The sequence below is a fragment of the Paractinoplanes atraurantiacus genome, assembly GCF_900215205.1.
GTDB lineage: Bacteria > Actinomycetota > Actinomycetes > Mycobacteriales > Micromonosporaceae > Actinoplanes > Actinoplanes atraurantiacus.
Window position 1 is genome coordinate 1 of record NZ_OBDY01000041.1, and the last position, 56,335, is coordinate 56,335.

Sequence of the window (56,335 nt, forward strand, 5' to 3'; positions counted from 1 at the left end):
CGCCTTTGACGCTGGTGGTGGTCTCGGTGAGGCGGTCGCAGTCGAATAGTTTCCCGTCGAGAATGACGTAGACCCAGCCGTCGTCGGCGACCTGCTGGAGTGCTTCATGCAGATCCGGGGCGCGGGCTGCGAGGACGCTGATACCTTCAGCGAGATACCGGTAAGCGGTGGCCCGCGAAATCCCGAACCCGGCGCCCAGCAACGTGACGTCGTCGGCTTTGCGGAACCACACCAAAACCAAAAGAGCCTGGTGGAAGCAGGTCAACGCACGTGTCCCGCGGCGCGTGCCGCGGACGCGGCGTTGCGCGGCCAACAGGCCGGCGAGGTGGCGCACCAGTGGTCTGGGCACGTCGAGCATGGCAAGATAGCGAACCACGTGGAGCCCTCTCGATAGGCCGATTCCGTCGCAAGAACCTGTCTATCGATGGCTCCACGCCTATATCCAGCACCATCCGGTCTGACCGGGTATGCCCGTGTCTACATCAGACCTCGCGATTCCCTGCTGAGATCACCTCATTCTCATGCCGCGATCCGGCAGTCTGACACAAATGGCTGCCCCTTACGTGCCCTACGTGACGGTCGTGGGTACCTACAACGCTTCCCGCGGCGGCTGGCCGAAGGAACGCAGTGTCCGCAAAGGCCTACTTCGGCATCATCGAAGATGCGATTGATCGATCAGGCGATCGCCGAGCGGCTGCACAGGAGGATTCGGGAGGCGAGCTTGCGGTTCATGACGATCGTGATCCAGCAAGACCGACGTGGTTCCGAACCAGAAGCGGGGCGCCTTCCTCTGGGGTTGTGGTGCTCTTCGACGAGCGGGCTGGGGCGGAGAACTTCGCCCGCAGGTGTGAGAGGCCGCCCGGTGGGGAGCCCGGGCGGCGACCTTTTCGGGGTGGGTCAGTGGAGCACGGAGGCGATCTCGACCGAGGGGAGACCCAGGGCGGTGCCGACCTCGGCGTTGGTCAGGCGCCCGTCGTGGACGTTCAGGCCCAGGGCCAGCGCCGGGTCCTTGGCCAGGGCGTCCTTCCAGCCCAGGTCGGCCAGCTTCAGCGCGTACGGCAGGGTGGCGTTGGTCAGCGCGTACGTCGACGTGTTGGGGACCGCGCCCGGCATGTTGGCCACGCAGTAGAAGACCGTCTCGTGGACCTTGTAGACCGGGTCCTCGTGGGTGGTCGCGTGCGAGTCGGAGAAGCAGCCGCCCTGGTCGATCGCGATGTCGACCAGCACCGCGCCCGGCTTCATGCGCTTGACCAGGTCGTTCGAGACCAGCTTGGGGGCTTTCGCGCCGGGCACCAGCACGGCGCCGATCACCATGTCGGCCTCGAGCAGGGACTGTTCGATGGCGTACGAGGACGAGACCAGCGTCTTGACCCGGCCGCCGAACTGGGCGTCGATCTGGCGCAGGCGGGGGATCGACAGGTCGAGGACGGTCACGTCGGCGCCCATGCCGAGGGCGATGGTGGCCGCGTTGACGCCGGAGACGCCGCCGCCGATGACCGTGACCTTGGCCGGGCTGACGCCGGGCACGCCGCCCGGCAGCACGCCCCGGCCGCCGCTGTTGCGCATCAGGCTGTACGCGCCGACCTGCGGGGCGAGACGGCCGGCGACCTCGGACATCGGGGCCAGCAGCGGCAGCGAGCCGTCGGCCAGCTGCACCGTCTCGTACGCGATGGCGGTCGTGCCGCTGGCCAGCAGCGCCTTCGTGCCCTCAGCGTCGGCCGCCAGGTGCAGGTAGGTGAAGACGACCTGGTCCTTGCGGAGGCGGTGGTACTCGGAGGCGATCGGCTCCTTGACCTTGAGCAGCAGGTCGGCCCGCTCCCAGACGGCGTCGGCGTCCGCTTCCAGCACGGCGCCCGCGGCGACGTAGTCCTCGTCGGTGATGGCGGAACCCACGCCGGCGCCGGCCTGGATGATCACCTCATGCCCGCGGCGGACGAACTCGGCGACGCCGGCCGGCGTGATCGCCACCCGGTACTCGTGGTTCTTGACCTCGGTCGGCACACCGATCCGCATGGCTTCGTCTCCCTCGTCACGCCGTTGTGGATTTCAGCGTGAAACGATGTGCTGTCACCGCGCAAGATGGCCGAATATGATTCTGCGCAGTGTGACCTGTGTGAAGAAAGTAGCGAGAGAGGCCTCGTAGTGACCGACCAACCGAAGGATCTTCGAGGCCTGGATCACATCGACCGCGAGTTGCTGGCGCTGCTCGAGGCCGACGGCCGCATGCCCAACAACGCCCTCGCCGAGCGGGTGGGCATCGCGCCCTCCACGTGCCTGACCCGGGTCCGCCGGCTGCGCGAGATCGGCGCCATCCGCGGGTTCCACGCCGACGTCGATCCGGCCTGGATCGGGCGGCCCATCGAAGCCATGATCGCCGTGAAGATCCGGTCCGAGTCCCGCGACGCGATCGGCAAGTTCGCCTCGTCGCTGGCCGACATCCCGGCCGTACGGGATGTCTATTTCGTGTCCGGCTCGTACGACTTCCTCCTGCATGTGGCGACGGCCGACGTGGAGGACCTCCGTGCGGTCATCACCGAGCGCCTGAGCGGAACGCGCCTGATCGCCGGCACCGAGACGTATCTGATCTTCGAGCACCGCCGCGGGCAGGGCTGATCCCGCACTGCACCGTCGGCACCACTCAACAAGCCACGGGCCCGGCCGACCCTTCTCATAGCGGATGCAGCATGAGCTAAGGACGGGCGAGATGTCGGACACCCTGGTCGCGGAGCGCGAACGCGTGGCGGCGTTGCACGACTATCGCGTGCTGGACACCGCGCCGGAGAGCGACTTCGACGACATCGTGACGCTGGCCGCCCAGCTCTGCCGCGCGCCGATGGCGGCGATCAGCCTCATCGACGACGAGCGGCAGTGGTTCAAGTCGCGCATCGGCATCGAGGCCTGCGAGGTGCCGCGCGACCAGTCGTTCTGCGCGCACGCCATGTTCAGCGACGGGGTCATGCAGGTGCCCGACGCCCGTCTCGACCCGCGCTTCCGGGACAACCCGGCGGTCACCGGCGACCCGCACGTCGTCTTCTACGCCGGCGCGCCGCTGATCACCGCCTCGGGCCAGGCGCTCGGCGCGCTCTGCGTGATCGGGCACGAGCCCCGTCTACTGACGCCGGCCGAGACCACCGGGCTGCGCACTCTCGCCCGGCACGTGATGGCCCAGTTGGAGCTGCGACAGTACGCCCGCGGGCTGAACGCGCGGCTGCGCGACGCCGACCGGGTCCGCGACGAGTTCCTGTCCCGGGTCACGCACGAGCTGCGCACGCCGCTCACCTCGATCAACGGCTATCTGGAGCTGCTCGGCGACGGCGTGAGCGCGGACGGCGATTTCGTGGCCCGCATCCGGCGCAACTCGGAGCGGCTGACCGCGCTGGTCGACGACATGCTGCTCGCGGCGAAGAGCGGCCGGAACGACCAGGACGGCCTGGTGCTGAACAAGCGCGAGCTGGACCTGTCCGTCCTGGCCCGGGCCGCGGTGCGCCGCAACGTCGGGCTGGCCCTGACCCGCTGCCTGGACATCTACGCCGACGCGCCGCTGCCGGTGATGGTCGAGGCCGACGAGGAGCGGCTCGGCCAGGTGCTGGAGCGTCTGCTGCTGAACGCGGTCAAGTTCACCCGGCGCGGCCGGATCACCGTGCGCGCCCGCGTCCGCGGCGACGACGCCGTGCTCGAGATCCGTGACACCGGCATCGGCATGACCGCCGAGGAGAGCGCCCGCGTGATGGCACCGTTCCGCCGCTCGGCCGCCGCCGAGCGTCACGAGGTGCAGGGCGCCGGCCTGGGCCTGAGCATCGTCAAGGCGATCATCGACGGCCATCACGGCACCATCCGCATCGACAGCGAGCCCGACCGCGGCACGGCGATCGAGGTGACGCTCCCGAGAATTATATGAGTGCTGTTACATTGCCGGAGTGGACCTTCTCGACAGCAATCACTGGAACGACCTGCACGCTCTGCTGGCCGAGCTCGACTCGGACATTTCAGATCTGTACCGGGCGGCGGGAATGGAAAGTGTCCGGACTCGCTTCGTCGGCCCGCTGATCGCCCTGCACCGCTTCGGGCCGATGACGATCCGGTCGCTGGCCGACAGGCGCGGCGTGAGCCACTCGGCGATGAGCCAGACGGCGGCCGCCATGACCAAGGCCGGCCTGGTCGAGAGCGTCCCCGGCGCCGACGGGCGCACCCGGCCGATCCGGCTCACCGCGCGGGCGGCCGAGATCATGCCGTTCCTGATCGCCGAGTGGCGGGCCACCGAGGCCGCCGTGCGGGAGCTCGACGCCGAGCTGCCGTACTCGCTCACCCAGGTCACCGCCGACCTGCGTGAGCTGCTGGCCCGGCGGCCGTTCGCCCGGCGCCTGCGGGACCACCTCGCATGAGGGCGCTGGCCGACCTCAGCCCGCTGCGCGAGAACCGCACCTTCCGCAGGCTCTGGCTGGGCACCACGGCCTCCGGCTTCGGCGGCCAGTTCGGCTCGTTCGCGATCGTCTACTACGTCTGGGACCGCACTCACAGCGCCGCCATAGTGGGGCTCGTGGGGCTGGCCATCGGCGTACCCCTAATTGTGTTGGCTCTTGCCGGAAGTGCTTTCGTCGACCACGTCGATCGGCGGCTGCTGACCATGCGCTGCACCGTGGCGCAGATCGTGGTGAGCGCGGCGATGACCTTCGTAGCCTTCACCGACGCCGGCGGCGTGCCCGCGATCCTGCTGCTCACCGCCGTCCAGTCGGCCATCGGCGGCCTCAACGCCCCCGCACGCCAGACGTTCGTGCCGACCCTGCTGAGCGGGGAACGCCTGGCCGCCGGACTCGCCCTCAACCACCTGTCGTTCCAGCTCGCCATGCTCGCCGGGCCGGCCACCGCGGGCGCGCTCACCGCACTGGCCGGCGTCGGCTGGTGCCTCGCCTTCGACACGCTCACCTACGGTTTCGCGCTCTTCGGGGTCGCCGGCCTGCCGCCCGGCGTCCCCGTCTCCGAGGGACGGTCCGGCTTGGGGGCGGTCCGGGCCGGTTTGTCGTACGCGGTGAGCACGCCCCAGGTGCGAGGAGCGCTGCTGGCCGACCTCGCGGCCACGGTGCTGGCCATGCCGTTCGCCCTGTTCCCGGTCATCAATCAGGAGAAGTTCGGCGGCCGCCCCGAGATCCTCGGCCTGTTCGCCACGGCCGTCGCGGTCGGCGGCGTGCTCGCCTCGGTGCTCTCCGGCCTGGCCACCCGATACGCCCACCCCGGCCGGATGCTGCTGGCCTGCGGCGCGGTCTGGGCGGTGGCCCTCGGGCTGACCGGCCTCAGCACCAGCCTGTACGCGGTACTGGCCTTCCTCGCCGTGGCCGGTTTCGCCGACACGTGGGCCGTCGTGTCGCGCGGAACAGTCGTTCAGGGCTCCACACCGGACGGCTACCGGGGCCGGGTGGCCGCCCTCGAGCACATCGCCGGAGCGGCCGGCCCACACCTGGGCAACCTGCGGGCGGGCCTGGTCGCCTCGGTCACCTCAGGCGGTGCCGCCCTGGCCATCGGCGGGGCCCTGGGCGTGCTCGGCACGGCATTGATCGCCTTCTCCGTCCCGGCCCTGCGCCGCTACAAGATCCCCACTTGACCACCGTGCCACCATGCTCGGCGTGGGATCTGACGCGAGGATCTACGTCTTCGACTACGAGCGCTACCGGGCCGAAGTCGTGCCCGGGGTTCTCTCGCTGCTGCGCGGCGGCGACGTGCCGCCCTGGCTCGCAGGTCTTCCCGGCAGCGAGTGGACCGACATCTGGGCGCCGATGGCCGGGCGCATGCGGTCCCGGCCGGTCGACCTGGCCGCGTACTGCCTGTGGCTGGGCGAGGACCTCGCCTACCTGGGCAACCAGCTGGTGATGCGGCCGGAGGGCGCCCGTCAATGGCTGCGGTGCCCGTCGACGACCTGCCCCGAGCGGTCCCGATGCTCCTTCCACGCCGGGGCCGAACAGGAGAACGTCGAAGAGCTGAGTTTCCTGTACGCGGCCTGGGTCACCCTGCGATGCCTGGGTGAGGGCCAGTTCGTGGGGCGCTCGGCCCGGCCGTCGGCCTACGATCCGCTGCTGGAGCATCTGGGCGTGCCCGGGAACGACCCGATCCGCCTGTATCTGAACGCCCTGGACGTTCGCGGTGGCGTGCTCGGCTACGAGTTCGAGAACACGGGCGGCACCTACGGCTGGCTCAACCCGGCCGAGACCGCCGACCTGGCCGCCCGCCTCGACAAGCTCGACCTGCCCCGCTACGAGCGCACGTTCGCGGCCGCGTCGGCCGCCTTCGGCGCCTTCCACAGTGGGCCGTCGAGCGAGCTTGACTGGCCGGCCCTGACGCTCTCGTTCGTTCGCACGGTGGCCACGATCGCCGCCACCACAGGACAGGGGGTCCTGTGGGGCGGTGACCTCTACCCGGAGTCCTGGCGCGAGTTGCTCAACCTGTGAGAGGCCGGCGCCGTCAGAACCAGGCGTAGACGCCGTTGCCGGCGACCCAGTCGGCGTGGGCAAGACGTCGCTGACCGTCCACTGGGGACAAGGTCGGGGATGCCGCTTCCCGGCCGGGCGGCTCTACGTGAACCTGCGGGGTTTCTGGGGTGGGGAGCCGATGCCGGCCGACGAGGCGCTACGGGCGCTGCTCGACGCGCTCGGGGTGCCGCCGGCGGGCCTGCCGGCCGGGCTGGACGCGCTGACGGCCCGCTACCGGAGCCAGGTCGCCGGCAAGCGGCTGCTGGTGGTGCTGGACAACGCGTGCGACGCCGCCCACGTACGGCCGCTGCTGCCCGGCGCCGGCACGGTCCGCACGCTCGTCACCAGCCGCAGCCGCCTCGCCGGGCTCGCCGCCACCGACGGCGCCCAGCCCGTGGCCCTCGCCTCGCTCGGCCCCGCCGACAGCCGAACCCTGTTGGTCAGCCGCCTCGGCGGGGCTTCGCTCGGCCCCGCCGACGGCCGGGCCCGGCCGGGGGAGGAGCGGGTGGTGCGGCTCTGCGGCGGGCTGCCGCCGGCGTTGAGCATCGTGGCGGCGCGGACGCGACTGACCGGTTTCCGCTGAGCGAGCTGGCCGACGAACTGGGCGACGGCGACGGGATGCCGACGGCGGGCGACGGGGCCACCGACATCCTGATGGCGTTGCGCGGGCTGACCTTCGTGAGTGTGGTCGACGGGAAGGACGAGGACGCGCTGGCGTACGACCTGGTGCACCGGCTCGAACATCCGCAGGCGGCGACCATCGAGGCCAAACTGTCGGGCGTGCACGCTATGGTCGGCCCGCTCTGAAATCGACTGGCAGCCAAGGCCCGCGTGGGCGAGCATTCACCTGTGATCAACAGGGCGAGGGCGGCTTTGCGGGGCTTGGCGATGGGTGACGCCTTCGGGGGCACCTGGTTCCGCCGCCGCTTCGCCGTGGACAACCTGCGGCCCGGCCCGTGGCGGTGGACCGACGACACGGCGATGGCGATCGTGCTGCTGTCGGTGCTGGAGGAGCACGGCACGGTCGACCAGGACGCGCTGGCGGCCGGATTCGCCCGGGCGTACGCGGAGGATCCGCACCGCCACTACGGCGCTGGGATGCACGACGTGCTGGCGGCGCTCGGCCAGGGCGAACCGTGGCCGGAGGTGACCCGCCGTCAGTTCGACGGCGAAGGCTCGTGGGGCAACGGCGCGGCGATGCGGGTGGCGCCGCTGGGCGCGTTCTTCGCCGACGATCCCGATCAAGTGCCGATTGAGGCCGTACGGTCGGCGCAGGTGACCCACGCGCATCCGGAGGCGGCCGCGGGCGCGGTGGCGGTCGCGCTGGCCGCGGCCCTCAACGTGACCGGCGGCCTGGACCTTTCGGCGATCGCCGACCGGGTGGACGGCACCGAGGTGGCCCGGGGCCTGCGGCGGGTCGCCGCCCTCGACACCGACCCGCGGAAGGTCGCGGCCATGGTCGGTTGCGGCCGGCGCATGTCAGCGCCGGACACGGTGCCGTTCGCGCTGTGGTGCGCGGCCCGGCACCCCGCCGACCTGGAAGCCGCCCTGTGGGCCACCGCCAGCGCCGGCGGCGACGTGGACACGACCTGCGCCATCACCGGCGGCGTGGTGGGCGCCCGCACCGGCGTCGACGCCCTTCCCGCGCAGTGGCTGGCCGCCGCCGAGCCGGTGAGCTAGCCGAAGCTTTTGTACATCAGATGCAGGCCCACCCGGCCCTGGGCCGGGTGGTCGAAAGCGCCCGGCACGGTGCCCAGGATCTCGAAGCCCAGGCGCTGGTAGACGGCGACGGCGGCGTGGTTCGACTCGGCGACGGCATTGAACTGCATTCCGGCGTACGGCTGGGAACTCGCCCACGAGAGTGCGTCGCGGCAGAGAAGCGTGCCCACCCCGCGGCCCCGCGCGCCGGAGGCGACCATGAAGCTGGCCGTGGAGATGTGAGCGCCCGGCCCGGGACGGTTGGGGCCCATCTTGGCGGTGCCCAGGACCCGGCCGGTGGACTCGTCGACCGCGACCGTCGTGCGGCCCGGCGGGCGCTCGATCCAGACCTCGCGGGCCGTCTCCTCCGACATCGCCGGGTCGTACGTGAACGTGTCGCCGGCCTCGACCACCTCGCGGATGATCGACCAGACCGCGGGCCAATCGTGATCTTCGAACTCTCGCACTCGCACGCGATGACGGTAACGGCGTCACCACCGCGCCGCGACCGCATTAGGGGAGGCTGCGCGGGCCAGGTACTTTGTGTCGGGCGCGACCTCCTTTTCGCGCGCGCGAAGGAAGGTGCCAGGCGATGACGACCGAGCGGAACAGGACGACGGGGCGGCCGACGCTGGAAGAGGTCGCCGCGCGGGCCGGTGTGGGCCGCGGGACGGTGTCGCGCGTGGTCAACGGCTCGGCGCAGGTGAGCCCGCGCGCCCGGCAGGCCGTCGAGGAGGCGATCCAGGAGCTGGGCTACGTGCCCAACCGGGCCGCCCGCACGCTCGTCACCCAGCGGACCGACTCCATCGCGCTGGTCATCTTCGAGTCGGGCGAGCGGTTCTTCGCCGAGCCGTTCTTCGGGCGCATCGTCCAGGCGACGTCGTCGGTGCTGGTGGCCCGCAACCTCCAGATGGTCCTGATGATCGCGCAGGCGCCGGAGGAGCGGCGGCGGCTCGAGGGATACCTGACCCGCCAGCACGTGGACGGGGCGCTGCTGCTGTCGCTGCACGGCGACGACCCGCTGCCGGCGGTGCTCGAGGAGCGGGGCGTGGCGACGGTCCGGGCGGGCCGCCCGACGTACGCGGACCGGGGCTCGTACGTCGACGCCGACAACCGGGGAGGCGCGAGGGAAGCCGTGTCCTACCTGTGGTCCCGCGGCCGCCGGCGGATCGCGGCGATCACCGGGCCGCTCGACATGGCGGCCGGCATCGGCCGTCTCGAGGGCTACCGCGACGTGGTGGGCGACGGACCGGTGGCGTTCGGCGACTTCAGCGAGGAGAGCGGGGCCGCGGCCATGTACAGGCTGCTGGAGCAGTACCCCGATCTGGACGCCGTCTTCGCCGCCTCCGACATGATGGCGGCCGGCGCCCTGCGGGTGCTGCGGCAGCACGGCCGGCGGGTGCCGGACGACGTCGCGGTCATCGGCTTCGACGACTCGGTGATCACCCGCCACACCGAGCCGTCCCTGACCAGCGTCGACCAGCCGATCGCCGAGATGGGCCGCGAGATGGTCCGCCTCCTGCTCGCCAAAATCGACGGCGACGAGCCGGCCGAGACCCAGGTCGTCCTCCCGACCCGCCTGGTCATCCGCGGCTCGGCCTGAGCGCCCGCCCCGCGCTCACAGCGTGCGGGCGGCCTTGTCGACGTCGGCCAGGCGCGAGCGGAGCAGGGCGGCCTGAGCGGAGGAGACGCTTCCCTCGCCGGCCCGGTCGTTGATTTTGCGGCGTAGCGCGTCCACCTGGTCACCGGCGTTGTCACCGTTGCGGGTCAGAGGCTGCAGCAGGTTGAGCAGGTCGGTCGCCACGTCGGAGCGGATGTCGCCGCCGGCCGCGCCGCGTTCCACGGCGGTGCGGAAGCGGCTCACGGCGTCGTCGAAGCTCAGCGTCGGGCTCGGCTTCGGCGTCGGTGAGAACGACGTCGGCGGCGGCGTGGTCGTGGTGGGCGCGACCGTCTCCGGCGTGGTCGTGACGGCAGCGGGCGGCGCGGGCAGCTCGGGATTGGCGTCTGTCGTCTCGTTCCGCGGCCAATTGATCACGGCGAAGGACCCGACCAGCGCCGCGACGAGCGCCGTGACCCCCACGATCAGAGCCAGCCGCCGCCCCGGCGGCTTGGTCAGCGCCAGAGTGTTGGCAGGCGCGCGACCAGTGGCAGCCATCCGTCCTCCGCGGAGTTCTCGTCCCGCGCGGGGGTCCTGTCTCGCGCTGAACCCGTGCCCGGCGCTGGCGCCTTCCGCGCTGAACCCGTGCCCTGCGCTGAAGCCTTGCCTTGCGCTGAAGCCGTGCCCCGCGGTGACGCCTCGTTCCGTGTGGGGCGCTCGGCTCGCCGGAACAGCGCGGCCCGGCTTGAATCCCGCAGACGGCCCGGCCTTCCTGTCCGGCGCAAAGCGGCCATAACGGGCGGCAGGGCCAAGGTTCTCCGGGGGCGTCGAAGAAGACGGCGGCCCGGCGGCCGCCAGCGGCGTGAAACGGCCGCCGGAAGCGGAAGCCGCTGCGGACTCGTGCTGGGCGGTTTCGTTGCTGGAGGTGGCGGCCTGGGCGGTTCCGTTGCTGGAGGTGGCGGGGCCGAAGCTGGAGGGGTCGGCGCTGGAGTTGGAGGGAGCGGGGCCGAAGCTGGACAGGGCCGGGCCGAAGCTGGAGAGAGCGGGCCCGAGCTGGGCGGGCTCGGGCTTCAGCCACAGGGCCGTCAGGTCGAAACGGACCTCGGCCGCCGTCGGGCGCGCCTCGGGGGAGTCGTCCAGGCAGCGGGCGACCAGGTCGCGGAACTCCTGCGGCAGGTCGGCGGGGAGGTGGGCCGGGCCGCCGCCGGCGCGGGCCTCGGCCAGTTCCTCCCATGTGTCCACCGGGTAGGGCGGGTCGCCCGTCACCATCTCGAAGAGGAGGACGCCCAGGCCGTACACGTCAGTGGCCGGCTCGGACGGCATGCCGTCCAGGCGCTCCGGTGCCACGTAGGCCGGCGTGCCGAACGTGGAGCCCGACTCGTCGTCGTCCGGCTCGCCGGCCGTGGCGCTGATGCCGAAGTCGAGGATCTTCACGCCGGTGGGGGTGAGCATCACGTTGCCCGGCTTGATGTCGCGGTGGACCACACCGGACGCGTGGGCCGCGGCCAGCGCGTCGGCCACCGCCGCGCCGATGCGGGCCGCCTCGGGCAGGCCGATCGGCTCGCGCTCGAGGCGGGCCGCGACCGACTCGCCCGCCAGCAGTTCCATCACCACGAACGGCGTCACCGAGCCGTCCGGCCGCACCGCCTCGCGGTAGTCGTGCACCGCCGCGATGTTCGGGTGCTGCAGCTTCGCCGCCATGCGCGCCTCACGCCACACCACCTGCGCGCCCAGCGGCAGTTTCACCGCGACCGGGCGCGCCAGCAGCTCGTCGTCGGCGCGCCAGATCTGCGACATGCCGCCGATCTCGAGGAGCTCGGCCAGGCGGTACCGCGAAGCGAGCAGGCTTCCCGCAATAGGCCACTCTTCGCTCACGAGGGAACATTCGCCCGGATCCCGACGGGTGTCAACTCGTGTGAGCCGGCGACTACCAGGCGTGCTGGTCGACCTCGAGCGCCACGTAGTCGATGTCACCCGCGTAGTAGTCGCAGCCGACGTCGACCTGGTCGCAGTCCGTCTTGCCGCCGATCGCCACCGGCCACGAGTTGGCGATCGCGCCGGTCCAGCCGTACCGGCCGGCCACCGTGCGCCCGTCGATGGCCAGGAACACCCCGTCGTCGGTCCGCTCGCAGCGCACGGTGTGCCAGCGCCCGTCGTTGATCGCTTTCGGGGCGGTCACCAGCAGGGCGGTCGACGAGCCGCGGAACCAGCACTGGACCTTGCCGTTCGGGATCTGGATCTTGTAGCTGCCGCCGGAGACGGTGGCCTGTCCTTTTTGGATGATGTTGCCGAAGTGCTCGCGGGTGCGCAGCCGCACCGTGATCGCGTAGTCGCGGGTGCCGGGGTCGAGCTCGGCGTCGTCGGGCACGATGGCCAGGTGCCCGGGGTGGGTGGGCGGGGTGTCCGGCTCGAGGCGGTCGAAGCGGTAGCCGTATCCGCCGTCGGTGCGCAGGCCGACGCCGACGTCGCGGCCGATCCGTCCGTGGAAGCCGTGCCCGCTGCCGTCGCGCATCGTTGAGGAACCGGGGGACTCGTTCATGCCCCAGAAGGCGATCTCGTGCTGGGCCGAGGCGGAAGCCGGCGCCGCGACGGATCCGACGGCCACGAGGGCCGTCGCGGAGATCATCCAAAAGTGCCGTTTCTTCATGGTAATCCCCGTTGGCGCGCTATATCCGTTTTGACGGTTTGAGTGTACGCATGCGGGAACCATCCCCGAGGGTGAAGCTTCAAGAAGGAGTGGACTTCATTGGGAAGAAAGCGCCCGGATGACATGATGTCCCGGATGGCGCGCTTCGAGGCACGAACCTTCGAGCAGGCCGGCGAGACCCGCGTGGTCCTCTCCGGCGACTGCGACCTTTCCGTACGGGATGAGTTGCTCACCGCCCTCAGCGCCGCCGTCGACGGTCATCCGCGCGTCGTGGTCGACCTCGCCGAGGTCGGCTTCCTCGACTCCACAGGCGTCCACGGCCTGATCACCGCCCATCACGCCGCCCGCGAGCGCGGCGGCCGCCTGGTCGTGGTCAACGCCACGGGCGCGGTCGCCACCGTCCTCGACATCACCGGCGTCGCCGCCCTGCTGGGCGAGCCGGCATCGCCCACCGTCGAGCGCAGGCCCGGCGGATGAACGCCGAGCCCGCCACCGCGCCCTACGAGGCCTCCTACGACGAGCCCGGCGATCTCGCCCCGCTGCGCGACTTCGTCCGGCTGCACGCCACCGCGCTGGGCCTGCCCGGCAGCCGGGCCGACCTGCTGACCCTCGCGGTCAGCGAGCTCGCCACGAACACGTTGCAGCACACCGAGGGCGGCGGCCGGGTGCGCCTGTGGGCGGCGGACGGCCGGGTCTACTGCGACGTGATCGACGGCGGCCCGGTCCGGGCGTTCGGCCGCGGCATGCCGGCCGCCGACGCGCTGCGCGGGCGGGGCCTGGCCATCGTCGAGCGCATCTGCGACGAGGTGGGCGTCGAGGCCGGGGCCGAGGGCACCCGCGTACGGCTGGCCCTCGATCTCAAAGAACCCTGACCGTCACGGTGCAGGTGTCGTCGTCGGGGCTCGGCCGATTGATCGCGGTCACCGCGGGCAGCGCGTCGGTGGCCGCCGCGAGCGCGCCGAGCACCCTCGGCAGCAGCGGCGGACCGCTGCGCCGCTCGACCAGGCCGTCCGTGTAGAACAGCAGAAGATCGTCAGGGTCAAGGGCCAGGGTCTTGATTTCGTACGCCGCCTCGCCGTCGGCGCCGAGCAGCAGCCCCACCGGAAGATCGAGCGGGCGGGCGTGACCGCCCCGGGCCAGCAACGGCGGCGCGTGCCCGGCCCGGCCCCAGGCCAGCGTCCGGTCCACCGGGTCGAAGACGCCCAGCACGGCCGTCCCGGTCAGCCGCAGCTGCCCGCACAGCCGGTTGAGATGGCGCAGCAGCAGCGCCGGGTCGTGCACCCCGATCGACAGCCAGGCGATCAGCGCGAACCGCAGGTGCGCCATCCCGCTCGCCGCCGCCAGCCCGTGCCCGGCCACGTCGCCCACCGCCAGCAGCACGCGCCCGTCGGCCAGCTCCTGCGCGTGGTACCAGTCCCCGCCGACCTGCACCGTGCTCTCGGCGGGCTGATAGTCGACCAGCACCCGCAGGCCGGGCAGCGGGAACGGCTCCCGCGGCACCGGCTGGATCATGTGCTGGAGCTGGCCGGCCAGGCGGTGCTCGGCGATCGCGGTCATCTCGCGGGTGCGCAGCTGGTCGCGGAGCCGGTCGATGGCGGTGCGCGAGCTCTCCCGGGCGGTCACGTCCTGCACCACCGCGTTGATCTTCAGCGGCCGGCCGCCGGCGTCGGTGGCGACGTCGGAGAGGATCCGCAGGTGCTTGACCCCGGAGCCGACGGCGAAACGGACCGTCACGTCGGCCGGCCCGCCGCTGTCCATGCTCTGCCAGGCCGTCTCGGCGATGCCGCGGTCCTCGGGCAGCATCGCGGCCGCCTGCTCCACACGCGACATCGGGCCGAGCGCCGGGTCCCGCTCGAAGATCCGGTACATGCCGGGTGACCAGTCGCTGGCCCCGGTCACCAGGTCGAACTCGGTCCAGCCGAGGCTGCCGAGCAGCTCGGTGTTGGCCATCCGGCGGCGGTCCTCGTCGAGGCGCTGCCACCAGACCAGCAGGCCGCCGAGCACCGGATGCACGGTGACGTCGAACTGGGAGTGGGCGACGACGCCGGCCTTCTTCTCGTCGTAGCCGAACTCCTTGTACTCGGCCGGTTCACCCGTGCGCAGCACGTCGAGGTAGATCTGCCAGAGCTCGCCGCCGACGATGCTCGGGTAGAGCTCGCTCAGCAGGCGGCCGACCCGGCTCGTGCCCCGGCGGTAGATGTCGCGGCCCCGCCCGCTGGCCGCGCCGACCCGGAAGTCACGGACCGTGCCGTCGTCCCCGGACACGGGCAGCAGCCAGGAGCACCCCGTGGGGATCACGGCGAGCATCTCCTGGACGACCCGGGCCACCTCGTCGCCGGCCATGCGCACAGCGTAGTGGGCGGCGACGCACGCACGGTGCGGCGGTCACATCCGCCGGTGACAACATCTCGCTAACAACCAGCTCAGCTTGGTAGCATCCCGCGACTCTCAGGTTCGGAGGCCTTACCCCGTGTCCGACAACAACCGCATGAAGGATCGTGTCAAAGTGCTGCTCAATGGGACGTCAACGGACAGTCAGACCTCGGAGCACGCCCTGGTCGCCCCGGCGCAGCAGGCCCAGCAGGCCGCACAGGGCCAGAACGGCGCGGCCCAGCCGGGTCAGCCCGCGCAAGCCGGCCAGCCCGGTCAGCCCGGTCAGCACCCCAACCAGGCCCTCCAGGTCCTGACCCTGGCCCAGCGCACGGCCGAGGAGCACGTCGCGCGGGCCCACCACCAGGCCGACAAGATCCGTACGGACGCGCTGGCCGCCGCCGAGCAGATCGCCCGCGACGCGCAGGTGCACGCCCACAACGTGCGCCGTGAGGCCGAGAAGATCCTCTCCGACGCCCGCGCCGCCGCCGAGCAGATCGCCCGCGACTCGCACGCCCGCACCGAGGAGGCCCGCCGCAACGCGGAGAAGATCCTCTCCGAGGCCCGTTCCCAGTCGGAGTCGGTCGCCCAGGACGCGCAGGCCAACGCCGACCACCTGAACCAGCAGGCCCGCCAGCGCTACGACGACGTCGTGGGCAGCCTGGGCAGCAAGCGTGAGGCGCTCCAGCAGCAGATCGAGGCGCTGGAGTCGTTCGACCGGGAGTACCGGGCCCGCCTCACCACCTTCATGCAGGGCCAGTTGCGTGCCCTCTGGGTCGACCAGCCCCAGGTCACCGGCGACCTCCCCGAGCAGCAGGAGGCCGGCCCGCGGCACGGCGCCCCCGACGACCGCGAGGACGGCGTGCCCGCCCAGCGTCACAGCGAGGAGGACCAGGTCGGCGAGGACGACGAGGCCCAGGCCGAGCGCTGAGGTCTGACCGTTCGGGGTAGTTCTTCTCTCCCGGGCGCCGGGGTTCACTGAGAGTGTGGAGGCCGGGAGACTGCGGGTCGACTCCGGCGTGGTCGAGGTCGCCGGGCGCGGCGCCGTCGTGACCGCGCCGGTGGCACACGGCGGCCGGCTCGCCGAGCGGCTCCGCGACCTGCGCCGGGCCCGGCGGCTGGCCGGCACCGGCGTGGTGGCGCGCTCGGCCGCGCCGGTCGGCGAGGCCTTGCACGCGGCCGGTGAGGAGCTCGCCCGGTCGTACGCGCCGGGGCCGGCCGGCGAGGCCCTGCGTGAGCTCGTCGAGGCCGGTGACCTGCTGCTCGAGGTGCGCGCGGACGAGGACCTGCCCTGGGAGGCGCTGGTCGTGCCCGGCACCGGGCGGCCGCTCGGGCTGCACCCGAACGTGCGCATGTACCGCTCGGCCCCCGGCGGCGCCTACACCACCGGCACCCGATCCGGTCCCCTGCGGATCCTGGCCGCGGGCGACCTGGAACGGCTGCTCGACGTGGTCGAGCCCGGCGCGAACCTGCGGATCCTCGACCGTGAGGTGGCCGGCGAGCCGGTGCACGTGGTGCACCTCGACGACGCCGAGTGGCTGCCCGACGGGAACCGCCCGGGGCTGGTCGTGGTCGCCGGCCGGGGCCGGGTGGCCGAGCTGCTGGCGGCCGGCGTGCCCCAGATCCTGGCCCTGACCGAACCGGTGACCGACGGTTACGTGGCGCGCTTCCTCGGCCACTTCTACCAGCTGCTCGCGGGTTTCCCGTCGGTGCCCGGCGCGGTCGCCGGCGCCCGCCGGCTCGCCGGTGGCACCGAGTGGACCGCGCCCGTTCTGTACTGCCGGGGTGCGCCCGCGCCGCTGCACGGAGTTACCGTGGCCGATATGGACGAGCCCGAGGGCTTCGTCGGCCGCCGCGACGACCTGCGAACCCTGCTGGAGGCCGCGCGCCGGCCCGGCCACGCCGGGGTGGTGCTGCACGGCCTCGGTGGCATGGGCCGCGGCAGCCTGGCCACCGAGCTGGTGCGCCGGCTCGGCGACGAGGCCGGCCTCGTCGTGCGGGTCAGCGGCACCGACACCGGCGAGCAGATCCTCGACACGTTCGGGCGGCTGCTGGCCGGCGAGCCGTCCGCGTCCGGCACGGCCGCCGAGGACCGCCGGCGCCGGCTCGCGGCCTACCTGCGCACGCCGGAGGAGTTCTGGCGCGACCGGCTGGCCACGGCGTTCGCCGTGCTCGGCTCGCGGCCGGTCACCCTGATCGTCGACGACTTCGCGATCGACCCGCGAGCCCGCCGGGCCGGGCACCGGGCCGAGCCGGCCGACCCCGGCCTGGCCGCCTTCCTGGGCCGCTGGATCCGCGAGCCGGGCCCGCACCGGGTGGTGATCACCAGCCGTCTTCCGTTCACCCTGCCGGGCAACCTCCACAAGCGGCTCACCGAGCATCACCTCGGCCCGCTCAGCGAGGCCGAGGCCCGGGTGCTGGGCTCGCGCCTGCCCGCGCTGGCCGGTCTCACCCCGGCCGAGCAGCACCGCGCGTGGGCCGGCACCGGCGGTCATCCGCGCACCCTGGAGCATCTCGACGCGCTGCTGCGCCGCAGCCCGGCCGGGTTCGCCGAGGTGGCCGGCCGGCTCGAGGCGCTGCTGGCCCGGCAGGGCGTGCCCGATCCGGGCCGCTGGGCGTCCGACCTGCGGTCGGCGAGCGACGACGACCGCCGGGCCGGCCTGGCCTTGGCCGAGGCGATCGCCACCACCGTCAACGACGCCGTGCTGAGCGACCTGCTCGCGCTGCTCGACGACGACTGCCGGCGGCTGCTGGTCGGCGCCGCCGTCTACCGCCGCCCGGCCGACGAGCCGGCGCTGGTGCGCCAGAGCGCGCTGCCGGGCCTGCCCGACGGCCTGGACACGCTGGCCGGCCTGGGCCTGGTCAGCGAGGTCACCGACGAGGAGGGGGTGCGGCACACCGTCCACCCGTGGACCGCGGCGTCGATCGCCCGGCTCCACCCTTCCGACACCGCGGCGGCGCACGGCCGCGCGGCCGATTACTACCGTCACCGCGTACGGCCGAGAGACAGCGACCCGGTCGCCGACCTGGACGACCTCATCGAGGCCCGGCATCACCTGTTCAAGGCGGGGCGGGTGGACGAGGCGATCCGCTTGAGCTTCCTCGTGCGCGAGCGCCTGGACATGTGGTCGGCCTGGGACTGGGCGCGCGCGGTCTGCGAGGAGACCCTCGGCTGGGTCGAGCCGGCCGGCCGCGACGCCGCCACCCTGCTGCACTACCTGGGCCTGCTGGCCCACCGCCGAGGCGAGACGGCCGAGGCCGAACGGCTGCTGGACCGCTCGCTGTCGGTGGCCGAGACGGCCGGCGACCGCACACAGCAGGCAACGATCTGCCACAAACTGAGCCGCCTGGCCGAGGACAGGGGCGACCACGCCGCAGCCGAGCGCCGCCTGCGCCAGGCCCTGCTGCTGGACGCCGAGAACGGCAACCGCACCGGCCTGGCCACCGGCCAGCACCGCTTGGCCCAGCTGTGCACACTGACCAACCGCCTGACCGAGGCCGTGGCCCTGCACTGCCAGGCCTTGGCCATCGAGATAGCCCTGGGCCTGCCCGACGCCCGGCTGGAGGTAGCCGACCTGGCCCGCTTGCGAGCCGCCTTGGGCGAGGAAGACTTCCGCCGCGCAGTCACCGCAGTCCTGCCCGAGGAGTCGGTCAGCGGCCTGGCCCGCTTGCTCGACGACTTCGCCACGGCCGCCGAGAGCCGCCAGAACTGACGGATGACGGAGGCTGCAAGGGGTGTACGGGTTTGCCGAGCCCCGGAGAAAAATGCGGCCCATGTACTGGTGCTCAGCGCGGCCGCGTCCGGCGTGGCGGCTAGTGTGGTACCGAATCTCGATAGATAGCCGCGGGAAAACGCGAGTATCCGAGCGGTGTCGTTTCCCCAGGGCGCCCGGATCGCCGTGGCTGATTGTGATGCGCCGCGGCCGCAGTGCCTCCACGGTGTCGAGAGCGACGAGCCAGCGCTGCCGACGGCGTGGACCTCTTCGCTATCAAGCAGAGCCTCTCCACGAGTGAGTTCTTAGTTGAACCCAGCGCGGCACCGCCCTTCACAGCGGTGCCGCTCCCGTTTCTGGCAAGGATGATCAGCGGCTCAATTGAACGCAGCAGCCACGAGCGTTCGTTCACCGGCATAGCTCTTGTAGATCTCCCAGAAGGTCACAAATATACGTCTGCAGCGAGTAGGGCTAGATCGACACGCGTGTTGTGGCGTAGCGGCGGGTCGGCTTGATGCGGGCGGCCAGCTTAGGGAGGGTCTGGACGGTCGCGTGGAAGCGGCGCCGGCTGCGCACAGCAATCAATCATGTTGTTTGAAGAAAGCGCTTAGCTGCCAATAGTGCTTCCGTCGTCGTCATCTTGCGTAACTCATCGCCGTCGCGGGTCAGGTAGTCGTCTGCATAGCTAGAGAGATCGGTTTGCTCCGGCACTCTGATGACGACATAGCTCCTGCCACTGTATGCAATAGTGTCTATACTTGACAAAACGTCACCCTTCAGCTTCTCGCCTAGCGGGGCGCTTTGGAAAGCCTTGATTATCTCCTTAACGTAGTCTGCGAGACTTTTTGAGAGGGCCTTGCATTCACGGTCAACCCCTACGAGGAACTGCCGAGAAAGCTGAACCGGAACTACTCCGTCAAGGTTCCTAATCTTTTCGGCGTCCTTTTCGTCGTCAGCTATGCCGATGATTATGTATCCATCGCTACCTGGGCCGATATTCGCTATGGCGGACGAAAGTTTCGGCAGTTTTTCCAGGAGCCGCTGATTAATCCTTCTTGGCTTGGAAAGAGAAACAATTCCCTGCTTAAACTCATACCTCCCGCTCTCGATAGGGGCGCGTCTAATAATATTCGGAAATTCTATTTCCATGCGTGGTCCGTGGGTCAGTGGTCCTCTCGTCGAACTCGTAAAATGCTTCTCGATCAGCCCGCGAACGATGTCGATATTTTCTTGGCGTTGATTCTCCGTGGTAGTGTTCCTGCTCGGTGTCAACTTTGCGGAAACCTTCGCGATCGACGCGAAAGCGCCAGCTGGGTTAGAAAGCTCTTGATCTCGTCGAATCATCAGGTCGAAAAAGGCCATGAAGACGGCGTAGAATGGCGTCTTCGCTGATGTGAATGTGCTGGTGCTTACGTGGGAGCGAAATGCCCCTAAGACTCCGGGCCGAGCAGACTCGACCATTGACTTCATCGCGCCGAGCACTATCTTCGTGTCGTCAGCAAGCTTTTGCGTGCCGTAGGCATGAAGATCCGTCGACAATGAGCGGCTTTCGGACGTGGTAAGGTCGAAGTATTTATCGAGAACATCAGAACTGACGCTGAATGTGTTTCCTCTAACAATCGAGATGCAGATGTCTGCGAGGAGCTGCTCGTCTTCGCTCTGTTGAAGTTGTCTTGTACTCAAGATGCCTAGGCTGCACCAGAAGGTTTCTTCCGCGGGAATCCCGTACCCGAGTCTCTCACGCGCTGAGTCAATAGACACAACGGGCATCTTCGTCAGGGGCAAGATGTCAGGCGATCCGTCATACCTGAACTCTGACGCAAGACGCCGAAGCATAGTCACGAATTCGCTTACTACGCCTGCTTGGCGCTTCTCTTGCGCGCTCAGTTGTCGACCGCCAGAGTTAATGCGCCGAAAAACTTCGGTTACTTGATCACCTTCGCCCGAGTCAAAGATTGTTACCGCGAGTTGATAGTCCAGTAGATCAGCGCATCTTGTGGCGGGCAGCAGTTTTGGCTTTCCCGGCTCCGGTTCGAAACCACCTGCCTCCGCGACTTGGCGAGCGCGGGCGAACTCGGCCAGATCGAAGTATGTGGGTTCTTCGGTGTTGGCCAAGAGTCCGTAGCGTTGCTCGATAAAACCAAATATGGCATCGAGGCGCTGCATTCCATCAATTATCTCGTATTTCTGATCTTCAGCTTCGGCAAGGAGAAACAATGGGATTGGAAATCCTCGCAATACGCTGTCTATCAGATTGATTTTCTCAGAAACGCCCCAGACTAGCTTGCGTTGGTAATTGCGATTAACTACCAGCTTTTCACTGCGGTAAAGGTTGTATGCTTCTTGGATCGACATGCCTCGGGGCGTGATTGACATCTAATATTGCCTTTTCTGCATGAGTTTGATGTTAAGGGCCTTTCATGCGTTCTCTTTGTATAGAGGAAACATCGTAGATTTGGCAGGCGGTTCTGCTAATTGTCGGAAATCTGACAACAGTGCTGACGGTTTGATTGCTCCATTCCATTGGTTTCTGTAAGAAACCATGCTTCGATGCCGTAATCCGGCAAATGCTCCTTCTCGGACTTTTGGCAAAAGGTAATTAATATTTTAATTGTCTCTATCGGTTAGATTCCGTCTGTTCCGGGCGCCAACCCTCGGGAGTCCCGCGGTCCGGTGGTTGCGCTTGCGGGCAGTTGTTGCGCTGTAGCCTTTCTTGCCGTCCGACTGGGCGTGTCGGTGGCTAGCTGTTGTCCACCTCGCGTTCGGCGCCTCGAACTGTCCCTTGGTGGCTGCCCAGGGTGGCGGTCCGGTGTACTAACGTTCTGATCGTGAAGGAGCAGTCACAGGGCTACATGCCTCTCAGTGTTGCGCGGCTCGGAACGCTGCTTGCCGGCGCCGACGACTCGCTTCGGTGGCGCTTGGTCGCTGAGTTCCTGGAGGAGTACGGCTGGGAGCCTGCCGAGTCGCGTGCGAGGCTGCTCGAGGACGAGCCTGCGAGTACGGGGGACGAGCACTGGGATGTGTTTCTGGCGGCCCTGGCCGAGCATGTAGCAGCGCGCGACGGACGTGACGGCCCAAGTTGGGCCGGATCCAGATCGTTGCGGCGGTTCTGGTTCCCGTTTAACGGTCGTGCGGCGAGGGTCGATGCGGTCGTTCACGCGCCGGCGGCGTTCCGGCGCCGCGGCGTATTCGTCGCGCGGCAGGAGCTGGAAGTGGCATGACCGACGACGGTGTGTTGCTTGATCGAAGCGCGATCGAGGACGCCTTCCGGCGGCTGGGTGATCGGCTGGAGCGTCGAGGCGTGGTAGCCGACCTCTACATCTTCGGCGGCGCGGCGATGTCGCTGGTCTACGACAGTCGACGAGCTACTCGGGACATTGACGCAGTGTTCCAACCGCACGGTGTGGTGCTCGAAGAGGCGCATGCCGTAGCGGAGGAACTGGGCCTTCCGCAGTGGTGGCTGAACGAGCAGGCCAGCGTCTATATCGCCTCCGGGGGCGACAGCGCCGCCTCCAGAGTTTTCGACCACCCGGGCTTGCGGGTGTCGGCGGCCTCGCCGGAGCATTTGTTGGCGATGAAGGTGTTGGCGGGTCGTCGTCGGGACGCCGACGACGTGAAGGTGTTGGTGTCGCACCTGGGACTCACGTCCGCCGCGCAGGTGCTGGCGCTGTCGGCGGACATCTTCCCGGAGGAAGAGGTTCCGCCTAGGGCTCGGCTGATCCTCGAAGGAATTTTCGATTCCGAGGAGTCCTGAGTTCTCTCCAAGGTGTCGCGCAGCCGGACCCGGCCGGGTCAGTCGAGGGACTGGCGTAGGGCGGTCAGGAGCTGGTTCTTGCTGAAGGGCTTCTCGACCAGGGTGACGTCGGGGTCGAGGGTGCCCTGGGAGGCCAGGACCGGGCGGGCGTAGCCGGACATGAACAGGACTGTGGTGTCGGGGCGGGACTGGGTGAAGCGGTCGGCCAGGTCCTTGCCGAGCATGTGGGGCATGACCACGTCGGTCAGCAGGACGTCGATCGGGCCCTCGTACGCCTCGGCCAAGGCCAGCGCGGCCGGGCCGTCCGAGGCGATCAGCACGTTGTGGCCGGCGCCGGCCAGGATGCGGCGTAGCACGTCGCGCAGGGCCGGCTCGTCCTCGACGGCCAGGATCGTGCCGCGGCGGTAGTCGTCGGAGGGTGGTTCGGCGGGAGTCTCGGGCTCGGCCGGGGCGGCGTCGGTGGTGGGCAGCAGGATGGTGAACGTGGTGCCCATGCCGGGCTCGGAGTAGACGTTGAGGTCGCCGCCGGCCGCGGTGACGATGCCGTAGACCGTGGCCAGGCCCAGGCCGGTGCCCTTGCCGGCGGGCTTGGTCGTGTAGAACGGCTCGAAGGCCCGCTCGATCACCTCGGGCGGCATGCCGGTGCCGGTGTCGCTGACCCTCAGCCGTACGTATCGGCCGGTGCGCAGGTGCGGGCGGCCCGAGGCGTAGTCGGAGTCGACGTCGAGCACCTCGGTCTCCACGGTCAGTTCGCCGCCGCGCGGCATCGCGTCGCGGGCGTTGACCGCCAGGTTCACCAGCACCTGGTCGAGCTGGCCGGGGTCGGCGGTCACCGACGGCAGGTTCTCCGACAGGCGTACGGACAAGGCGATGTGCTCGCCGATCGAGCGCCGCAGCATCTGCTCGATGTCGGTGATCACGTCGTTGATGTCGAGCGGCCGCGGCCGCACCACCTCGCGGCGGGCGAAGGCGAGCAGCTGGTGGGTCAGGTCGGCGCCGCGCTGGGCGGCCTTGGAGATCTGCTCGGCGTCGCCGGCGATCTCGGTGAGCCCGGCGTCGGCCGCCGCCTCGGCGATGAAGGTGGCGTAGTTGGCGATCACCGCGATGAGGTTGTTGAAGTCGTGGGCCACCCCGCCGGCGAGCTGGCCCAGGCCTTCGAGGCGCTGGGCCCGCTGGAGCTGCGCCTCCATCCGGGCGCGGTCGGCCTCGGCCTGCAGTTGGCGGTAGCGGTCGTCGGCGCGGATGCGGTCGGTGATGTCGCGGATGACCGCGCACCGCATCCGGCCCTCCTCGGTCGGCAGCACGCTCATCGACACCTCGACCGGCACGGTGCCGCCGTCGATGCGGTGGGCCATAGTGGGCGTGGGCGGCGTGCTGGGCGCCAGCAGTTCGGCCGGTGACTCGTCGGGGTTCAGCGGCCGGGCCGGGTCGTCGGGCAGCGAGGGGGAGAGCAGCCGGCCCACGTCGCGGCCGATCAGGCCGTTGCGGGTCAGGCCGAACAGCAGTTCGGCCTGGGTGTTGGCCAGGGTGATGAGGCCGTCGTCGCCGACGCCCACGAACGCGTCCGGCGCGGCCTCCAGCAGCGCCTGCAGGCTCGACTCGAGCCGCTCGCGGGCGCTGGTGGCCCGGGCCATCACGGTGAAGCCGAGCAGGTCGCCGTCGTCGCCGGCCAGCGGCGAGATGTTGAGGGTGACCGGGATCCAGCGGCCGTCGCGGTGCCGGCGCCGGGTGCGGAAGCGTTCCAGGCGGGCGCCGGCCGCGATCAGGGTGAACATCTCGCGCTGGTCGGCCCGCCGGTCGGGCGCCACCAGCAGGTCGAGTTCGCGGCCGACGATCTCGTCGGCCCGGTAGCCGAGGAGAGCCTCGGCGGCCGGGTTCCAGGACAGGATGGTGTAGTCGCGGCCGACGGTGTAGATCGCCTCGTGGGCGGAGCGGACGATGGCCCGCAGCAGGCCGGCCTGCTCGGACAACCCGGAATTATCGCGCGATCGGACCATATGACGTCTACGTTAACGATTCGGTCCTAGGCTCGCATCATGATCGGTGAGGCCGAGGCTCCGGCCGTGCCGGAGGTCGACATGCAGCGGCCCAGCGTGGCCCGCATGTACGACTTCTTCCTGGGTGGGCGGCACAACTTCGCGGCCGACCGCGAGGCCGCGGCGGCCGCGCTGACCGCGATGCCCGAGCTGCCGGCGATCGTCCGGCTCAACCGGCGCTTCCTGCGCCGGGCCGTGGTGCGGGCCCACGAGGCCGGCGTCGGTCAGTTCCTCGATCTCGGCTGCGGCATCCCGTCGCCGGGTGACGCGCGCGAGGTGGTGCGGGAGCTCGACCCGCGCGCGCCGATCGTCGGGGTCGACGTCGAGGCGTCGGCCTTCCTGCACGGTCGTTGCGTGGCCGAGGACGATCCGTACGCCGGAATGGTCCTGGCCGATCTCACCGACACCGGCGCGGTGCTCGGCGCGCCGGTGGTCCGCGACCTGATCGATTTCGACCGCCCGGTCGGGCTGCTGTTGGTGGCGGTGGCCCATTTCATCCCGGACACCGAGCGCCTGGCCCGGGCGCTGGACGGCTATCGCCGGGCCCTGGCCCCCGGCAGCGTGCTGGCGCTGACCCACGGGTGCCGCAAGGGCGGATCCGAGCGTATCGAGCGGGTTCGGCGGATCTACAACAACACCACCGCTCCGATGGTGATGCGCGACGAGCACGACATCCGCGGCTTCTTCGGCGACTGGCGGCTGCTGGAGCCCGGCGTGAGCGTGGTCGGCGACTGGATGGGGGAGGAGGGCCTGGACGAGGTCGCTCAGCGAGCTTTCGTTGTGGGGATGTCGCTCAAAATCGGTACATGACGGACTTATTGCCGCATGCTTGAAGGATGGCAAGCGTGCTTATCGCCGAGGACGACGAGGACATCGCCCTTATCCTGACCAGGCTGCTCAAACGCGCCGGGCACACCGTGCGCCACGCGCCGGACGGGATGCGGGCGCTGGAGATGGCGATCGCCGAGCGCCCGGACCTCGTACTGACCGACCTCGGCATGCCCCGGATGGACGGCCTCGAGCTGACCCGGGCCATTCGCGAGCACCAGGACCTGAGCGGCACCCCGATCGTCATGCTCAGCGGCCACCTGCACCCCGGCGACAACGCCCCGATCGCCGCCGGCGCCTGCGCCGTGCTGCTCAAGCCCTGCCCCAACGACAAGCTGCGCGAGGTGATCGGCGACCTGGCCGACCTGGGCCCGCACGGCCACCAGGGCGCCGACGTCGGCTGCCCCGCCCGCTGGCCGGTCTCCGCCTAGGTGGACCGCGACGCCTTCCTCGACGCGCTGCTGGAGAGCCTGACGGTCGGCGTGATCGCCTGCGACGCCGACGGTGAGGTGGTGCTGGTCAACCGGCCGGTCCGCGAGCTGATGAACCTGAGCGAGCAGACCGCGCTGCGCGAATATCCGCAGCGCGCCGACGGTGTGTTGTTCGACGCCGGCGGCAACCCGATCACCTGGGCCGAGGCGCCGGTGCAGCGCGCGGTCCGGGGCGAGGTCGTCGACACCGACATGATCGTGCGGGTGCCCGGCCGCCGGGAACGGGTCGTCGCCGTCACCGCCCGGCCCATCACCGGCGCCGGCGGCGCGCGCGTGGGCGCGGTCGCCATCGCCCACGAGGTCACCGCGATACGCCGGGCCGAGCGCTTCCGGGACTGCCACCGGGCCGTCGAGCGGGCGCTGCAGTCGGCCGGGTCGATCGTCGACGCGGCGCCGGGTGTGCTCGCCGCGCTCGGCGAGACGCTCGGCTGGCCCGCCGCCGAGCTGTGGCTGACCGGCGAGGACGACGAGGAGCTGGCCTTCGGCGGCCGGTGGTGCGCGCCCGGCAGCGGCCTCGAGGCGGTGCTCGGCTTCGCGCCGATCCGCGGCTCGGGCATCACCGGGCGGGTGTGGGTCACCGGCAAGCCGCTCTGGGTGCCCGACATCGCCCACACCGTCAACCTCAGCAGCCCGCTCGAACGCTCCCGGGCCGCCGCCTGCCTGCGGCACGGCATCCGGTCGGTGCTGTCGGTGCCGGTGCGCGACGGCGCCACCGTGCTCGGCGTGCTCACCTGCTACGCCTCGATGCCCGAGCCGCACGAGGACCTGCTGGCCGTGCTGCTCGACGGGGTGGCCGCCCAGATCGGCGTCTACGTCGCCCTGCGCCGGGCCGAGGCGCTGGCCTGCCAGCTCACCCGGGCCAAGGACGACTTCATCGCGCTGGTCAGCCACGAGATGCGCACGCCGCTGACCACGATAGTGGCCAGCGCGTCCATGCTCGGCGAGGCGACGGCCGGGCTCGACGAGGAGAGCCGCGCGATGGTGGACGCGGTGCAGCGCAACGCCACCGCGCTGCGCGGGGTCGTCGACACCCTGCTCGACCTGGCCGGGCTCGACGCCGGGCACGTCGCCCTGACGATCGGCCCGGTCGACCTGGCCTCCGTCGTCGCCACGGCCATCGCGGCGGCCGCACCGGCCGCGTCCGCCGGTGGGGTGCGCCTCGACACCGACCGCACCGCACCGCTGCCGATCGACGGCGACGCCCGCCGGCTGCGCCAGGTGGTCGACGACCTGCTGGCCAACGCCGTCAAATACAGCCCGCGCGGCGGTGACGTGCACGTGGGGCTGCGCGAGCAGGGCACCGGGGTCGAGCTGACCGTGACCGACAACGGCATCGGCACCCCGGCCGAGGAGCGCGAACTCGTCTTCGACCGCTTCTACCGCGCCAGCAACGTGCGGCACCAGGGCATCGCCGGCAAAGGGCTGGGCCTGAGCCTGGCCCGCGCCATCGTCGGCCTGCACGGCGGCACCATCAGCCTCACCGGGCATCTCCCGCACGGCACGACGGTCCACGTCCGCCTGCCCACCCGCAGACCCTAAAGGCCGTGCTGAGTGGTGCCGATAGTGGCGGTATGACTGACACGCAGGCGCGACCGACCGTGCTGCTCGTGGACGACGAGTCCACCATCCTGGAGACGCTGGCCCTGCAGCTGCGCCGGGACCACAAGGTCCTGGTCGCCGAGAGCGGCGCCGAAGCGCTGCGCCTGCTGGCCGAGAACGGCCCGGTCGCCGCGGTCATCAGCGACCTGCGCATGCCGGAGATGGACGGCGTCGAGCTGCTCCGCCGCATCCAGGTCGAATATCCGGACACCACGCGCGTGCTGCACACCGCGCAGAGCGACCTCAACTCGGCGATCGCCGCGATCAACGACGGCGGCGTCTACCGCTACCTCGCGAAGCCGGTCCGGACCGACGACCTGCGCTCGACCGTGCAGGAGGCGGTGGAGCTGCACGGCCGCTCGACCGCCGACCGCCAGCTGCTCGACAAGACCCTCAAGAGCAGCCTGGAGGCGCTCTTCGGCTGTCTGGAGCTGGCCAGCCCGCTCGCCTTCGCCCGCGGCGGCCGCATCCGGACCCTCGTCGGCGAGCTCTGCCGCGGCATGCAGCTCGAGGCGCTCTGGGAGATCGAGGTCGCCGCGATGGCGTCTCAGCTGGGCGCGGTCACCCTGCCCCCGAGCGTGCTGACCAAGCTCGACAAGGGCATGCCCTGCACCTCCGACGAGCAGGTCATGATCGACCACATGCCCGAGGTCGCGGTGCAGCTGCTCAAGAACATCCCGATGCTCGAGGACGTGATCCAGATCGTCCTGGGGCTGAGCAGGAAGCCGCCGCGCAACCCCAGCCCGCTGGTCGAGGCCGCGATCGCCGTGGTGCGCACCGCCATCGACTACGAGACGCTGGAGAGCCGCGGGCTCGAGGTGGACAGCGCGATCGCCGTGCTCGAATGCCGCGAGGACAGCGCCATGCCCGTGCTCGCCGCGCTGCGCGAGCTCAAGGGCGTCGTGCACGTGGCCGAGAAGGTCCGCGGCCTGCGCGTGGTCGACCTCGAGGTCAACATGCGGGTGGCCGAGGACATCGTCGCGGTCAACGGCCTGGTCCTGATCGGCCGCGGCATGCTCGTCACCGAGCTGCTGCTGGACCGGCTCACCAACTTCGCCCGCACCATCGAGATCGTCGAGCCGGTGCTCGCCATCCCGGGCGGCCGCCGCTTCGACGCCGACATGCTTCTGCCCGAGCCGGAGCCGCGCCCGGCCCTCGAAGTGGCCCGCTAGGAGCTTTCCAGCTCGGCCGCGTACCGCTCCAGGACCTCGAAGGCGAGGGCCTGCTCGGCGGCGACGCGGCCGAGCGTCACGTCGGGGTCGCAGACGTAGCCCTCCCGGGCCGAGCTCTCGACCTCGGCCAGGATCGCGGCCAGGGTGCCGGCGCCGATGTTCGCCGCCGAGCCCTTCATCGTGTGCGCGTGATCGCGCAGCTCCGAGACCTCGCCGCCGCGCAGCAGCTCGCCGAGCCGGTCCACCGCCCCTGGCGTCTTCGCCAGGAACGAGCGGATGAGCCGGCTCATCAGCGCGCGCTCCGCCTCACCGGGCTCGCCACCGGCGATGTCCCGCATCCGGTCACGGACCTCGTCCTCCCGGCTTCGCTCCATGTGTCCAATCCTGCTGGCTGACGGCCGGAGAGGTGCCCGGTCGTGGAAAGTCCTATGGTTTCGTCTGCCCCCGCCGATTCTTCCCAGGTGGCCACCGACACCCGTACGCCGATCCGCTACGTCGTCGCGGCGGTCACCATCACCCTGCTGGGCGCGCTCTGGTTCGTGACCCGGCCCGGCCCGGACGCCGTGGCGTACGTCTTCATGCCCGCCGGAGGCGTCGCCGGCATCCTGGCCATCCTGTCCCTCATGCGCGGGCGCAGCCTGGACCCGGTCACCAAGCGCTTCTGGCGGCACATCCTGGCCGGCATGAGCGTGCTCAGCGTCGGCTATCTCATCCTGGCCGTGGTCGCCTTCGGCACCTCGCCCCGGCTGCCCGACATCCCGCTGCCCGCCGCCGCCCTCGCCGGCATCGGCATGCTCACCGCCATGTGGGGCGTCATGCGGGTACCGCTGGGCAACACCGGCCCCGGCGCCCGCCGCCGTCAGCTGATCGACCGCACGATCGCCTTCGTCGGCGTCGGCACGCTGCTCTGGACCTTCGGCCTGGCCCCGATGATCACCGCCTCCGACGGCTGGAGCGCGCAGTCCACCGCGCTGATCGGCATCTCCTTCCTGCTCGGCCTCGGCGGCATCACCAAGGTCTCGTACATCGACGGCGGACCGGTCGACCGCAGCGCGATCCGGCTGATCGCCGCGACCGCGCTGACCGGCGTCGGCGTCGCCCTGCTGTCGCTGGGCGGCGACGACAGCGTGCTGCTGGCCCAGTCGATCGTCATGCCGGTCACGCACATCTTCGTGGCGACCGCCGCGTACCGTCAGTCGATTTCCACCGGCGCCCCCACCCGCCGCTCCGGCACCTTCCTGCCCTACCTGGCCCTGGCCGCGGCCGACGCGTCCCTGCTCTCCCTGCTGTGGCACGGTCGCGGCTGGACCGCGAGCGTGGTCGTGGTGGCCACCGTGCTGCTCACCGCCCTGGTCGCCGTGCGCCAGATGATGGCGCTGCGCGAGAACGGCCGCCTGTTGCGGGCCCAGCGGGCCTCCGAGGACCGCCTGCGCCACGAGGCCACCCACGACGGGCTCACCGGGCTCGGCAACCGGGGTCTGTTCCGTACGCGGGTGGCCGGCGCCCTGGAGCAGCGGGACACCACCGTGCTCCTGGTCGACCTCGACGACTTCAAGACGGTCAACGACTCGCTCGGCCACGACGTGGGCGACCAGCTCCTGATCGCGGTGGCCGGCGCGCTCAGCGCCGCCGTCGGCCCGGACGGCCTGCCGGTCCGGCTCGCCGGCGACGAGTTCGCCGTGCTGCTGTGCCCCGGCACCGACGGCGAGACCGTGGCCCGGCGGGTGCTCGACGAGTTCGCGAAGCCGCTGAGCGAGCACCGCCTGCTGGTGCACGCCAGCATCGGCATCGCCACCGGCGGCGCCGGCGAAGGCCTCGACCCGCTGCTGCGGCACGCCGACGTCGCCATGTACGCGGCCAAGCAGCGCGGCAAGGGCAACTGGGTCCGCTACCACGACGGCATGGAACAGCCGGTCCTCGCGCACGCCCAGATCGGCGGCGAGCTGCGCCGCGCCCTGGACGCCGGCGAGTTCCGGGTGCACTACCAGCCGCTGGTCGAGCTGGCCACGGGCCGGATCATCGGCGTCGAGCCGCTGGTGCGCTGGCAGCACCCGGACCGCGGCCTGGTGCCGCCGGGCGAGTTCATCCCGGCCGCCGAGGGCACCGGGCTGATCGTGCCGCTGGGCCGCTTCGTGCTGCGCGAGTCGTGCCGGCAGGCCGCCGCCTGGCTGGCCGAGTTCGGGCCCGACTGCATGCAGAAGCTCGGCCCCAACGTGTCCGTACGGCAGCTGCACGACCCGGATTTCGTGGCCGACGTGCGGGCGGCGCTGGCCGACACGGGCCTGCCCCACGACCGGCTGGTGCTGGAGCTGACCGAGTCGGCCGTGCTGCGCGGCCCGCAGGTCTCCCGCACGCTGCGCGAGCTGCACGAGATGGGCGTACGGCTGGCCCTCGACGACTTCGGCACCGGCGAGTCGTCGCTGAGCCTGCTGCGCTCGTTCCCGGCGTCGATCATCAAGCTCGACAAGTCGTTCGTCGACGGCATCGAACTCGACGAGATGGGAACTCCGGAGGCGGAGGCCCGGCAGGCGGTGGCCCGCGCGGTCATCCAGCTGGCCGGGGCGCTCGGCCTGGACACGGTGGCCGAGGGCATCGAGAACCAGGAGCAGGCCGACCGGCTGCGGAGCCTCGGATACACGCTCGGTCAGGGCTATCACCTGGCCCGCCCGATGCCGGCCGAGGCCATGACGCGCTTGCTCGCCGGCCGGGTGGAGCTGGCCGCCGCGGCCTAGAGGGGGCTTAATGTACGGCGATGGACACCGCGCGTTCCTTGCAGGCTCGGCTCGCCGATCTGCGCTTCACCGACCTGAGCACCGACCAGGCGACGGCCCGGATCATCGAGGCGATCGTGCAATGGGCGTCGTCGGCCGGATGGCGGGTCTACCGGCGGGCGCCCAGCGTCTTCCCGCTGCCGCCGCCGTTGAAGGGCAACTCGGTGCTGGACGTGGCCTGCGCCCGCCCGTCGGCGGCGCCCGTCGCGATCGAGGTCGACCGCCTCGACCGGCCCCGCACGGTGGACAAGCTGCTGGCCGAGGCGGCGGCCGGGCGGGAAGCGATCTGGGTCCGCTGGGGCGCCGGGCCGTTCACCCCGCCGCCGCTGCCGGTGCACATGGTGACCCGCCCGGCGGTCCGCAAGTCCGGCGCCTGGTCCACCGAGGCCTCGCTCCCGCCGCCGCCGCACTCGGCCGCCGCCATCGAACCGTCCGACCCGGCCGAGCTACCAGGAATGGGGACCGACCAGTGACCGAGACGCCGCAACGGCGGGCGTGGCGCGTGACCGAGCCGATCCACGCCATGATCTATTTCGTTCCCGAGGCCCCCGAACGGTACGCCGAGCTCGGTGTCGGCCCGATCGACGGCTATTTCGCCGCCCGCGGCGCCGTCTTCGGCCCCACCGGCCCCGAGCTGGTCACGGCCACCTTCTACAACTTCAACCCCGCGCTGGTCGCGCGCGCCCTGCCGGCGGTGTGGGACAAGACCGATCCCGCCGCCATGGTGCGGGCCCGGCTCGACGCGGCCGGCGCGGCGCTGACCCGTGGGCTCGGCGCCGAGACCCTCGCCTCGCCCGAGATGGCCGAGGCGGCCGCGCTGGCCCGGCGGGCGGCCGAGGCGGCGGCCGGGTGGCCGCAGGGGCGCCCGCTGTTCGCCGCCCATCTCGGCCTGGACTGGCCCGGCGAGCCGCATCTGGTGCTCTGGCACGCGCAGATGCTGCTGCGCGAGTTCCGCGGCGACGGGCACGTGGCGGCGCTGCTGGCGGCCGGGATCAGCGGCCTCGAGGCGCTGGTGCTGCACGTCGCCTCGGGCGAGATGGACGAGCGCTTCCTGCGCCTGAGTCGCGGATGGGGCCGGGATCACTGGGCCGGTGCGGCCGATGCCCTAAGAACGAGGGGCCTGCTGGACGAAAACTCTGACGTACTCACCGAGGCGGGCCGTGTGCTCCGCGCGGAAGTGGAGGCGGTCACCGACCGGCTGGCCCAGCCGGCGTACGACGCGATCGGCAACGACGCGTGCGGACGCCTGGCCGAGCTGACCCGGCCGATGAGCCGCACATTGGTGAAGGCCGGGATGCTGAGCCCGGCGGTCTACACGGAGGGACGATCGTGAGCACGGGGGTTGTGACCGTCGGACATCCCGCCTCGTGGTGGGGGCAGTTCCAGGAAGTGTCCGAGCGTTTTGACGCCGCGACCGCGGCGGAGGGGCTCTCCGACGCGATCACGCCGAAGATCGCCTCGCCGCTGCTGCGCCGGGAGGCCGAGATCGCGGCCGAGGTGGTGGTGCGCCACCTCAACAAGCCGGCCAGCGAAGAGCTCGCCGAACGGGCCACGAAAGGCACCGAGCGGCTGGTGGCGACGGTCGAGCGTCTCAACGAGCGCTCCACCGGCGACGCCGGCACCACCGAGGCGTACGCCCTGGTCCATGCCTTGCAAGGTCGTTTCGCCGAGGCCGCGGCGGAGATCGAGCCGGTGGTCGGCACCCAGGCCCTGATGAAGGTCTTCGTGCACGCGCTGCGGCTCGAGCAGTTCGACTCGGCGCTGGCCCTGCGGCTGCTGCGCGCCGGGCAGCGGCCCGAGATGGCCGTGCGCTCCGGCCTGGCCGTCGGCAAGTACGGCTGGTGGCCGACCTGGCTGCTCAAGGTCGTCACCGAGCGGGCCATCGCCGGCACGCTCGACGCCGAGACCATCACCGCGCTCGACCAGTGCGCGTACGCCGACCTGAGCCCGGCCCAGGCCCGCATCGCCAAGCGGCTGCTGGCCGGCGACGAGCAGCTGGTCGACTCGTCCGCGCACCGCCTGGAGAACCTGGGCGAGACTTCCGCGGCGGAGAAGCTGCGCCAGAGAGACCTGACCTCGGTCGCCCTGGCGGCTCGGCTGATCACTGAGTAGTTATGCGCCGCCCTCGGTGAGGGTCACGGTGGCCGGCTGGAACGACGTGCCGTTGACGTCCACGCCGGCCGCCTTGGCCGCGGTGATCGCCTGGTTGATGTAGTCGTTGGTGTACGCCAGGCCCTCCGGCGCCTTGGTGAGCACGGTGTCGCCGGTCTGGTTCTTGGTGGTCATCGAGATGTCCACGGTCTGCTTCCAGGCGGCGTCGTCGATGACGCCGATGCCGCCGGCGGCCGGCCAGATCAGCTTGTTGGTCTCGTTCATCTGCCACAGCTGGTGGCTCTTGCCGAGTTTCGAACCCTTGGCCACGACCAGATCGCGGCACTTCTCGGCGTTGTCCCGGCAGAACGCCCAGCCCTTGATGGTGGCGGTCAGAAACTTCACGGTCTGCTGCTGGTACGCCGGGTCGTTGAGCTTCTCCGTGTTCGCCCAGACGGCGTCCTGGAGCATCGACGAGCCCTCCGATTTCCAGTCGATGATCGAGAAGTCGTCGGCGGTGTACAGCTTGCCGGTCTGCGGATTCTTGGCCTCGAGCAGCTGGGCGTACTCGTTGTAGCTCATCGCCTGAGCGGCGTCGATCTCCTTCTTGAGCAGCGCCTGCATGTCGAACTGCTGCTGCACGAGGGTGACGTCCTTGCCCGGGTCGAGCCCGGCCTTGGTCATGCCGGCGAACAGCTCGTACTCGTTGCCGAAGCCCCAGTTGCCGACCTTCTTGCCCTTGAGGTCGGCCGCGGTCTTGATGCCGGAGTCCTTCCAGACGACCTGATAGGTGCCGGAGCGCCCGAAGATCTGCCCGACGTCGGTGATGCCGGCGCCCTGCTCGCGGGAGGCGAGAGCCTTGGGCACCCAGGCGACGGCGTAGTCGGCCTTGCCCTGGGCGAGAACGGTCTGGGGAACGATGTCGACGCCGCCTTCGAGCAGTTGGACGTCGAGGCCCTGCTCCTTGTAGAAGCCCTGGTCGACGGCGGCGATGTAGCCGCCGAACTGGGCCTGGTAGAACCACTGCAGCTGAAGCTTGATGGGGGTCAGGGCGCCGCCGCTGCCGCCGGGCGCGGGGGTCGCCGAGTCGTCGGCCGTCCCGCAGCCGGCTGCCAGCAGGGCAGTCGCGGTGGCTATCGCTGTAAATATCCGAATTCGTCGCATGGATACCTCCGAAGTTGGCGTTTCGCGTGTCGGTTATCCACAGGCCTTCCGCGGGATTTCGTGGATTGCGGGAGGATGGCTCTGTTGGATGGGGGTCCCCCTGGGAGGGCGGGCCCTGGTTTGGCGGTTCCGGGGTGTTTTGTCGTACGCCGCGGCCAGCGTGCGGGGCGCGCTAGGTGCGGCGGGTGCGGCTTGCTTCGGCGTATGGCGCGGTCTGCGTGCGGAAGTTGCGGCTTGTTTTGTCGTACGGCGCGGTCTGCGGGCGGCGGCGGTCTGCGTGCGGCGGGTGCGGCATTCTTCGTTGTGCGGCGCGTTCTGCGTGCGGCGGCGGTCGGTCAGGCGATGAGGCGGGTTCGCCAGGGCATGGTCAGGCGTTCCAGCAGGAGCGTGGTCAGGTAGAAGACGAGGCCCAGCAGGCAGGCGCCGACCACGAAGGCCCAAGCTCGGGGGTACGCGGTGAAGGCCGCCGCGCTGGTGATCCGTGAGCCCAGGCCGGTCTGCAAGCCGCCGAAGTACTCGGCGACCACGGCGGCGATGACGGCCAGCGACGACGCCTGGCGCAGGCCGGTGAAGACGTAGGGGAGGGCGCCGGGCAGGCGGACCTTGCGGGCGAAAGTCCAACCGCTGGCGGCGTACGTGTGCATGAGCTCCCGGTGGATCGGGTCCACCTCGCGCAGGCCGCGCAGCGTGTTCACGAAGACCGGGAAGAACACGATGATGGCGGTGACGAGCCGGCGCGGGATGCTGCTCGTCGACTCGAACATGTTGTTGAGGATCGGGGCCAGGGCGATGATCGGCAGTGCGTTGAGCACGGCCGCGAACGGGATGGAGACCTCGGTCAAGGGTTTGAAGCGGCTGGCCACCATGGCCGCCAGCACGCCCAGCACGGCGCCGGCGGCCAGGCCGATCAGCGCGTTCGTGCCGCTGGCCAGGGCGGCCTCCCACACGTTCTGCCGCTGGGCGACCAGCTCGCGCCAGATGGCCGACGGTGCGGGCAGGATGAACGGCGCGACCCGGCCCAGCGACACCGTCAGCTCCCACGCCACGATCGCCAGGACGCCGACGACGACGGGCGGGAGAATGCTGCGGGCCCACTTCATGACACGGTCTTCAAGGGTGTGCCGCGCAGGGCCTGCCTGACCTCGGTGATCTTGTCGAAGAACGGTGGTGACTGGCGGCCCGCGTCGTCGCGGCTGGGCAGGTCGACCGTGACCGACGCCGTGATCCGGCCGGGGCGGGCCGACATGACGACGACCCGGTCGGAGAGGAAGACCGCCTCCGAGATGGAGTGGGTGACGAAGACCGTGCTGGTGCCGGTCTTGGCGCAGATGCCGAGCAGCTCCGACTGCAGGCGTTCGCGGGTCATCTCGTCGAGGGCGCCGAAGGGCTCGTCCATGAGAAGCAGAGGCGGTTGTACGGCCAGGGCCCGCGCGATCGCCACCCGCTGCTGCATGCCGCCGGAGAGCTGGGCCGGATAGTGCCCGCCGAAATCCTCGAGCCCGACCAGCGTGAGCATCTCCTCGGCCCGGGCCTTGCGTTCCGCTTTGCCCATGCCGCGCAGTTCCAGGGGAAGCTCGACGTTGCGCAGCACGGTCCGCCACTCGAAGAGCCCGGCCTGCTGGAAGGCGATCCCGTACGCCTGCTCCTTGCGGGCCTGTCCGGCACCCTTGCCGGCGACGGTGACCGTGCCGGTGGACGGCTCGATGAGGTCGGCGATCAGCCGCAGCAGGGTGCTCTTGCCGCAGCCGGACGGGCCGATGAGCGACACGAACTCGCCGTCGCCGACCGTCAGGTCGACTTCGGACAGTGCGGTGACCTCGTCCGTACGACCGATGTTGAAGGTTTTCGTCACGGAAGAAACAACAACCGCGCTCATAGTGTCACCACCTCCACGTGCCGGCGGTGCCGCATCAGCGGCAGCTCCAGCAGGCTGACGAGACCGGCGACGACGAGGCCGAGCAGGGCGGCGCCGAGCATCGCGGTGTAGACCTTCGCGGGGTCCGAGGTGGCCTCGCGCGAGTATTCGATGATCAGGCGGCCGACGCCGCCCCGGGTACCGGTGGAGATCTCGCCGACCACCGCGCCGACCACCGCGGCCGCCCCGGCCAGGCGCAGGGCCGGGAACAGGTAGGGCAGCGACGACGGGAAGCGCAGCTTGACCAGGGTGCGCCACCAGCCGGCGGCGTAGCTGCGCATCAGCTCGACGCCGCTCGCCGACGGCGACTGCAGGCCGCGCAGCATGCCGACGGCCACCGGGAAGAACGCCAGGTAGGCGGCGATCAGCGACACCACCGCCCAGGCCGGCATGATCGTGCCGCCCCAGCCGGCGACCAGCGGTGCGAGCGCGACGAGGGGCACGGTCTGGCTGAGGATGACGTACGGCAGCAGGCCGCGCTCGACGATCCGGAACCGCTCCATCACGACCGCCAGGAGCAGCCCGACCACCGCCCCGATGACGAAGCCGACCGCGGTGATGCCGAGCGTGAACAGGCACGCCCGCACCACCACGATCCAGACCGGCCGGCCGCCCGTGAGCTCCGGGCGGCCGAGCCGTTCGAGGACGGTCCACAGGTGGGGCATGGACAGGTCGTCGGCCCGCGGGAGGACCCGTACGCCGAAAAGCACTGTCCCGTCGGGGTTTCCGACGGCCTTGTAGCCCTCCCAGAGCGCGACGGCGACCACGAGCCCCACGACGGCGTACAGAAGCTTCCTCACGAGATCGCCGGGATGATGTGATCGCCGTACGCCCGCAAGGTCTCCTCTTTGGCGTCGTGCTGGAGATAGACCGCGAACTGGTCGACGCCCAGGGCGCGCAGCTCCTCGAGGCGCTTGAGGTGCTGCTCGACCGGGCCCAGGATGCAGAACCGGTCGACGATCTCGTCGGGCACGAACGTGGTGTGCGTGTTGCCGGCCCGCCCGTGCTCGGCGTAGTCGTAGCCCTCGCGGCCCTTGATGTAGTCGGTGAGGACCTGCGGCACCGTGCCGTCCGAGCCGTAGCGGGCGACGATGTCGGCCACGTGGTTGCCGACCATTCCGCCGAACCACCGGGTCTGCTCCCGCTGATGTTCAAGATCGTTTCCGACGTACGCCGGTGCCGCCACACAGAATTTGATGGCCATCGGGTCCCGCCCGGCCGCCTCGGCCGCGCGGCGAACCGCGCCGATCATCCAGGCCGCGATGTCGGGGTCGGCCAGCTGGAGGATGTAGCCGTCGCCGACCTCACCGGTCAGGGCCAGAGCCTTGGGCCCGTAGGCGGCGACCCAGACGTCGAGCTTGCTGTCGGGAGCCCAGGCCAGCTGCTGCTCCTGGCCGCGCAGCATCACCTTCTCCCCGCTGGCCAGGCCGCGGATCACCTGCACCGCCTCGCGCAGCTGCCCGAGCGTCTGCGGCTGGGCGCCGAGCACCCGCAGGGCCGAGTCGCCCCGGCCGATGCCGCAGATCGTGCGGTTGCCGTACATCTCGTTGAGGGTCGCGAACAGCGACGCCAGGACCGTCCAGTCGCGGGTGCCCGGGTTGGTGACCATCGGGCCGACGATCACCCGCTCGGTCTCGTCGAGGATCTTCGAGTAGACGACGAACGGCTCCTGCCACAGCACGTGCGAGTCGAACGTCCACACGTGACTGAAGCCGGCCGCCTCGGCCTGCTTGGCCAGCTCGACCACCTGCATGGCCGGCGGGTTGTTCTGGAGTACCACTCCAATGTCCATGCGGGCTCCTTTCAGACCAGGTAGTCGGAGAGCGCGCGGGGAACGTACTTGCCGCGGCCGGCGCGGCCCGTGTACTCACCATTGCGGGAGATGACCTCGCCGCGGGACAACACGGTGTCGACCCGGCCGTCGATCTCCCAGCCCTCCCAGGCCGAATAATCCATGTTCATGTGGTGGGTATCGACGCTGATCCGGGTGCGCCCGTTCGGGTCGTACAGCACGATGTCGGCGTCCGAGCCGGGCGCGATGATGCCCTTGCGCGGATACATGCCGAACATCCGGGCCGGTGTGGTGGCGATCGTCTCCACCCAGCGGGCCAGCGACAGCTTGCCGTCCACGACACCCTGGTAGAGCAGGTCGACGCGGTGCTCGACGCTGCCGATCCCGTTCGGGATCTTCGAGAAGTCGCCCAGCCCCATCTCCTTCTGATCCTTCATGCAGAAGGGGCAGTGGTCGGTCGAGACCACGGAGAGGTCGTTGGTGCGCAGACCCTGCCACAGGTCGGCCCGGTGACTCTCGTGCTTGCTGCGCAGGGGAGTGGAGCAGACCCACTTGGCGCCGTCGAAGCCGGGCGCGCCGAGCTGGTCCTCCAGGGTCAGGTACAGATATTGCGGGCAGGTCTCGGCGAAGACGTTGCGGCCCAGGTCGCGGGCGGCCTTCACCTGCTCCAGAGCTTTCGAGGCGCTCAGGTGCACGATGTAGAGCGGGCAGTCGGCGGCCACGCTGGCCAGCCAGATGGCCCGGCTGGTGGCCTCGGCCTCCAGCTCCTGCGGCCGGGTGATGCCGTGATGGATCGGGTCGGTCTCGCCGCGTTCCAGGGCCTGCTTGACGAGGACGTCGATGGCCGGCCCGTTCTCGGCGTGCATCATGATCAGAGCGCCGTTGTCGCGGGCCTTCTGCATGGCCCGCAGGATCTGCCCGTCGTCGGAGTAGAAGACGCCGGGGTACGCCATGAACAGCTTGAAGCTGGTGATGCCCTCGCTGGTGACGAGCTGGTCCATGGCCTTGAGCGACTCGTCGTCGACCCCACCGACGATCATGTGGAAGCCGTAGTCGATGTGGCAGGTGCCGGCCGTCTTGGCGTGCCAGGCGGCGAGGCCGTCCTGCACGACCTCGCCGTACCGCTGAATGGCGAAGTCGATGATCGTGGTGGTGCCGCCGATCGCGGCCGCCTTCGTGCCGGTGTCGAAGGTGTCGCTGGCCTCGGTGCCGCCGAACGGCATCTGCATGTGGGTGTGCGCGTCGATCGCGCCCGGGATGACGTATTTCCCGGTGGCGTCGATGATCTCCGGACCCTCGGGCGCGCGGCCGGGAGCGAAGATCGCGGCGATCGTCTCGCCTTCGATCAACACATCCGCGGCGTACGGGCCGGTGGTACCGATGACGGTGCCACCCTTGATCAGCGTGCTCACAGCTCCACCGTCCGGGTGTAGCTCTCCGGCCGGCGGTCCCGGTAGAACTGCCAGCGCTCGCGCACCGTCTTGATCAGGCCGAGGTCGAGGTCCCGTACGATCAACTCGGGGTTGTGGGTGTCGCCCACCTCGCCCACGAACTTGCCCTCGGGGTCCACGAAATAGCTCTGGCCGTAGAAGTCGTCGTCGCCCAGATCCTCGATGCCGACCCGGTTGATGGCGCCGATGTAGTACTCGTTGGCGACCGCGCTGGCCGGCTGCTCCAGCTGCCAGAGATAGCTGGACAGGCCGCGGCTGGTGGCCGACGGGTTGAAGACGATCTGCGCGCCGCCCAGGCCCAGCTCACGCCAGCCCTCGGGGAAGTGCCGGTCGTAGCAGATGTAGACGCCGACCTTGCCGACCGCGGTGTCGAAGACCGGGTAGCCGAGGTTGCCGGGACGGAAGTAGAACTTCTCCCAGAAGCCCTTCACCTGGGGGATGTGGTGCTTGCGGTACTTGCCGAGGTACGAGCCGTCGGCGTCGACGACGGCGGCGGTGTTGTAGAGGACGCCCTCCTGCTCCTTCTCGTACATGGGCAGGACCATGACCATGCCGAGCTCGGCGGCGAGGGCCTGGAAGCGCTCGGTGGTCGGGCCGGGGATCGACTCGGCGTACTCGTAGTAGGCGGCGTCCTGCACCTGGCAGAAGTACGGCCCGTAGAAGAGCTCCTGGAAGCAGATCACCTTGGCGCCCTGTGCGGCGGCGTCGCGGGCATAGTCCTCGTGGGCCTTGATCATCGATTCCTTGTCGCCCGTCCAATTGGTCTGGACGAGGGCGGCGCGAACGACGTCGGACATGACTGCTGCCCCTCTCAATTGATCTTTATGAGCGTTCACACGGCCGAAACAGGCCTGTGATCGTGTGTCTACTCCCCGTCATAGCCCCTGCGCTAGGGCTTGTGTGAAGCGGCCGGATGCCGTAGGACACTAACGACACAGATTCATGCGAACAATTGCCCGTACGTAACGGAATGTTTCTGAGAGGTAATTTGATCGGGCTAATAGTGGACGCTGTGGACGATCGCAGCGCCCGGGGGATAGCTGCGGCCATCAGCCGGATGATCACGGCCGGAACGCTGCCGGCGGGCACGCGACTGCCGACGGTTCGTGACGTCGCGCGGCAGCTCGGCGTCAGTCCGACGACCGTCAGCGAGGCGTGGCGGAGTCTGACGCGGGCGGGTGTTCTGCAGACGCGCGGACGGTCGGGGACGTTCGTCGCGACTGTCTCGTCGCGCCAACGTCTTCGGTATTCGCAGATGGGCGCGGTGGGGGCGGTCGCCCAAGACTTGTCGACCGGCGTGCCCGACCACGACCTGCTGCCGGACCTCACGGACGCGCTGAAGCGGATCGGGGACGGGCGGCTGACGTCGAGCTATCTCGACGCGCCCGTGCTGCCCGGGCTGGAGGAGGTGTTGCGTGCCCGGTGGCCCTTCGCGCCCTCGTCGTTGACGGTTGTGGACGGCGCCCTCGACGCGCTCGACCGCGTGATCGGCGTATCCGTGCGCTTCGGTGATCACGTCGTGGTCGAGAACCCGGCCTTTCCGCCGCTGCTCGACCTGCTCCAGACGGTCGGCGCGACGGTGATCGGGGTGCCGGTCGACAAATCCGGCATGTCGCCCGAGGGGTTGGCGGCCGCGCTGGCGTCCCATCCGGTTGTCGCCGTGTTCCTGCAACCGCGGGCGCACAACCCGACCGGCGTGAGCATGACCGCGGCCCGCGCCTCGGCGCTGGCGAAGATCATCGAGTCCTATCCGGACGTGCTGGTGGTCGAGGACGATCACGCGGGGGACATCGCCTCGGCGCCACCGGTCAGTCTGGCGACGCCGCAGACCGTGCACGTGGCCAGCTTCTCCAAGTCGCACGGCCCCGATCTGCGCCTGGCCGCGGTCGGCGGGCCGGCCCCGGTCATCTCGGCCGTGGCCGACCGCCGTCTGCTGGGGCCGGGCTGGTCGTCGCGGCTGCTCCAGGCCGTCCTGCTCGACCTGTTGACCGACCCCGCGGCCGCGGCTCAGGTCTCCGACGCCCGCGAGATGTACGCGACCCGCCGCGCGGCCCTGCTCGCGGCCCTGCACGCCCGCGGGGTGACTGCCACCGCCGACGACGGGATCAACCTGTGGATGGCGGTCGACGACCAGCAGATGGCGATGGTCGCGCTGGCCGCGCACGGCATCGCGGTCGCCCCCGGCGCGCCCTTCTGCGTGACACCCCTGCCCTCCGACCACGTCCGCGTCACCGCCGGCCTGGTCCCCACCGAGGTCGACGACCTGGCCGACGCCCTCGCCGCCGCCGCCCTGCTCGACAGCCGCGGCAGCGGCCCCCGAACCCGCCCACACCCGCGCGGCTGGCGATGACCCCGCCCGCGCCCGCTCTCTGCCATGCCCACCCCTGACAACCGCCTCTGAAGGAGCGACCATGAGCGACGATCTGCTGGCCCGCCACAAAGCGGTGCTGCCGAGCTGGATGCCGACCTACTACGGCGATGACGCCCTCGAAATCGTCAGCGGGTCGGGACGCCGTGTCACGGGCGGCGACGGGCGCACCTACCTGGACTTCTTCGGCGGGGTGCTGACCACGATGATCGGGTACGACATTCCCGAGATCAACGAGGCTGTTCAGCGCCAGCTCGCCACTGGGGTCGTACACACCTCGACCCTTTATCTGATCAAGCAGCAGGTCGAGCTGGCCGAGAAGATCGCGCGGGTGTCCGGCATCCCCGACGCGCGGGTCTTCTTCACCAACTCGGGGACCGAGGCCAACGAGACCGCGCTGCTGATGGCCACCAACCTGCGGCGCTCCAACCAGATCCTGGCCATCAAGAACAGCTACCATGGGCGGACCTTCGCCACCATGGCGATCACCGGGCACCGCAGCTGGTCGTCCAGCGCGCTCACCCCGCTCAACGTCTCGTGGCTGGCCTCGGGTGACCGGCTGCGCGGGCGGATGGCCGGCCTGGACGACGCCGCCGTCCTGGACGCGGCCGTGGACGACCTGCGCGAGGTTCTGGCCACGGTCACCGCGGGCGACGTGGCCGCTCTGATCGCCGAGCCGGTGCAGGGCGTCGGCGGGTTCGTGGCCGGGCCGGACGGGTTGCTCGGCGCGTACCACAAAGTCCTCTCGGAGACCGGGATCCTGCTGATCGCGGACGAGGTGCAGACCGGGTGGGGCCGCACCGGTGAGCACTTCTGGGGCTATCAGGCGCACGGCGTCACCCCGGACCTGATCACCTTCGCCAAGGGCATCGGCAACGGGTTCGCGCTCGGCGGCGTCGTCGGGCGGGCCGAGGTGATGAACGCGGTGCCGGCCATCAGCTTCTCCACCTTCGGCGGCAACCCGGTCTCGGCGGCGGCCGGCAACGCCGTCCTCGACTACGTGCTCGACCGCGACCTGCAGGGCAACGCGGCCCGGGTCGGCGCGATCCTGCTCGACGGCCTGCGCGGGCTGGACCTGCCGATCGTGGGGGAGGTGCGCGGCAAGGGCCTGATGATCGGCGTCGAGATCGTCCATCCGGGAACGACCGAGCCCGACCCGGCGGCCACGGTGCGCGTCTTCGACGAATGCCGGGCCGGTGGGCTGCTGGTCGGCAAGGGCGGTCTCTACGGCAACGTGCTGCGGATGGGGCCGGCGCTGACCCTCACCGAGGCCGAGGCGCGGGAGGGGTTGGGCATCCTCGTCGATGCGCTGTCCCGTGTCGACACTGACAGCCGCATCTAAACGATGTTTTGTCCGGACAGCGAGAACTTTTGCTTGATCTGAAGAAACTTAGCTTCACTTTGGACGAAACAGATCGGTAACCTATCGAACGACGTCGTTCGATAGGGAGATCGCAATGCCGCAGTCACTGAACCGTCGTCAACTCCTCGGCGCCGCTGCGGCGGCCGGTGCCGCTGCCACCATCGCCGTTCCCGGGGCCGCTCACGCGGGCGGCTCCCATGGGGGCCACCTCAGCCGCGTTCCGCGTGACCAGATCAGCGTGCAGCTCTACACACTGCGCAACCAGCTCGCGATCGACCTCGACGCGAGCCTGGCCGAGCTCGCCGAGATCGGCTACACGAGGGTCGAGCACGCCGGCTTCGTCAACCGCACCGCGGCGCAGTTCCGGGCCGCCCTCGACAAGGCCGGCATCCGGGCCACCTCGGGCCACGTCGGCATCCCGCAGCCGTGGAACGCCGACACCTGGAAGCGTGCCCTCGAGGACGCGGCCATCGTCGGCAACAAGTTCATCGTCCACCCGTTCTTCGGGCAGGGCGCCAACGGCCCGATCCGCGACGCCGCCGTCTACAAGGCGTTCGCGGCCGACCTGAACAAGGCGGGCGCGCTCGCCCGCAAGGCCGGGCTCCAGTTCGGCTACCACAACCACCACGCCGAGTTCTTCCGCCAGAACGGGACCAGCCGGACCGGCATGGACATCCTGTTCGGCGAGACCGACCCGCGCCTGGTGCACTTCGAGGTCGACCTCTACTGGGCCTTCCGGGGCGCGCACGACCCGGTCGACCTCATCAAGGAGAACCGCGGCCGCATCAAGCAGGTTCACGTCAAGGACCTCGACGTGAACGCGAGCTTCGCCGACCCCGGCGACGGGCTCATCGACTTCGGCCGCATCTTCGACCACTCGAAGGAAGCAGGACTCATCGAATACATCGTGGAGCGTGACGACGCCGGCTCTCCGCCGCGTACGCCCGAGCAGGCCCTCGTGACCGCCGAGCGCGGTTACGACTACCTCGCCGGATTGAGGTTCTGATGATTCGTAAGTTGTCCGTCCTCGGCGCGATCAGCGCCGCTGTCCTGGTGGCGCCCGGCGCCGCCGTGGCCCATCCGTCGCAGCCGGCCCAGCCGCTGCCGCACTCCTCCGACTTCCAGAAGGTCACCCTCAACGACTTCCCGGGTGAGCCGATCGCCATCGCCGTCCTGCCGGACAAGCGCGTGCTGCACACGGCACGCACCGGGCAGGTGCGCATTCACGAGCCGGCCACCGGGCGCAACGTGCTCGCCGCGACCATCCCCGTCTACCTCCACGACGAGGAGGGTGTGCAGGGCATCGCGATCGACCCCGACTTCAAGCACAACAAGTGGGTGTACGTCTACTACTCGCCCGTGCTGAACACGCCGATGGACGACCCGACGACGCCCCAGGTCAACGAGGGTGACGCGCCGACCGAGGGCACCGCGGCCGACTTCGCCAGGTTCAAGGGCCACCTCCAGCTGTCGCGCTTCAAGCTCGAGGGCAGCACGCTGCGTCTGAACACCGAGCAGAAGATCCTGCAGGTGCCGGTCGACCGCGGCCAGTGCTGCCACGTCGGTGGCAAGATCGACTTCGACAGCAAGGGCAACCTGTACCTGTCGACCGGTGACGACTCCAACCCGTTCTCCTCCGACGGCTACGCGCCGATCGACGAGCGGGCCAACCGCAACCCGGTCTTCGACGCCCAGCGCAGCGCGGCCAACACCAACGACCTGCGCGGCAAGGTGCTCCGGATCAAGGTCGGCAAGAGCGGCGGCTACACGATCCCCAAGGGCAACCTGTTCAAGCCGGGCACGGCCAAGACCAAGCCCGAGATCTACGCGATGGGCCTGCGGAACCCGTTCCGCTTCACCATCGACCCCGACACTGACGTGATCTACCTCGGCGACTACTCGCCGGACGCGCAGAACGCCAACCCCGCTCGGGGCCCGGCCGGACAGGGCCGCTGGCTGGCGATCGACAAGCCGGCCAACTACGGCTGGCCGTACTGCGCCGACGCCGACAAGCCGTACGTGGACTACGACTTCGCCACCGGCGTCTCGGGCGCGCCGTTCAACTGCGCCAAGCCGGTCAACGAGTCGCCCAACAACACCGGCCTGCGCAACCTGCCGCCGGTCGAGAAGGCGGAGATCGCTTACTCGTACGGCGTCACCCCGGCCTTCCCCGAGCTCGGCACCGGCGGCATCGGCCCGATGGGCGGCCCGGCGTACGACTACGACCGGCGCCTGCGCTCGCAGACCAAGTGGCCCGAGGCGTTCGACGGCAAGCCGCTGTTCGCCGAGTGGACCCGCGACTGGGTCAAGGCGCTCACGCTCGACCGCCGCAACCAGGTCACGAAGGTCGAGTCGGTCCTGCCCGACCTCGTCTTCGACAACCCGATGGACCTCGAGTTCGGCCCGGAGGGCGCGCTCTACGTCCTCGAGTACGGCGACGGCTACTTCGCGGAGAACCCCGACGCCCAGCTCTCCCGGTTCGACTACGTGCGCGGCAACCGCACGCCGATCGCCAAGGTCGCCGCGACGCCCACCTCGGGTGAGGCGCCGCTGACGGTCCAGTTCTCCAGCGCCGGCACGAACGACCCGGACGGCGACGCCCTGCGGTACGAGTGGTACCTGGACAACGACAACCGGGTCGACTCGCGCTCGCCGAACCCGTCGTTCACCTTCACGGCGAACGGCAACTACCGCCCGACCCTGAAGGTCACCGACAGCACCGGCCGGTCCTCCTCGGCCGAGGTGATCCTGCCGGTCGGCACGGCGGCCCCGAAGGTCTCGTTCACCAGCCCGCAGGCGGGCCAGCCGTTCCAGTTCGGCGACACGGTGAACTTCCAGGTCCAGGTGACCGACGACCAGCCGGTCGACTGCGCCCGGGTGACGGTGACCTACGTCCTCGGCCACGACCAGCACGGACACCCGCTGTCGACGGCGTCCGGCTGCACCGGCTCGATCACCACGTTCCTGGACGCCGGTCACGCCGGCGCCTCCAACCTGACCGCGGTCTTCGTGGCGTCGTACACCGACACCGGCGACCCGGCTCAGACCGGCACGGCGACCGTCGTGCTTCAGCCCACACCCTGACAAGTTGCGCTCGACCCGGCCGGGCGGTATTGCCCGGCCGGGTCGAACGTTTTCGTCCTCGAAATTCCAGGTGTACGGCAGGTTAACGAGGACGCAACATTTAGATGCTGATCACCTGAACCTTCCGCGCGGGCGCGGCGCGGGTGAATCTGGCTTCGTGACAGAGTCAACGGTCATTCTGGTGCTGGTGGTGGTGACCGCCCTCGGGTTCGATTTCACCAACGGGTTCCACGACACCGCCAACGCGATGGCCACGTCCATCGCCACCAAAGCGTTGCGGCCGAAGGTCGCCGTTGCCCTCTCGGGCATCCTCAACCTGATCGGTGCCTTCCTCTCCGTCGAGGTAGCGCTCACCGTCAGCAACGCCGTTGTCAAGATCCAGAATTCGGACGGTACGCCCAAGGAGTCGCTCACCGCCGACGGCGGCGAGGCACTCCTGCTGATCATCCTGGCCGGCCTGATCGGCGGCATCATCTGGAACCTGTTCACCTGGCTCCTCGGCCTGCCCTCAAGCTCGTCGCACGCGCTGTTCGGCGGCCTCATCGGCGCCACCATCGCCGGCCTCGGCTGGGCCGGGGTCAACTGGAACGGCGACGGCTCCAAGCTCGACGGGGTCGTCGGCAAAGTGCTCCTGCCGGCCGTGCTGTCCCCGGTCATCGCGGGCGCCGTGGCCGCCGTCGGCACCTGGCTGATCTACAAGTTCACCATCGGGGTCGCCCAGCGTTTCACCGACAACGGCTTCCGCTGGGGCCAGATCGGCAGCGCCTCCCTCGTCTCGCTCGCGCACGGCACCAACGACGCGCAGAAGACGATGGGCATCATCACGCTCGCGCTGATCGCCGCCGGCGACTGGACGGACACCAAGAACATCCCGTTCTGGGTGAAGGCGTCGTGTGCGCTGGCCATCGCGCTCGGCACGTACCTCGGCGGATGGCGCATCATCCGTACCCTCGGAAAGGGTCTGGTCGAGATCGCCCCTCCGCAGGGCCTGGCCGCGGAATCGTCCTCGGCGGCGGTCATCCTCGCCTCCAGCCACCTGGGCTTCGCGCTCTCCACCACGCACGTCGCCACCGGCTCCATCCTCGGCTCGGGCGTCGGCAAGCCCGGCGCCCAGGTCCGCTGGCGGGTGGCCGGCCGCATGGTCGCGGCCTGGATGATCACCTTGCCCTCGGCCGCCGTCGTGGGCGCCCTGATGTGGTGGGTCAGCGACGTGATCGGCGGCCTCACCGGCGCCATCGTGATCTTCGTGCTGCTGCTGGCCGCGGCCGGCGCCATGTACCTGCGCTCGCGGCAGACGCCGATCGACCACAACAACGTGAACGACGAGTGGGACGCGTCTTCGGCCGAAGACACCCGCGAGCCGGCCAAGACGGGGGTCTGACCGATGAGCAACCTGGGATTCGCCCTCGAGGGCGCCTGGAAGGTCCTGGCCGCCGGCCTGGTGCTGGGCGCCGGGCTGCCCGCCCTGTTCGCGCTCGGCATCCGCTCGCTGGCCTGGGGCGCGGGCGGCGAGGCGGAGGACTCGCACGCCCGCCCGAACCAGTTCGGCACGGTCCTGGGCTACGTGCTGTTCGCGATCGTTATCCTCGGCGTGCTGCTGGGTATCACGTTCATCGTGGCGAGCGGCTTCGGCAAGACGATCAGCTTCGACCACATCTTCCCGACGATCGTGGACAAGTGATGACCGACTCCCGCCAGAATTTCCTGATCCGCGCCATCGACTGGTTGCGGGCCGGATATCCCACGGGTGTACCGAGGCAGGACTACGTGGCCCTGCTGGGCCTGCTGCGCCGCACGCTGACCGAGGACGAGGTCCGCAAGATCGCGGCCGACCTGGCCGCCCAGTCCGAGACGACAGGCGGCGACCCCATCACCGCCGACGACATCGAAGCCATGATCAACGACGAGGTCCTCCAGGCCGCCACCCCGGAGGACATCGTCCGCGTCTCGGCCCACCTGGCCGCGGGCGGCTGGCCGCTGGCCGAATAGCCCCTCTCATGGCCGGCGGCGCAGCACGGGAACGTCCCGCCCCGCGCCGCCGGCCATCGAGCTGTAGCGCCCCACCAGCTCGAGAGGGCCCAGCCGCACCAGGTCGTCCGAGCTCCACGCCCGGGCCGGAACGATCTCGTCGACCACGAGCTCCGCGCCGACGCTGATCCGCACGCGCACCTGCTCGACGCCGGTGACGGGATCGTAGGCGTCCTGCGGCGAGCCCCACCGGGTCCGTACGTCACCGACGGTCCAGTCCGGCCGCGGCCCGTCCCCGCGCACGGCGAGGTCGGCCACGAGCAGCCCACCCGGTGCGAGATGCTCGGCGGCCCGGTGGAGGAGAGCGGCCATCGCCTCCTCGGTCAGCAGCAGCGAGGCCGAGTCGAGCAGAAGCAGCACCAGATCGAACCGCCGCCCCAGACGGAAGGCGGTCATGTCGCCCTGAACGACATCGACCCGCAGACCGGCCTCCCGCGCACGATCCCCGGCAACAGCACACATGGCGGGGGAGAGGTCGAGAGCGGTCACCGAAGCGCCGCGCCGAGCGAACTCGAGCGCGTGATCAGCGGGCCCGGCGGCCACCTCCAGCACCGCGCCCGGCGAGCCACCGTGATGCCGCGCGAACCAGTCACACAGCACATCGACCTCGGCCGCGATGTCCCGATAGCCGAAGGCGGCCCGATACGCCTCGACAGCATCGAACACCTTGCCCATCGTCAGCCGTCCCCGGCGGCTGCGGGCCGCCTGAGCGCTCGATGGAGGGCCCAGGCAGCGCTGGTCGCGTCATCCCCGTTCGGTACGGTGTCGCGAAACGTGGTCGCGCGGATCAGCTCGCCCGCGGCGAACGCTTCGTCCCAGTCGACCGGGTCCCGCTGGTGTGCGTCGGCCCCTCGCCGGCTTTCCGCATCATCGAGCCGGGTCAGCTGCTGTGTCTGCTGCCTGTTGACCGCCGCCCGGGCCGCGACGCCGACCGCCAGCAGCGCCGCCACCGCGCCGAACGCCGACACGAGCTCGGCCAGAGATCCCAGCTGCACGCGATCGCTCCTCCAAGCCGCCGGCAGCGGGAATCCCGGCGCCGGTCTTGTCGGCTGAGGATCCATCATGGCTCCCGATCTACGGCGTGGAAAGCCCGCCGAGCGGGGCGTATTCTTCGCGCGTGGAGCTGCGGTTCGCTACGCGAGGGTCGGATTCGCCGTGGGTCGATGCGGTGTGGACGTGTACCAGTGAGCGCGTCGAGGCGATGACGGCCGTGGCCGGGGTGCGGTGGGGGCTCGTGTTCTGGGAGCAGGACGGCCGGGCGTACGCCAGCGTCACCGGGCCCGAGACGCGGACCAGTACGGCGCCGGTGCCGGAGGGGGCCACCTTCACCGGCATCGAGTTCGCGGTGGGCACGTCGCTGCGGGTGCTGCCGACGCCGGAGCTGGTCGACGCCGGTGTCGAGTTGCCCGACACCGGGCGGCGGACGTTCCGGCTCGACGGGGTGCGGTGGGAGACGCCCGGGGTCGACGACGCCGAAGCGCTGGTGGCGCGGCTGGTGCGGGCCGGGACCGTGGTTCGGGATCCGCTCGTGGCCGGAGTGCTTCGCGGGGACCGCCCCGACGTGTCGGGACGGACCGTCGAGCGGCGGTTCCGTGCCGCGACCGGGCTGACGCGCGGGGCCGTGCGGCAGATCGAGCGGGCCCGGACGGCGGCGGAGCTGCTGGCCGGCGGCGGGACGGCCGGGGACGTGGTGGCCAAGCTCGACTACTTCGACGAGCCACATCTGGCTCGGGCGCTTCGGCTGTACGTCGGGCGGACCGTCAAACAACTGCGCGAGGGTGCGGGCGGCGCGATCGGGCTGGACCTGGGTCAGCGTTTGACGTCGTAGACCAGCTTGAGGATGCCGTTGGCGTAGCTCTCCGACTCACGCAGGGCCAGCATGTGCTTGTCGCGGTCGGCCCGGCCGAACAGGCTCTTGCCGGCGCCGAGCAGGACGGGGAAGACGAGCAGGTTGTACTGGTCGATCAGGCCGGCGTCGGACAGGCGGCGGGCCAGGTCGGCGCTGCCGTGGATGAAGATGGCGCCGCCGTCGGTCTCCCTGAGCGCGGCCACGTCCTCGGTCGAGCGCAGGATCGTGATCGGGCCCCAGCCGTCGATCAGCGCGTCGTCGGAGAGGGTGGACGAGACGACGTACTTGGGAAGCTCTTTGTAGTGGACGTGGTCCTCGGAGCCGGGCCAGACCGGAGCGAACGCCTCGTAGCTGCGGCGGCCGAACATGAGAGCCGTCGTGTCGGCGAGCTCCTCACCCTTGAGCGACCAGGCTTCCGGCACGAACTCGAGGTCCTTGAACACCCAGCCGCCGGCGCGGTGCCCCTCGGACGGCCCGCCGGGCGAGTCGACAACGCCGTCGAGCGACATGAAACCGGTGTAGACGATTTTTCGCATGCGCTCACGCTAGATCCCGGCCGCGGTCGCCGTCTTGGACGGAAACGACAGCTAGGAGAACAGCCGGCTCAGCTCCCGCACCGGGGACGGCTTGGTGATCTGGACGGGCTGGCCGATTTTGCTGTAGGTCGTGGTCAGGACGATGGTTCCGCCGTTGTCGCCGGTGAAGACGACCCGGATGGACGCGATGTCGCCTCGGGCGTCGGTGGTCACGTTGTAGGAGACGTACGGCGGCGCCTGCTTGAAGCGGAAGACGGGAGCGCCCAGAGGCAGGTACGTGATCCCGGACGGGGTGGGCTCCAAGCGGGCGGCACCCTCGTACAGGGTCGGGCTCAGCCGGCGGAAATTGTGGATGGCCGCGGTGAAACGGGCGAGGCCGCCCGGATCCGCCGGGTCGGCGTAGCGGTAGGGGCTGTCCGGCTTCAAGCGGGTGAGATCGGCGTGCATCCAGAACGAGTTGCCGTTGCGGTTCTCGTAGCTGTCGTCGCCGATGACGATCACCTTGCGGGTCTTCGCGTCGTCGCCGCCGGAGATGGTGAACGTACGGCTGTCCTTGCGGCCCTTGGGGTCGTGGGCGCCCGAGGCGCGGTATTTCTGGCCCGCCCAGTAGTCGCCGCTGACCGTGTAGGTGTACGTCGACGCGGCCAGGCGCCCCAGCGCGGTCTTCACCGCGTCCGCGGGTGGCAGCTGAGTGGGCGACGGCGACGGCGCCACGGCCGGGGAGGACGCCGCGGGCTCGGCGGCCGGAGCTGCCGTGCAGCCGGCGAGAAGCGCCACCGCCACCAGAGCGAGAAGCCGGTGATCTTGGAAAGACACGCGGACACAGTAGACGATCAAGGGGTCTGGGGGCGGCCCACCTCGGCCAGGTAGGCCTCCGTCAGGGCGGTCAGGACGGACGGGGTGCCGGGTGGGCGGGGGATGCCCAGGTGCAGCTCGCGGAGCTCGTTCATGAAGTCGTCCCACAAAGGCTGGCCGCCGCGCTCCAGGAGCTCGGCCCGGACGGCCAGCTCGGGGGTCACCGGGAGGTGGCGGCGGCCCCAGGCGCCCAGGTGGGCCAGGACGGGGACCAGCTGGATGGCGGGCTCGGTGAGGCTCAGGAGGATGCGCTGCTTGTGTGCGGGGTCGGGGGCTGAGGTGATCATCCCTTGCTCGGTGAGGCGGGCCAGGCGGTCGGCCAGGATGTTGGTGGCTATGCCCTCCTCCGACTCGGTCAGAAGGGCGCGGAAGTGGCGGCGGTTGCCGAACATCATGTCTCGGATGATCAGCAGGGACCACTTGTCGCCGAGGACCTCCAGGGAGAGGTTGATGGGGCACCCGGAGCGGTGATCGCCGGCCATGTGGTACGTCCTTTCGCGGAACCGCTTGCAGTTTACAACCGGTCTGCCCTACGGTGTGAAGCCATGGCCTACATCACCTGTGACCTGGCGATCTCTGTCGACGGCTACACCTCGGGCGTGAACCAGAGGCTCGACAAGCCGTTCGGCGACGGCCCGGTCGACATGCTCACCAAGTGGATGTTCGCGACCCCCGACGAAAACAAGGAAGAGATCGCGGGGATCGTCGCCGCCGACGCGTTCATCATGGGGCGCAACATGTTCAGCCCCGGCCGGGGCGAGTGGGATCTGGACTGGAAGGGCTGGTGGGGCGACGACCCGCCGTACCACAAACCGGTCTTCGTCCTGACCCACCACGAGCGTGACGACCTGCCGATGGAGGGCGGCACGACGTTCCACTTCGTGACCGGCGGCGTCGAGCAGGCCCTCAAGCGGGCCGTCGAGGCCGCCGGCGACGGCACGATCGCGATCGCCGGCGGCGCCACCACGGTCAACCAGTTCCTGGCGGCCGGCCTGATCGACGAGCTGCGCCTGCACATCGCCCCGGTGACCGTCGGCGCGGGCGACCGCCTGTTCGACGGCGTGCCCCCGCTGGCCCTGGAGCGGATCTTGTCACGCGAGGCCTCTCTGGTCACCCACGTGACATACAAGATCAAGCGGTAGCCAGCAGGAGACGGCAGTGGGGGGTGATCAGGTCGGTGGAGAGGACCGTGAAGCCGGCCGCGGTCAGGTCGGCGCGCAGGGCGGGCACCGGTGTGGTGCGGTAGTACATGACGAACGGGGGGCGCCACACCGCGTTGCGCACGCGCATGGCCACGTCGAAGCCGAGCGTGGCCACGCCGGCGACCGAGGCCACGGGCGGTACGTCGCCGAGCGGGAAGGCGAACAGGCCGCCGGGGCGCAGCGCCCGGCGCACGCCCTCGAAGACGGCCGGCCTCTCCTCGGGCAGGAAGTGGCCGAGCGCGCCGAAGGTGACCGCGAGGTCGAACTCGGCCGCGAAGGGCAGCGCCCGGGCGTCGGCCCGCACCAATGTGGACGTGGGGTGGGCCTGGCGGGCCGAGGCGAGCATGCCGGCGCTGAAGTCGACGCCGGTGACGCGGGCGCAGCCCACCGACTCCAGGACCGACAGGCCGGCCCCGGTGCCGCAGCAGACGTCGAGGCCCGCCTCGAACGGCCCGTCCAGGGCCGCCGCCGTCGCCTCGAGCACGCCTGCCGGCGTACGGAACGGCGTGTGATCGAATTTCGGGGCCAGGAGGTCGTAGCCGCGCTCGACCGAGGACATCGCCTGGACGAACAGTTCGCGGAGCGACGGTCCCTGTGGCGAGAACATCGCCCGAGCCTACCTAGCGGCCGAGCACCAGGCGCAGCAACGTCTCGCCGTCGGGCGCGTACTGGGCGCGCATCACGAAATACGGGAACGGCCACTCGTCCTCGGCGCCGCCGGCGATCGGGCGCCCGAGGGCGGCCCACAGCTTGCTGCGGCGGCCGATCGTCCCGCCGCGGCCCGGGATCATCCCGGAGAACGGCTTGAAGCCGTAGTCGCCGGAGAAGTGCAGCACGACGGTCGTGACCCGGTCGAAGTCGTCGACCAGCACCTCGACTCCGGACTCGCGCGACTCGTACACGCGTGCACCCGGGCGGGCCGTCAGGCCGTACTCCCGGCTGGTTGTCAGCGCACGGCCCTCGAGCAGGTTCTGGCCGAGCAGTTGCGTCAGGTCACCCTGCATCGCGAGCCTCCTTCTCGGCGCGAAGAGTAAGCGTGACCTTCTAACTCTCAGTGAACCCCGGGTTAACGCGCCGCCCTTTTCGTGCAGTTTCCGTGATCGCTACGTCACTGTTCCCTATATGTCGATCGCGTCGCTTCGACTCTGCGAGGGACCAGCCGGCGACGGTCGCCGGCGCCGAGTCCCGTGGAGGACCCCGTGCCCGACCGACGTCAGGTGCTGCGCATGAGCGCGGTCGCCGCCGCGGCTCCCGCGCTCACCGGAGCCGCCGCCACCGTCGCCACCCCGGCGCAGGCGCACGGCCGTACGAAAACCGAGGTCTTCGGACATCGAGGCGCGTCCGGCTACCGGCCGGAGCACACGCTCGCGTCGTACGAGCTCGCGGCCCGGATGGGCGCCGACTACATCGAGCCCGACCTGGTCTCGACGAAGGACCACGTGCTGGTCTGCCGCCACGAGCCCGAGATCAGCGGCACCACCGACGTGGCGTCACGCCCCGAGTTCGCCGACCGCAAGCGGACCGTGATCCTCGACGGCGTCAGCGTCACCGGCTGGTGGACGAACGACTTCACGCTGGCCGAGCTGAAGACGCTGCGCGCCATCGAGCGTCTCCCCGCCGTTCGCCAGGAGAACACGCTCTACGACAAGCTCTTCGAGGTGCCGACCTTCACCGAGGTGCTGGAGCTGCGCGCGAGGCTCTCCAAGGAGCTCGGCCGCGACATCGGCGTCATCCCGGAGACCAAGCACCCCACGTACTTCCGCCGGCTCGGCCTCGACCTCGAGACGCCGCTGGTGCGCGCGCTCGACCGGGCCCGCCTCAACAAGCGCGGCGCCAAGGTGTGGATCCAGTCGTTCGAGGCGGTAAACCTCAAGGACCTCAACACCAAGTACCGGGTGCAGGTGAACCTGGTCTTCCTCACCTCCGCCTCGGGTTCGCCGTTCAACGACACTAAGACGTACGCCCAATATCTGACCCCGGCCGGCCTCAAGGAGCTCTCGTCCTTCGTGGACGGGATCGGCCCCGACAAGAGCCAGGTCATCCCGCGCAACGCCGACGGCACGCTCGGCACCCCGTCGACCCTGGTCAAGGACGCTCACGCGGCCGGCCTCAAGGTCATCCCATACACGTTCCGGGCCGAGAACCAGTTCCTCCCGGCGGATTACCGCGTCGGCACCGACCCGAACGCCTACGGCCGGGCCATCGACGAGCAGATCACGTTCCTCAAGACCGGCATCGACGGCCTGTTCACCGACCAGCCGGACATCGGCGTGCTGTCGCGCACGCTCGCTTTCGACTGAGTGTTCCCCGGCCGGCGCTCAGGTGAGCGCCGGCCCTATCACCTCGAAGGCCCGCGCGGTCAGCTCCAGCGGATCGGCCGTGCCGTCGCTCTCGGCCCACCGGCGCAGCACGTCCTCCAGCGCGGTCAGCGCGATCCCCACCGCCAGCCCCGGGTACATGTCGGTCGCCCTGTCCCGGCCGAGCCGCGCCGCGAGCACCTCGGCCATGTCGTCGCGCCACCCGGCCTGACGCTCCAGGGATCGTGCGTACAGTGCGGGGGTGCGTAGCACCAGCCGTACGACCGGAAGCGCCTTGCCTGTGTTGTCCTTGCAGTCGAGCACGGCCACTTCCACCGCACGCCGCAACGCGACCGCGGTCGGCTCGTCCGCGGGACGGCCGGCCAGCTCGGCCCGCATCTGGTCGCCGAGGGTCTCGAGCATCTCGATGACCACGTCCTCCTTCGAGGCGTAGTAGCGGAAGAACGTCCGCCGCGAGACCCCGGCCGCCGCCACGATCTCGTCCACCGTGACCGTGTCGAACCCCCGGGCCGCCATCAGTTGCAGCGCCGCCACCTTCAGCTCGTCGCTCACGACCTGCCGCTTGCGCTGGGCGATCGTCAGCCCACGCTCCTCGTCCACACGCTGAAGCGTAGGCCATGCCATTGTTGACACTCAGTGCCACTGGTGGCAACGTGGGACACATGCGGTATCTCATCACCGGAGCCTCCAGCGGCCTGGGCCTGGCCGTCACCCACGCCCTCACCGCGGGCGGCCACCACGTCATCCTGGCCGTCCGCGACGAGCGCAAAGCCCGCGACGCCACCGCCGGCCTGTCCGGAGTGGACATCCGCCACGTCGACCTGGCCGATCTCGAATCGGTCCGCGACTTCGCTCTCCCCGACGAGGTCGACGTCCTCATCAACAACGCCGGCGTCATGGCGCCGGCCCGCACCGGCAGCGCGCAGGGGCACGAGCTCCAGTTCGCGGTCAACCACCTGGCCCACTTCGCCCTGACCGGCCTGCTGCTCGGCCGCCTGACCACCCGCGTCGTCACCGTGACATCGGTGCTGGCCAAGAAGGGCCGCCTCAACTTCGACGACCTGCGGGCCGGGAGCCCGTCCGCGCTGTACAACCAGTCGAAGCTGGCCAACGCGGTCTTCGGCCTGGAACTGCACCGCCGCCTCACTGACGCCGGCTCGCGCGTACAAAGCGTGCTGGCCCATC

58 protein-coding genes (1 of these 58 cut by a window edge) are annotated in these 56,335 nt (G+C 70.2%); 34 read left to right on the top strand and 24 right to left on the bottom strand.

Features of this window, described 5'->3' with window-relative positions; all coding sequences use genetic code 11:
- Positions 1-376, bottom strand: a 376-nt coding sequence (locus tag CRP55_RS47275) for a transposase family protein (RefSeq protein ID WP_179855664.1), incomplete at its 3' end; no start/stop codon positions are given.
- A gap of 521 nt (positions 377-897) precedes the next feature.
- Positions 898-2,013 carry an alanine dehydrogenase gene (ald, locus tag CRP55_RS47280; protein ID WP_097328660.1) on the bottom strand — a complete coding sequence of 372 codons (1,116 nt, stop codon included), beginning with the start codon at positions 2,011-2,013 and terminating at the stop codon, positions 898-900.
- Between the two features lie 129 nt (positions 2,014-2,142).
- Here ald and CRP55_RS47285 point away from each other — a divergent pair, with 129 nt between their 5' ends.
- From CRP55_RS47285 to CRP55_RS47320, 8 genes are all read left to right on the top strand, one after another.
- Positions 2,143-2,613, top strand: a complete 471-nt coding sequence (locus CRP55_RS47285; protein WP_097328661.1) for an Lrp/AsnC family transcriptional regulator — start codon at positions 2,143-2,145, stop codon at positions 2,611-2,613.
- Between the two features lie 91 nt (positions 2,614-2,704).
- Complete coding sequence (locus CRP55_RS47290; RefSeq protein WP_179855666.1) at positions 2,705-3,898, top strand: GAF domain-containing sensor histidine kinase; 1,194 nt, start codon at positions 2,705-2,707, stop codon at positions 3,896-3,898.
- Between the two features lie 19 nt (positions 3,899-3,917).
- Positions 3,918-4,382: a MarR family winged helix-turn-helix transcriptional regulator gene (locus tag CRP55_RS47295; protein WP_245923854.1), complete on the top strand. Its 465-nt coding sequence runs from the start codon at positions 3,918-3,920 to the stop codon at positions 4,380-4,382.
- A complete protein-coding gene (locus CRP55_RS47300) occupies positions 4,379-5,596 on the top strand; it encodes an MFS transporter (protein ID WP_097328663.1) in 1,218 nt (405 codons plus the stop codon). The genes CRP55_RS47295 and CRP55_RS47300 overlap by 4 nt, the downstream gene beginning before the upstream one ends.
- A gap of 22 nt (positions 5,597-5,618) precedes the next feature.
- The gene (locus CRP55_RS47305) at positions 5,619-6,437 is read left to right on the top strand and encodes a hypothetical protein (RefSeq protein ID WP_143235435.1); all 819 of its coding nucleotides are present in this window, start codon (positions 5,619-5,621) and stop codon (positions 6,435-6,437) included.
- A 55-nt stretch (positions 6,438-6,492) separates the two neighbouring features.
- Positions 6,493-7,041, top strand: a complete 549-nt coding sequence (locus tag CRP55_RS47310; protein WP_143235436.1) for a hypothetical protein — start codon at positions 6,493-6,495, stop codon at positions 7,039-7,041.
- Between the two features lie 35 nt (positions 7,042-7,076).
- Positions 7,077-7,265 (top strand): hypothetical protein, encoded by a 189-nt coding sequence (locus CRP55_RS47315; RefSeq protein ID WP_097328666.1) that lies wholly within the window; start codon positions 7,077-7,079, stop codon positions 7,263-7,265.
- A 42-nt stretch (positions 7,266-7,307) separates the two neighbouring features.
- On the top strand, positions 7,308-8,138 hold the full coding sequence (locus tag CRP55_RS47320) for an ADP-ribosylglycohydrolase family protein (protein ID WP_281260866.1): 831 nt from the start codon (positions 7,308-7,310) through the stop codon (positions 8,136-8,138).
- Here CRP55_RS47320 and CRP55_RS47325 read toward each other — a convergent pair.
- Positions 8,135-8,629, bottom strand: a complete 495-nt coding sequence (locus tag CRP55_RS47325) for a GNAT family N-acetyltransferase (protein ID WP_097328667.1) — start codon at positions 8,627-8,629, stop codon at positions 8,135-8,137. The two genes, CRP55_RS47320 and CRP55_RS47325, sit on opposite strands and share 4 nt — an antisense overlap.
- A 119-nt stretch (positions 8,630-8,748) precedes the next feature.
- On the opposite strand from CRP55_RS47325, the gene CRP55_RS47330 reads away from it, so the two are divergent.
- Positions 8,749-9,759: a LacI family DNA-binding transcriptional regulator gene (locus CRP55_RS47330; RefSeq protein WP_097328668.1), complete on the top strand. Its 1,011-nt coding sequence runs from the start codon at positions 8,749-8,751 to the stop codon at positions 9,757-9,759.
- Positions 9,760-9,774: 15 nt separating this feature from the next.
- Here the strand turns inward: CRP55_RS47330 and CRP55_RS54210 are convergent, their stop codons facing one another.
- Positions 9,775-11,628: a serine/threonine-protein kinase gene (locus tag CRP55_RS54210; RefSeq protein ID WP_245923878.1), complete on the bottom strand. Its 1,854-nt coding sequence runs from the start codon at positions 11,626-11,628 to the stop codon at positions 9,775-9,777.
- A gap of 52 nt (positions 11,629-11,680) precedes the next feature.
- On the bottom strand, positions 11,681-12,400 hold the full coding sequence (locus tag CRP55_RS47340; protein ID WP_097328669.1) for a laminin G domain-containing protein: 720 nt from the start codon (positions 12,398-12,400) through the stop codon (positions 11,681-11,683).
- A gap of 135 nt (positions 12,401-12,535) precedes the next feature.
- Here CRP55_RS47340 and CRP55_RS47345 point away from each other — a divergent pair, with 135 nt between their 5' ends.
- Positions 12,536-12,877, top strand: a complete 342-nt coding sequence (locus tag CRP55_RS47345) for an STAS domain-containing protein (RefSeq protein ID WP_097328723.1) — start codon at positions 12,536-12,538, stop codon at positions 12,875-12,877.
- Complete coding sequence (locus tag CRP55_RS47350; protein ID WP_097328670.1) at positions 12,874-13,272, top strand: ATP-binding protein; 399 nt, start codon at positions 12,874-12,876, stop codon at positions 13,270-13,272. The genes CRP55_RS47345 and CRP55_RS47350 overlap by 4 nt, the downstream gene beginning before the upstream one ends.
- Here CRP55_RS47350 and CRP55_RS47355 read toward each other — a convergent pair.
- Complete coding sequence (locus tag CRP55_RS47355) at positions 13,259-14,743, bottom strand: PP2C family protein-serine/threonine phosphatase (protein WP_097328671.1); 1,485 nt, start codon at positions 14,741-14,743, stop codon at positions 13,259-13,261. The two genes, CRP55_RS47350 and CRP55_RS47355, sit on opposite strands and share 14 nt — an antisense overlap.
- Positions 14,744-14,888: 145 nt before the next feature.
- Here CRP55_RS47355 and CRP55_RS47360 point away from each other — a divergent pair, with 145 nt between their 5' ends.
- Both CRP55_RS47360 and CRP55_RS47365 read left to right on the top strand, forming a co-directional pair.
- Entirely contained in the window at positions 14,889-15,701 is an 813-nt protein-coding gene (locus tag CRP55_RS47360) for a hypothetical protein (RefSeq protein WP_245923880.1), read from the top strand.
- A gap of 55 nt (positions 15,702-15,756) precedes the next feature.
- Positions 15,757-18,483 (top strand): tetratricopeptide repeat protein, encoded by a 2,727-nt coding sequence (locus CRP55_RS47365; RefSeq protein ID WP_143235438.1) that lies wholly within the window; start codon positions 15,757-15,759, stop codon positions 18,481-18,483.
- Positions 18,484-19,068: 585 nt separating this feature from the next.
- Here the strand turns inward: CRP55_RS47365 and CRP55_RS47370 are convergent.
- Positions 19,069-20,838, bottom strand: a complete 1,770-nt coding sequence (locus CRP55_RS47370) for a GmrSD restriction endonuclease domain-containing protein (protein ID WP_179855667.1) — start codon at positions 20,836-20,838, stop codon at positions 19,069-19,071.
- A 473-nt stretch (positions 20,839-21,311) separates the two neighbouring features.
- Here CRP55_RS47370 and CRP55_RS47375 point away from each other — a divergent pair, with 473 nt between their 5' ends.
- Entirely contained in the window at positions 21,312-21,704 is a 393-nt protein-coding gene (locus CRP55_RS47375; protein ID WP_097328674.1) for a hypothetical protein, read from the top strand.
- Positions 21,701-22,237: a DUF6036 family nucleotidyltransferase gene (locus tag CRP55_RS47380; protein WP_097328675.1), complete on the top strand. Its 537-nt coding sequence runs from the start codon at positions 21,701-21,703 to the stop codon at positions 22,235-22,237. The genes CRP55_RS47375 and CRP55_RS47380 overlap by 4 nt, the downstream gene beginning before the upstream one ends.
- A 38-nt stretch (positions 22,238-22,275) precedes the next feature.
- On the opposite strand, the gene CRP55_RS47385 is transcribed toward CRP55_RS47380, so the two are convergent.
- On the bottom strand, positions 22,276-24,207 hold the full coding sequence (locus CRP55_RS47385; RefSeq protein WP_245923882.1) for a hybrid sensor histidine kinase/response regulator: 1,932 nt from the start codon (positions 24,205-24,207) through the stop codon (positions 22,276-22,278).
- Between the two features lie 66 nt (positions 24,208-24,273).
- Between CRP55_RS47385 and CRP55_RS47390 the strand changes: the two genes are divergently transcribed.
- From CRP55_RS47390 to CRP55_RS47405, 4 genes are read left to right on the top strand one after another with little or no spacing between them, the layout of a single operon-like run.
- Positions 24,274-25,083 (top strand): SAM-dependent methyltransferase, encoded by an 810-nt coding sequence (locus tag CRP55_RS47390; protein ID WP_097328677.1) that lies wholly within the window; start codon positions 24,274-24,276, stop codon positions 25,081-25,083.
- A 26-nt stretch (positions 25,084-25,109) separates the two neighbouring features.
- A complete protein-coding gene (locus CRP55_RS47395) occupies positions 25,110-25,532 on the top strand; it encodes a response regulator (RefSeq protein ID WP_097328678.1) in 423 nt (140 codons plus the stop codon).
- Entirely contained in the window at positions 25,533-27,131 is a 1,599-nt protein-coding gene (locus CRP55_RS47400; RefSeq protein WP_097328679.1) for a sensor histidine kinase, read from the top strand.
- Between the two features lie 32 nt (positions 27,132-27,163).
- Positions 27,164-28,363 carry a response regulator gene (locus CRP55_RS47405; protein ID WP_245923884.1) on the top strand — a complete coding sequence of 400 codons (1,200 nt, stop codon included), beginning with the start codon at positions 27,164-27,166 and terminating at the stop codon, positions 28,361-28,363.
- Here CRP55_RS47405 and CRP55_RS47410 read toward each other — a convergent pair.
- Positions 28,360-28,737 carry an Hpt domain-containing protein gene (locus CRP55_RS47410; protein WP_097328680.1) on the bottom strand — a complete coding sequence of 126 codons (378 nt, stop codon included), beginning with the start codon at positions 28,735-28,737 and terminating at the stop codon, positions 28,360-28,362. The genes CRP55_RS47405 and CRP55_RS47410 overlap by 4 nt on opposite strands.
- 87 nt (positions 28,738-28,824) lie before the next feature.
- Here CRP55_RS47410 and CRP55_RS47415 point away from each other — a divergent pair, with 87 nt between their 5' ends.
- Genes CRP55_RS47415 through CRP55_RS47430 form a run of 4 tightly spaced genes read left to right on the top strand, consistent with a single transcriptional unit; the run spans position 28,825 to position 33,246 of the window.
- Positions 28,825-31,095: a putative bifunctional diguanylate cyclase/phosphodiesterase gene (locus tag CRP55_RS47415; protein ID WP_245923886.1), complete on the top strand. Its 2,271-nt coding sequence runs from the start codon at positions 28,825-28,827 to the stop codon at positions 31,093-31,095.
- A 20-nt stretch (positions 31,096-31,115) separates the two neighbouring features.
- A complete protein-coding gene (locus tag CRP55_RS47420; protein WP_097328682.1) occupies positions 31,116-31,607 on the top strand; it encodes a hypothetical protein in 492 nt (163 codons plus the stop codon).
- A complete protein-coding gene (locus tag CRP55_RS47425; protein WP_097328683.1) occupies positions 31,604-32,467 on the top strand; it encodes an SCO6745 family protein in 864 nt (287 codons plus the stop codon). Before CRP55_RS47420 ends, CRP55_RS47425 begins: the two co-directional genes overlap by 4 nt.
- Complete coding sequence (locus CRP55_RS47430) at positions 32,464-33,246, top strand: hypothetical protein (protein WP_245923887.1); 783 nt, start codon at positions 32,464-32,466, stop codon at positions 33,244-33,246. The genes CRP55_RS47425 and CRP55_RS47430 overlap by 4 nt, the downstream gene beginning before the upstream one ends.
- On the opposite strand, the gene CRP55_RS47435 is transcribed toward CRP55_RS47430, so the two are convergent.
- The 7 genes from CRP55_RS47435 to CRP55_RS47465 all read right to left on the bottom strand — a co-directional run bounded on the left by CRP55_RS47435 (position 33,247) and on the right by CRP55_RS47465 (position 40,344).
- On the bottom strand, positions 33,247-34,389 hold the full coding sequence (locus CRP55_RS47435) for an ABC transporter substrate-binding protein (RefSeq protein WP_097328685.1): 1,143 nt from the start codon (positions 34,387-34,389) through the stop codon (positions 33,247-33,249). It lies immediately after the preceding gene.
- Positions 34,390-34,724: 335 nt separating this feature from the next.
- On the bottom strand, positions 34,725-35,489 hold the full coding sequence (locus tag CRP55_RS47440; protein ID WP_097328686.1) for an ABC transporter permease: 765 nt from the start codon (positions 35,487-35,489) through the stop codon (positions 34,725-34,727).
- On the bottom strand, positions 35,486-36,241 hold the full coding sequence (locus tag CRP55_RS47445; protein ID WP_245923889.1) for an ABC transporter ATP-binding protein: 756 nt from the start codon (positions 36,239-36,241) through the stop codon (positions 35,486-35,488). Before CRP55_RS47445 ends, CRP55_RS47440 begins: the two co-directional genes overlap by 4 nt.
- Positions 36,242-36,261: 20 nt before the next feature.
- On the bottom strand, positions 36,262-37,104 hold the full coding sequence (locus tag CRP55_RS47450) for an ABC transporter permease (RefSeq protein WP_245923891.1): 843 nt from the start codon (positions 37,102-37,104) through the stop codon (positions 36,262-36,264).
- Positions 37,101-38,096, bottom strand: a complete 996-nt coding sequence (locus tag CRP55_RS47455) for a TIGR03842 family LLM class F420-dependent oxidoreductase (protein WP_097328688.1) — start codon at positions 38,094-38,096, stop codon at positions 37,101-37,103. The genes CRP55_RS47450 and CRP55_RS47455 overlap by 4 nt, the downstream gene beginning before the upstream one ends.
- 11 nt (positions 38,097-38,107) lie before the next feature.
- A complete protein-coding gene (hydA, locus tag CRP55_RS47460; protein WP_097328689.1) occupies positions 38,108-39,508 on the bottom strand; it encodes a dihydropyrimidinase in 1,401 nt (466 codons plus the stop codon).
- The gene (locus CRP55_RS47465; RefSeq protein WP_097328690.1) at positions 39,505-40,344 is read right to left on the bottom strand and encodes a nitrilase-related carbon-nitrogen hydrolase; all 840 of its coding nucleotides are present in this window, start codon (positions 40,342-40,344) and stop codon (positions 39,505-39,507) included. Before CRP55_RS47465 ends, hydA begins: the two co-directional genes overlap by 4 nt.
- A gap of 215 nt (positions 40,345-40,559) precedes the next feature.
- On the opposite strand from CRP55_RS47465, the gene CRP55_RS47470 reads away from it, so the two are divergent.
- The 7 genes from CRP55_RS47470 (at position 40,560) to CRP55_RS47500 (ending at position 48,351) form a co-directional block, all read left to right on the top strand.
- Positions 40,560-41,897 carry an aminotransferase-like domain-containing protein gene (locus CRP55_RS47470; RefSeq protein ID WP_342751625.1) on the top strand — a complete coding sequence of 446 codons (1,338 nt, stop codon included), beginning with the start codon at positions 40,560-40,562 and terminating at the stop codon, positions 41,895-41,897.
- 61 nt (positions 41,898-41,958) lie between these two features.
- Entirely contained in the window at positions 41,959-43,257 is a 1,299-nt protein-coding gene (locus CRP55_RS47475) for an aspartate aminotransferase family protein (protein ID WP_097328692.1), read from the top strand.
- Positions 43,258-43,372: 115 nt separating this feature from the next.
- Complete coding sequence (locus CRP55_RS47480; RefSeq protein ID WP_097328693.1) at positions 43,373-44,284, top strand: sugar phosphate isomerase/epimerase family protein; 912 nt, start codon at positions 43,373-43,375, stop codon at positions 44,282-44,284.
- A complete protein-coding gene (locus tag CRP55_RS47485) occupies positions 44,284-46,362 on the top strand; it encodes a PQQ-dependent sugar dehydrogenase (protein ID WP_097328694.1) in 2,079 nt (692 codons plus the stop codon). Before CRP55_RS47480 ends, CRP55_RS47485 begins: the two co-directional genes overlap by 1 nt.
- A 157-nt stretch (positions 46,363-46,519) precedes the next feature.
- Entirely contained in the window at positions 46,520-47,743 is a 1,224-nt protein-coding gene (locus tag CRP55_RS47490; protein ID WP_097328695.1) for an inorganic phosphate transporter, read from the top strand.
- A gap of 3 nt (positions 47,744-47,746) precedes the next feature.
- On the top strand, positions 47,747-48,043 hold the full coding sequence (locus CRP55_RS47495) for a hypothetical protein (protein WP_097328696.1): 297 nt from the start codon (positions 47,747-47,749) through the stop codon (positions 48,041-48,043).
- Positions 48,043-48,351, top strand: a complete 309-nt coding sequence (locus CRP55_RS47500; protein WP_097328697.1) for a DUF3349 domain-containing protein — start codon at positions 48,043-48,045, stop codon at positions 48,349-48,351. The genes CRP55_RS47495 and CRP55_RS47500 overlap by 1 nt, the downstream gene beginning before the upstream one ends.
- A gap of 6 nt (positions 48,352-48,357) precedes the next feature.
- Here CRP55_RS47500 and CRP55_RS47505 read toward each other — a convergent pair whose 3' ends face one another.
- Both CRP55_RS47505 and CRP55_RS47510 read right to left on the bottom strand, forming a co-directional pair.
- Positions 48,358-49,056 carry a class I SAM-dependent methyltransferase gene (locus tag CRP55_RS47505; protein WP_179855669.1) on the bottom strand — a complete coding sequence of 233 codons (699 nt, stop codon included), beginning with the start codon at positions 49,054-49,056 and terminating at the stop codon, positions 48,358-48,360.
- Between the two features lie 11 nt (positions 49,057-49,067).
- Positions 49,068-49,385, bottom strand: coding sequence for a hypothetical protein (locus CRP55_RS47510; protein WP_097328699.1), 318 nt, complete (start codon positions 49,383-49,385; stop codon positions 49,068-49,070).
- A gap of 122 nt (positions 49,386-49,507) precedes the next feature.
- On the opposite strand from CRP55_RS47510, the gene CRP55_RS47515 reads away from it, so the two are divergent.
- Positions 49,508-50,218 carry a helix-turn-helix domain-containing protein gene (locus CRP55_RS47515; RefSeq protein WP_097328700.1) on the top strand — a complete coding sequence of 237 codons (711 nt, stop codon included), beginning with the start codon at positions 49,508-49,510 and terminating at the stop codon, positions 50,216-50,218.
- Here the strand turns inward: CRP55_RS47515 and CRP55_RS47520 are convergent.
- Genes CRP55_RS47520 through CRP55_RS47530 form a run of 3 tightly spaced genes read right to left on the bottom strand, consistent with a single transcriptional unit; the run spans position 50,200 to position 52,112 of the window.
- Entirely contained in the window at positions 50,200-50,775 is a 576-nt protein-coding gene (locus tag CRP55_RS47520; protein ID WP_097328701.1) for a dihydrofolate reductase family protein, read from the bottom strand. The two genes, CRP55_RS47515 and CRP55_RS47520, sit on opposite strands and share 19 nt — an antisense overlap.
- Before the next feature lie 51 nt (positions 50,776-50,826).
- Entirely contained in the window at positions 50,827-51,591 is a 765-nt protein-coding gene (locus CRP55_RS47525) for a hypothetical protein (protein ID WP_143235440.1), read from the bottom strand.
- Positions 51,592-51,608: 17 nt separating this feature from the next.
- Positions 51,609-52,112 (bottom strand): winged helix-turn-helix transcriptional regulator, encoded by a 504-nt coding sequence (locus CRP55_RS47530; RefSeq protein WP_097328703.1) that lies wholly within the window; start codon positions 52,110-52,112, stop codon positions 51,609-51,611.
- A gap of 63 nt (positions 52,113-52,175) precedes the next feature.
- Between CRP55_RS47530 and CRP55_RS47535 the strand changes: the two genes are divergently transcribed.
- Positions 52,176-52,772: a dihydrofolate reductase family protein gene (locus CRP55_RS47535; RefSeq protein ID WP_097328704.1), complete on the top strand. Its 597-nt coding sequence runs from the start codon at positions 52,176-52,178 to the stop codon at positions 52,770-52,772.
- On the opposite strand, the gene CRP55_RS47540 is transcribed toward CRP55_RS47535, so the two are convergent.
- Together CRP55_RS47540 and CRP55_RS47545 are read right to left on the bottom strand one after the other, a co-directional pair.
- Positions 52,762-53,439, bottom strand: coding sequence for a class I SAM-dependent methyltransferase (locus CRP55_RS47540; RefSeq protein ID WP_097328705.1), 678 nt, complete (start codon positions 53,437-53,439; stop codon positions 52,762-52,764). The two genes, CRP55_RS47535 and CRP55_RS47540, sit on opposite strands and share 11 nt — an antisense overlap.
- Positions 53,440-53,452: 13 nt before the next feature.
- Positions 53,453-53,836 carry a hypothetical protein gene (locus tag CRP55_RS47545; RefSeq protein ID WP_097328706.1) on the bottom strand — a complete coding sequence of 128 codons (384 nt, stop codon included), beginning with the start codon at positions 53,834-53,836 and terminating at the stop codon, positions 53,453-53,455.
- 222 nt (positions 53,837-54,058) lie between these two features.
- On the opposite strand from CRP55_RS47545, the gene CRP55_RS47550 reads away from it, so the two are divergent.
- Positions 54,059-55,132 carry a glycerophosphodiester phosphodiesterase gene (locus CRP55_RS47550; RefSeq protein ID WP_097328726.1) on the top strand — a complete coding sequence of 358 codons (1,074 nt, stop codon included), beginning with the start codon at positions 54,059-54,061 and terminating at the stop codon, positions 55,130-55,132.
- A gap of 18 nt (positions 55,133-55,150) precedes the next feature.
- Here CRP55_RS47550 and CRP55_RS47555 read toward each other — a convergent pair whose 3' ends face one another.
- Positions 55,151-55,750 (bottom strand): TetR family transcriptional regulator, encoded by a 600-nt coding sequence (locus CRP55_RS47555; protein ID WP_245923894.1) that lies wholly within the window; start codon positions 55,748-55,750, stop codon positions 55,151-55,153.
- A gap of 62 nt (positions 55,751-55,812) precedes the next feature.
- Here CRP55_RS47555 and CRP55_RS47560 point away from each other — a divergent pair, with 62 nt between their 5' ends.
- Positions 55,813-56,335: the 5' portion of an SDR family NAD(P)-dependent oxidoreductase gene (locus tag CRP55_RS47560; protein WP_218855088.1), read on the top strand. It continues 359 nt past the right edge of the window; the window shows 523 of its 882 coding nt (coding positions 1-523); the start codon lies at positions 55,813-55,815; its stop codon lies beyond the right edge, outside the window.

Coding starts and splice junctions, on each gene's coding strand:
- ald (WP_097328660.1), bottom strand. CDS start 2,013: ATGCGGATCGGTGTGCCGACCGAGGTCAAGAACCACGAGTACCGGGTG.
- CRP55_RS47455 (WP_097328688.1), bottom strand. CDS start 38,096: ATGGACATTGGAGTGGTACTCCAGAACAACCCGCCGGCCATGCAGGTG.
- CRP55_RS47485 (WP_097328694.1), top strand. CDS start 44,284: ATGATTCGTAAGTTGTCCGTCCTCGGCGCGATCAGCGCCGCTGTCCTG.
- CRP55_RS47390 (WP_097328677.1), top strand. CDS start 24,274: ATGATCGGTGAGGCCGAGGCTCCGGCCGTGCCGGAGGTCGACATGCAG.
- CRP55_RS47440 (WP_097328686.1), bottom strand. CDS start 35,489: ATGAAGTGGGCCCGCAGCATTCTCCCGCCCGTCGTCGTCGGCGTCCTG.
- CRP55_RS47550 (WP_097328726.1), top strand. CDS start 54,059: ATGAGCGCGGTCGCCGCCGCGGCTCCCGCGCTCACCGGAGCCGCCGCC.
- CRP55_RS47300 (WP_097328663.1), top strand. CDS start 4,379: ATGAGGGCGCTGGCCGACCTCAGCCCGCTGCGCGAGAACCGCACCTTC.
- CRP55_RS47360 (WP_245923880.1), top strand. CDS start 14,889: ATGAAGGATCGTGTCAAAGTGCTGCTCAATGGGACGTCAACGGACAGT.
- CRP55_RS47530 (WP_097328703.1), bottom strand. CDS start 52,112: ATGGCCGGCGATCACCGCTCCGGGTGCCCCATCAACCTCTCCCTGGAG.
- CRP55_RS47290 (WP_179855666.1), top strand. CDS start 2,705: ATGTCGGACACCCTGGTCGCGGAGCGCGAACGCGTGGCGGCGTTGCAC.
- CRP55_RS47315 (WP_097328666.1), top strand. CDS start 7,077: ATGCCGACGGCGGGCGACGGGGCCACCGACATCCTGATGGCGTTGCGC.
- CRP55_RS47435 (WP_097328685.1), bottom strand. CDS start 34,389: ATGCGACGAATTCGGATATTTACAGCGATAGCCACCGCGACTGCCCTG.
- CRP55_RS47355 (WP_097328671.1), bottom strand. CDS start 14,743: ATGGCCGGCGACGAGGTGGCCCGGGTCGTCCAGGAGATGCTCGCCGTG.
- CRP55_RS47480 (WP_097328693.1), top strand. CDS start 43,373: ATGCCGCAGTCACTGAACCGTCGTCAACTCCTCGGCGCCGCTGCGGCG.
- CRP55_RS47475 (WP_097328692.1), top strand. CDS start 41,959: ATGAGCGACGATCTGCTGGCCCGCCACAAAGCGGTGCTGCCGAGCTGG.
- CRP55_RS47405 (WP_245923884.1), top strand. CDS start 27,164: ATGACTGACACGCAGGCGCGACCGACCGTGCTGCTCGTGGACGACGAG.
- CRP55_RS47380 (WP_097328675.1), top strand. CDS start 21,701: ATGACCGACGACGGTGTGTTGCTTGATCGAAGCGCGATCGAGGACGCC.
- CRP55_RS47495 (WP_097328696.1), top strand. CDS start 47,747: ATGAGCAACCTGGGATTCGCCCTCGAGGGCGCCTGGAAGGTCCTGGCC.
- CRP55_RS47545 (WP_097328706.1), bottom strand. CDS start 53,836: ATGCAGGGTGACCTGACGCAACTGCTCGGCCAGAACCTGCTCGAGGGC.
- CRP55_RS47330 (WP_097328668.1), top strand. CDS start 8,749: ATGACGACCGAGCGGAACAGGACGACGGGGCGGCCGACGCTGGAAGAG.
- CRP55_RS47540 (WP_097328705.1), bottom strand. CDS start 53,439: ATGTTCTCGCCACAGGGACCGTCGCTCCGCGAACTGTTCGTCCAGGCG.
- CRP55_RS47500 (WP_097328697.1), top strand. CDS start 48,043: ATGACCGACTCCCGCCAGAATTTCCTGATCCGCGCCATCGACTGGTTG.
- CRP55_RS47350 (WP_097328670.1), top strand. CDS start 12,874: ATGAACGCCGAGCCCGCCACCGCGCCCTACGAGGCCTCCTACGACGAG.
- CRP55_RS47345 (WP_097328723.1), top strand. CDS start 12,536: ATGGCGCGCTTCGAGGCACGAACCTTCGAGCAGGCCGGCGAGACCCGC.
- CRP55_RS47395 (WP_097328678.1), top strand. CDS start 25,110: ATGGCAAGCGTGCTTATCGCCGAGGACGACGAGGACATCGCCCTTATC.
- CRP55_RS47535 (WP_097328704.1), top strand. CDS start 52,176: ATGGCCTACATCACCTGTGACCTGGCGATCTCTGTCGACGGCTACACC.
- CRP55_RS47465 (WP_097328690.1), bottom strand. CDS start 40,344: ATGTCCGACGTCGTTCGCGCCGCCCTCGTCCAGACCAATTGGACGGGC.
- CRP55_RS47420 (WP_097328682.1), top strand. CDS start 31,116: ATGGACACCGCGCGTTCCTTGCAGGCTCGGCTCGCCGATCTGCGCTTC.
- CRP55_RS47520 (WP_097328701.1), bottom strand. CDS start 50,775: ATGCGAAAAATCGTCTACACCGGTTTCATGTCGCTCGACGGCGTTGTC.
- CRP55_RS47370 (WP_179855667.1), bottom strand. CDS start 20,838: ATGTCGATCCAAGAAGCATACAACCTTTACCGCAGTGAAAAGCTGGTA.
- CRP55_RS47340 (WP_097328669.1), bottom strand. CDS start 12,400: ATGAAGAAACGGCACTTTTGGATGATCTCCGCGACGGCCCTCGTGGCC.
- CRP55_RS47410 (WP_097328680.1), bottom strand. CDS start 28,737: ATGGAGCGAAGCCGGGAGGACGAGGTCCGTGACCGGATGCGGGACATC.